Source organism: Streptomyces sp. NPDC002838, from assembly GCF_040295365.1.
In the GTDB taxonomy this organism is placed as follows: domain Bacteria; phylum Actinomycetota; class Actinomycetes; order Streptomycetales; family Streptomycetaceae; genus Streptomyces.
The window spans coordinates 214625-270515 of the sequence record NZ_JBEOVF010000001.1; the positions used below are offsets into that span (position 1 = coordinate 214625).

The following is a 55891-nucleotide window of genomic DNA, read 5'->3' on the forward strand; positions in this document are numbered from 1 at the left end:
GACGCTCCCCACCACGGACGCGACCTCCGCACACCCCGGCACAGACGCCACCACCGCGCTCCCCACCATCGACGCCACCGCCCCGCTCCCCGCCAGGGACGCACGCCCCGCGCACCCCAACGCCAACGCGCAACGCACCACCGACCCCACCACGACGCTCCCCACCACGGACGCGACCTCCGCACACCCCGGCACAGACGCCACCACCGCGCTCCCCACCAAGGACGCGCGCGCCGCGTACCCCAGCACGGACGCCACTTCCACGTACCCCGGCACGGACGCCACCACCGCGCTCCCCGCCATCGACGCGACCTCCGTGCTCCCAATCCCCCTCGCACCCCCGGCGGTCAGGCCCAACGCCACCGACCTGCGCCTGTTCGAGGCGGCCGACGACACCGGCCCCGCCGGACACGGCCCCACCGAGTCCGGATCCACCGTCTCCGGACCCACCGGGGACAACGAGCAACCGCGGCGCCGACGCCGTACCGCCCTGCTCGGCGTCGGAGGAGCCGTCGTCGCGGTGGTGGCGGTCGCCGGGCTGGCGAGCGGGCTGTTCTCCTACGAGACCCCGTCGCGGGAAGGCGCGCCGCCGAAGGACGTACGGGCGGCCGTCCCGGCCCCCTCGACCAGCGCGGCGTCGGTGTCCCCGTCCGAGGAGACCCCGTCCGCGCCGCCGACGTCCGCCTCCCCGTCCCCGTCCGTCAGCACCAGCCCGTCGCCCTCCGTGTCACCGTCGGCGTCCGCCACCAGCGCCTCGCCGACCCCGACCCGGTCGGCCGAGCCGACGCGGACCCCGACAAGCTCCCCCGGCGGCGGCTCCGAGGCAGGCGGCGGTTCGGCGGAGGGCGCCGAGGACGGCCGCCAGGGCGCTCCCGTCCTGCGCCGCGGCGACCAGGGCCCCGAAGTCACCGAACTCCAGCAGCGCCTGCGCCAGCTGTACCTCTACAACGGCGAGATCGACGGGAACTTCAGCACCCAGGTCGAGGACGCCCTGCGCAACTACCAGTGGTCCCGTGGCGTCGGCACCGACAACCTCGGGGTGTACGACCACGAGACCCGAACGAGGCTCGAGTCGGAGACGAACGAGCCGTAGAGCCGGCCGTCCCTACCCGACATAGACCCGAATCGCCCCGCCCTCCATGGCCTCCACCCGCACCTGCCGCAGATCCTCCACCAGCGCGTCGGGCCCATGGAATCCGGCCCTCGCCCCGACCCCGACCACCCGCATCCCCGCCGCGCGCCCCGCCTCGATGCCCGCGGCCGAGTCCTCGAAGACCACGCAGTCGGCGGGCGCGACGCCCAGTTCGGCGGCGCCCTTGAGGAAGCCCTCGGGGTCGGGCTTGCTGGCGCCGACGGACTCGGCGGTGACGCGGACGTCGGGCAGGTCCAGGCCCGCCGCAGCCATCCGCGCCGTGGACAGCGCGACGTCGGCGGAGGTGACGAGCGCGTGCGGCAGCCCGCGCAGGGAGGCGAGGAACTCCGGCGCACCGGGCACCGCCACGACGCCCTCCATGTCGGCCGTCTCCTCGGCCAGCATGCGCGCGTTGTCCGCGTAGTTCTGCTCCATGGGCCGGCCCGGCAGCAGCAGCGCCATCGAGGCGTACCCCTGCCGACCGTGGACGACCTTCATGATCTCGTCGCTGTCCAGCCCGTGCCGCTCGGCCCAGCGCCGCCAGATCCGTTCGACCACGGCGTCGGAATTGACGAGGGTGCCGTCCATGTCCAGCAGGAGGGCGCGGGCGGTGAGCACGGCGGTGGCCGTCATCGGCAGCTCCAAGGCGCGAGAACAAGGGGGTACAGGGGCCCTCGAAGGAACAAGGTGGCCCCGCCCGCCGGTCAGGGAAAACGGGCGGGAGCCACTTTGTTCCCTCACGGTACAAAACCGGGCCGGATTGCGCCACCGTCTCCCGAAACAGTTCACTCACCGTTCAGACGGGCCGGCACCCTCAGCCGCTGACGGCCTCCCACAGGCTCCACACCCCGAGCCCCAGCATCAACAGCGCCGCGACCTTGGTGATGAGCCGCAACGGCACCTTCTTCATCAGCGCCTTTCCACCGACGATGCCGAGCCCGGCCACCGCCCACAGCGCCAGCACCGCGCCGAGGCCGACGGAGAGCGGATCGTCGTAACGGGCCGCGAGGTTCGCCGTCATGATCTGCGTGAGGTCGCCGAATTCCGCGACCAGGATGAGCATGAACCCGGCCCCGGCGACCTTCCAGAAGGACTGGTTCTCCGGCCTGCGGACCTCCTCTTCGTCCTCGTCCTTCTTCATCAGCAGCATCGCGGCGCCGCCGAGAAACAGCACGCCCGTCAGCGCGTGCACGATCTGCTGGGGCAGCAGCGTCAGCACGCTGCCGGCCGCGACGGCGAGGGCGACGTGCAGCGCGAAGGCGGCTGCGACGCCGGCGAAGACGTACGAGGCGCGGTAGCGGGTGCCGAGGACGAGCCCGGCGAGCGCGGTCTTGTCCGGCAGTTCGGCGAGGAAGACGACGCCGAAGACGAGCGCCGTCACGGTGAAGCTGATCAAGGGTTCCTCAATCGGTACGGGGCTGCCCCACCGAGAGTCTCCGCGAAGTCTCCACGACCGCCTTTGCGACACCTCGGCACGGCAGCACACTCGGCACCCGTGCCGTACGGCACGGGCGTGCACTGCTTGCCGAAGGTCTCGCTGGCCGATCCGTAAAAGGATCCGCCTCCGGGCGCCGGCTCAGGCGAGCTGAGCAGTATGTCGACGGTCCGGCGAAGAGCTACTCCCCTTCTGCGCCGTCCATCGTACGCGAGCCCCGCGCCGGAAGCCGTACCGGAACCGGCACCGCCCGAACTCTTGTCGTGTCATGCACGCGTCATTACCTTCTAACCCCACGCACACCTCCCCGCAACACGGCGCGGCGAGCATTCCCTCGCTCGCACCGCAACGCCCCCACATCCCAAGGGAGTTCGCATGCCGAAGTTCTACGCGCGTCGACGGCTCAGCATACTCGCGGCGCTCACCGGAGTCATGGCCTCGGTCGCGGTTTTCAACAGCCCGACCGCCTCCGCCGCCCTCCCCACCCCGGTCAGCGCCGCCACCGCCCGCAGCTACCTCGCCTCGCTCACCGTGGCGACCGAGGACCGCACCGGCTACAACCGTGACCTCTTCCCGCACTGGATCACCCAGTCCGGCGCCTGCAACACCCGCGAGGTCGTCCTCAAGCGCGACGGCACGAACGTCGTCCAGAACTCCTCCTGCGCCGCCACCAGCGGCAGCTGGTACTCCCCGTACGACGGCGCGACCTGGTCCGCCGCCTCCGACGTCGACATCGACCACCTCATCCCGCTCGCCGAGGCCTGGGACTCCGGCGCCGACAGCTGGACCACCTCCCGCCGCCAGTCCTTCGCCAACGACCTGACCCGCCCGCAGCTCATCGCCGTCACGGACAACGTCAACCAGGCCAAGGGCGACCAGGACCCGGCCACCTGGATGCCCTCGCGCACGGCCTACCGGTGCACCTACGTGCGCGCCTGGGTCCAGGTGAAGTACTACTACGACCTCTCGGTCGACTCGGCCGAGAAGAGCGCGCTCACGAACTACCTCGCGAGTTGCTGACCCACCTGTTTCCCTGACTGCTGATCTCAGGTTCCGCAAACCGTGACCTGCGGAACCTCCCCGCTCACCTCCGTCGTTCCGTACCGTACGGGGCGATGGAGGAGGGTGATCACGTGGCGGAACTGCGCCTGGGACCACTGCTGAGATACGCGGACGGCTCGTCCGCGACCGTCTGGGTCGAGACGAGCCGTCCGTGCGCCGCCGAGGTGCGCTGCGCGGACGGCGCCGGTGGCGAGACCCGCACCTTCCAGGTCGAGGGCCATCACTACGCCCTCGTCCCGGTGACCGGCCTCACCCCGGGCACGACGCAGTCGTACGAGGTCTTCCTCGACGGCACGCGCGTGTGGCCGCTGCCCGACTCGCCGTTCCCCGACTCCGTCATCCGCACCCCGGCCGAAGGCGACCCCGTCCGCGTCGCCTTCGGCTCCTGCCGCTGGGCCGCCCCGCCGGCCGACGAGAAGGATCCGGTCGGCCCCGACGCCCTGGACACCCTCGCGGCCAGGATCGCCGGCGACCCCGGTGGCGAACGGCCGGACGTCCTGCTGCTGTTGGGCGACCAGGTGTACGCCGACGAGATCTCCAACACCACCCGCCGCTGGCTGGCCGCCCGCCGCGACCTGAGCGACCCGCCGGGCAGCGAGGTGGCGGACTACGAGGAGTACACCCGCCTCTATTACGAGTCCTGGCTCGACCCCGAGGTCCGCTGGCTGCTGTCCACCGTGCCCAGCTGCATGATCTTCGACGACCACGACGTCATCGACGACTGGAACACCTCCGCCGCCTGGCTCGCCGACATGCGGGCCGCCGACTGGTGGCAGGAGCGGCTGCTGAGCGGCCTGATGTCGTACTGGGTGCACCAGCACCTGGGCAACCTCTCGCCGGACGAGCTGGCGACCGATCCGCTGTACGCGGCCGTGCGCGAGACGCCCGACGCCACGGACGTGGTGCGCGCCTTCGCCGCCCGGGCCGACGCCGACCCGGCCTCGGTCCGCTGGAGCTACCGCCGCGACTTCGGCCGCGTCCGGCTGCTGATGGTGGACACCCGGGCGGCCCGCGTCCTCGACGAGGAGAGCCGCTCGATGCTCCACCCGGGCGAGGCGCGGTGGCTGCGCGAGCAGGCACTGGACCAGCCCGGATCGTACGACCACCTCCTCATCGGCACCTCCCTGCCCTGGCTGCTGCCACACCTGGTGCACGACGCCGAGGCGTGGAACGCGGCACTGTGCCGGGGCGAGAAGGGCGCCCGCTGGGCCCGCTTCGGGGAGGATCTGCGGCGGCGGGCCGACCTGGAGCACTGGGCCGCCTTCCCGGCGTCCTTCGACGCGCTGGCGGCGCTGCTCGCCGAGGCAGGCACGGGACCGGACGCGCCGGCCACGGTGCTCGTGCTGTCCGGGGACGTGCACCACGCGTACGTGGCCGAGCCGAAGTGGCCTGCCGGTTCGGCTTCCGGGCCGTCTTCCGGGCCGTCTTCCGGGCCGTCTTCCGGGCCGTCTTCCGGGCCGTCTTCCGGGCCGTCTTCCGGGCCGTCTTCCGGTTCGCCTGCCGGTCCGCCGGACGCGCGCATCCTCCAGTTGACCTGCTCCCCCGTCCACAACTCCATCCCCCTGTCGATCCGGCTCGGCTTCCGCTTCGGCTGGAGCGCGGTGGCCCGCGCCCTCGGCCGGCGCTTCGCCGGACACGGCGGCTGTCCGAAGCCGCCGGTCGACTGGCGCCGGACGGGCGGCCCCTGGTTCGGCAACCAGCTCATGACACTGACGCTGCGCGGGCGTTCGGCCCGGCTGCGGCTGGATCAGGCGCGCGAGGTGCGGGACGGCAAGCCGCGGCTGGTGACGGTCACCGAGTCCGAACTCTGCTGACGGTCACGGAGTGCGAACCCTGCTGACGGTCGCCGAATCGAGCTCCGACGACCGTCACCGAGTCCGGTCTCGTCCCGTAATCCGCCTGTTGCGTCCGTTTGTTGCACCCGTGACACGAGATGCTCGTGACGCGTCCCACAGTCCGGGTCCCCCGGTCTCGGCTCCCTCCACTCCCGACGGCATGATGAGGCGGACCGTCCGCTTCCCGTGGGCGGTCCGCCGCCCCCTCGGCCACGAGCCGGCTCCGCCACGCGCCCCCCACGCCCGGGAGTAACACCCTTGCCCGCACCGACCACGGACCACGTGCCCGTCTCCGTCGCCCTGGTCGGCGCCGGTCCCCGTGGCACCAGCGTTCTGGAACGCCTCTGCGCCTCCGCGCCGGAGCTCCTCCCGCCCGGCGTACGGCTGACGGTTCACGTCGTCGACCCGGCCCCGCCCGGCCCCGGGCGCGTCTGGCGCACCGCGCAGTCGTGCGAGCTGCTGATGAACACGGTGGCCTCGCAGGTGACCCTGTTCACCGACGACAGCGTGGACTGCTCGGGCCCGATCCGGCCGGGCCCCAGCCTGTACGAGTGGGCGGCCGGCGCGCTGGGCGCGGACGCGTATCCGACCCGCGCGCACTACGGCCGGTACCTGGAGTGGGTGTTCACGCGGACGGTGCGCGAAGCGCCGCCCGCCGTACGCGTCGAGACGCACGCGGCACGGGCCGTACGGCTCGACGACGGCTCCGACGGCCGCCAGTCGCTCACCCTCGACGACGGCCGCATCCTGCCCGGCCTGTCCGCCGTCGTCCTCGCCCAGGGCCATCTGCCGGTGGTCGCGGACACGACCGGGCGGCGGCTCGCCGCGTACGCCGAACGCCACGGCCTGTGCTACATCCCGCCCGCCAACCCGGCCGACGTCGACCTGTCCGCCGTACCGCCGGGCGAATCGGCCCTGCTGCGCGGACTGGGCCTCAACTTCTTCGACCACACGGCGCTGTTGACCACCGGCCGCGGTGGCCGTTTCGTCCCCGAGGGCCGGGGGCTGCGCTATCTGCCCTCCGGCCGCGAGCCGCGCCTGTACGCCGGTTCGCGGCGCGGCATCCCGTACCAGGCGCGCGGCGACAACGCGAAGGGTCCCTACGGCCGTCACCTCCCGCTCGTCCTCACCGACGAGGTGATCGCCCGCTTCCGCAAGCGCGCCGACTCCGGCGAGGCCCCGGACTTCCTCGCGGAGATATGGCCGTTGGTGGCGAAGGAGGTGGAGACGGTCTACTACGAGGCGCTGGTCCGGGCTCCCGACTTCAGGGACCGGTTCCTGGCCACCGCGCACGGCAGCGTTCAAGAGGCCGCCGTACTGGACGAGTTCGGCATGCCGTCGGCCGACCGCTGGTCGTGGGACCGGATGTCCCGCCCGTACGCGGGGCAGGACTTCGCCGGTCCGGACGCCTGGCGGGACTGGCTGCTGGCGCACCTGCGTGAGGACGCGGCCCAGGCCGCCCTCGGCAACGTCGCCGGTCCGCTGAAGGCGGCCCTGGACGTGCTGCGGGACCTGCGCAACGAGTTGCGGCAGATCGTCGACCACGGCGGGCTGACGGGCGCCTCCCGCCGGGACCATCTGGACCGCTGGTACACCCCGCTCAACGCCTTCCTGTCCATCGGCCCACCCCGGCGGCGCGTCGAGGAGCTGGTCGCGCTGGTGGAGGCGGGTGTGGTGGAGGTGCTCGGGCCCGGGCTGGAGGTCCGCGAGGAGGACGGGGCGTGGGTGGCGCACTCCCCCGACGTGCCGGGCTCCGCCGTACGGGTGACCACGCTCGTGGAGGCGCGGCTTCCGGAACCGGATCTGCGGCGGACCGCCGACGATCTGCTCGCCCGGCTGCTGAAGACCGGTCAGTGCCGGCCGCACACCGTGGGCGGGTACGAAACAGGCGGACTGGACGTGACGGAGCGGCCGTACCGTCTCATCGACCGTCAAGGCCGCGCGCATCCACGTCGGTTCGCCTTCGGGGTGCCCACGGAAGGCGTGCACTGGGTGACCGCGGCGGGGGCCAGGCCCGGTGTGGATTCGGTCACGCTTTCGGACGCGGATGCGGTGGCGAGAGCGGCTCTACGTGCGGCGGTGGTTGAGACGGAAGGGCAAGGAGAGACAAACCAGTGTCCAGATGTTGAACTTGAAAGTATTGGTTAGGGACACCTAACGTGGATGACTCACTCGGTTCTGTCCCCTGACCGGTCCACCACCCCACGGACCGGCCCAACCGAAGGAGTACCCCCACCATGACCGCACGTCTCAACAGCGCACAGCCATACGCGCTCGGCCTGTTCCGGATCGTGGTCGGCCTGCTCTTCCTCTGCCACGGGGCCGCCAAGCTCTTCGGTGTCCTCGGGGGCGCCGACGGCAACGGTGGCACGGTCGACACCGGCACCTGGCCCACCTGGTACGCGGGCGTGATCGAGCTGGTCGGCGGCTCGTTAGTACTGCTGGGTCTGGGCACGCGGGCCGCCGCGTTCATCTGCTCGGGCTCGATGGCGTACGCGTACTTCAAGATGCACCAGCCCAACGCGCTGTGGCCCATGGAGAACAGCGGCGAGGCCGCGGCGATGTTCTGCTGGGCCTTCCTGCTGCTGGTCTTCACCGGCTCCGGCGCCCTCGGCCTGGACCGGCTGCTCGCCAAGCGCTCCACGGCGACGGAGAGGCCGGCGGCGGAACACAGGCCGGTGGCCGCCTGATCCACGGCCGACCCGCAGACGACGGCGCCTGTCCCGCGCGGCTCACGCGGGACGGGCGCCGCTCTCATGCCGGCCTCACGCGGTCCCGGCGACCGCCCCGACCGCCCCCTCCCGCACGGGCCGCCCGCCGGGAAGCGGCAGCCGGGTGAACATGGTGTGCCGAACACACGAGCCCCCCGTGAATCTGCTGTCACACCCCACGCGTACGCTGTATGGCTGTTACGGGCCGCCCCCGCCGCTCTCCGCGACATACGCGACACGGCCGGGTTCCGGCGGCCACGGGGGATCACGGGGAGCTTGCGGTGCTGGACAGTATGGAGAGTGTGGGGCTGCTGACCGGCAGTCCCTGGATCTACGCGGCGGTGGCCCTCTCGGTCCTCCTCGACGTTTTCGTGCCGGTCCTGCCCAGCGGGGTCCTGGTCATCACGGCCGCCACGGCGGCGGCCGCGGGTTCCGGTGCGGCGACCGGCCAGGTCCCGCACGAGGTCCCCGACATCCTGGCCCTCATACTCTGCGCGACCACCGCGTCCGTGCTGGGCGACCTGGTGGCGTACCGCCTGGCCTGGCGCGGCGGGGCCCGCCTGGACCGCGCGATCGCCCGTTCCCGTCGGCTGACCACCGCGCAGGAACGTCTCGGCACGGCCCTCGCACGCGGCGGCGGCGCTCTGGTCGTCCTCGCCCGCTTCGCCCCGGCCGGCCGCTCGGTCGTCTCTCTCGGCGCCGGCGCCGCCCACCGCCGCGCCCGCGACTTCCTCCCCTGGTCCGCCCTGGCAGGCCTCTCCTGGGCCGCCTACAGCGTTGCCCTCGGCTACTTCGGCGCCCAGTGGCTGGGCACGACGTGGCTGGCGACGGGGGTGTCGGTACTGGCGCTGTTCGGGGCAGGGGCGGGGGCGGCATATGTGATGCGCCGGCAGCCGGAGCCTTCGGAGGCTGCGTAAGGGCGGGCAGCCTCCGTAGCTGCCGCCGTCGCACCGCCCAGCTGCGGGCAGCCGACGCCGTCAGGCTACGGGCAGTCGTGCCGCTGGGGCGGCGCCCGTCCCAAAGAGGGCGGCACCCCGTAGCGCCGGGCTGCGCGCCCCGCCCCCACCCAGCACCAACGCCGGGCCACTGCGAACGCGGCCGCCGCGCTACCCAGCCTTACGCCCAGCCACCCCCCGCACCTCCAGCCCGGCCAACAACTCCGCCGTAGCCTCCGCAATCACATCCACGGCCCGGTCGAACACCTCCTGGTTGTGCGCGGCCGGCGCCCGAAACCCGGACACCTTCCGCACGTACTGCAGGGCGGCGGCCCGAATCTCTTCCTCCGTCGCCTCCTCGGGCAACACAGGCGGACGAAGCGTCTTGATACTGCGGCACATACGACCAGTCTCGCCCCTCACGGCGAACATCGCCGGGGAATACTCCCAATCATCCGCACAATTGTTCCGACCATGGCCACCACGAGCACCGCACCTCTGGAGATCACGTACATCGGCGGCCCCACCGCCCTCCTCACCCTTGCCGACTTACGCCTCCTGACCGACCCCACCTTCGACGCCCCCGGCGACTACCCCATCGGCTCCCGCAAGCTGACGAAGACCACCGGCCCGGCACTCCCCACCCCCGGCCTCGGCCCGGTGGACGCCGTCCTCCTCTCCCACGACCACCACGCGGACAACCTCGACACCAGCGGCCGTACCTACGTCACGCAGGCACCCCTCACCCTCTCCACGGCCTCCGCCCACGACCGCATGGGCACCCCGGTCCGCCCACTCCCCGCCTGGCACCACATCGACCTCCCCCGCCCCACCGGCGGAGCCCTCCGCGTCACCGCCGTACCCGCCCTGCACGGCCCCAAGGGCTCCGAACCCCTCGTCGGCGAGGTCACCGGCTTCGTCCTGTCCGGCGAGAACCTGCCCAAGATCTACGTCAGCGGCGACAACGCCTCCCTGGACCTGGTCCGCGAAATCGCCGATCGCGAGGGCCCGTTCGACGTGGCGCTCCTCTTCGCGGGAGCGGCCCGCACCCCGCTCGTCCCGGACGCCTCGCTCACCCTCACCAGCGTGCAGGCGGCCGAGGCCACGACGATCCTGGGCGCCCGGCACGTCGTACCGCTGCACTTCGAGCACTGGGCCCACTTCACCGAGGACGGCCCCACCCTGACGAAGGCCTTCGCCGACGCGGGCCTCTCCGAGAGGCTGCACCTGCTCGCTCCCGGAGCTTCCGTGACCCTCCGACTCCTGCGATGATCTTTCCCGAGGCGGCCACCGTCCCGGGGCCGACCGACGAGAGGAACCCCGCATCATGGCGTACGACGAACTCACCGTGGCCGTCCTCGGTCCCGGCGGCATCGGCGGCCTGCTCGCCGCGCTCCTGTCCCGGGCCGGGCACCGGGTGATCTGCCTGGCCGGCGACAAGACGGCTCAGACCCTGCGCACGGACGGAATCCAGGTCAGCAGCGGGCAGTTCGGCGACTTCACGGCCCGCGTCGAGGCGGACACCACGCTGCACGAGCCGGTGGACGCCTGCCTGGTCACGGTCAAGCACACCTCCCTCGACGCCGCCCTCGACCGACTTCCGCCCGAGACCCTCGGCGACGGCCTGGTCGTACCGCTCCTGAACGGCGTCGAACACCCAGCGACCCTGCGCGCCCGCTACGGCCCGGACCGCGTCGCCCCCGCCGTCATCCGCGTCGAGTCGACGCGCGTCGCACCGGGCGTGATCGAGCACGGCAGCCCCTTCGCCGAGGTCGACCTGACCGGCGACGACGTGCCCAAGGAGCGCCTCGACGCCCTGGCACGGGCGCTCACGGCCGCCGGTCCGACCACCCGCGTGCTGGCCGACGAGTCGGCGGTGCTGTGGGCGAAGATGTCGTTCCTGGCTCCGTTCGCGCTGCTGACGACCCGTCACGGACTCCCGCTGGGCGACGTACGCACGCACCACCGCGAGGAGTTGACGGCCATGGTGGAGGAGACAGCGGCGGTGAGCGCCGCCTGCGGCGGCCCGGCTGACCCGGCCCAGGCACTGGCCCGCTACGACGCCTTCCCACCGCAGATGAAGTCGTCGATGCAGCGGGACACGGAAGCCGACCGCCCGCTCGAACTGGACGCGATCGGCGGCGCGTTGCTGCGCGCGGCAGAGCGGCACGGGGTGGATGTGCCCGTAACGGCGCGTGTCGTGAGGGAGCTGAGGAACGCCGGTCACTGACCGGTCGCTCGGGCGTTGGGCGGGGACACTGGGGCCTGTCCTGCGGAATCGGCGAGGACCCATTAACGCAGGTGAGCGGGGTCTGGTGCGTCCAGCTGCAAGGCGGAGGAGGGAGTCGACGCGATGGGGGTCCCCCGCGCGAGCGCATTCGCGCGTGGGGGAGTCGGCGACCGACGACAACGCGGCAGATGGGCGTGCCAGACCCCGCGTCTGCGGCATGATCCGCCGGACAGGCCCTAACGACCTCCTCCGGCGGCCAGGTCCACCCTCCAGTCGTTCGACGTGATCCAGTGCCCCTTCGGATACTCGAAGTCGGCCGTCCCGAGCAGGCTGAACCCCGCCCGCCGGCACACGGAGTTCGACGCCCGGTGCTCCACACTCGGAAACGCGTGCAGATACCGGTGGCCTCCGGCCGCCCGCGCCGCCGCCACGACGGCCCGGGCGGCCCGCACGGCAAGCCCCCGCCCCTGGAACTCGGGCAGCACCCCCCACCCGGTCTCCCACACCGTCCCGCCCTGCCATTCCCGCTCCCAGAACCCGATCGAACCGACGGTCTCCCCACTGCCCGCCAGGGTCACCCGGAACATCCGCCCCGGCGCCAACTCCACATACCGCCGGTGCCGTATGACGAGCTTCTCCTCGCTCTCGGGGCCGCCCAAGTGCTCGGTCATTTCGGGGCTGTTGGTCCTGCGCAGCAGCCAGAAGTCCCCCTCGGCCCAGGGCACCAGCCGCACCTGCTCCACGTCCGCCGCTTCCATGCCCTTCACATTAGGCGCGGGGTCTGACAACGCCCGGCTGCCAGGGGTTCTTCGCGGCGGGCAGCGGTTTGCCGAATCGGCAACAACGCTCGCCCCGGTCGCACCGCCGCCCGCAGGATCGTCGTACGAGCCGCAGCACCGACGCCCGAGCGCGTACCGGTGCACTCGCCGCCCGCACCACGCCCGCACGGAGGACGCATGCCTCACCCGGCCCAGCTCACCGACATCACCCACCGCCTGCTTCCCGGTCCGGCCGGCCGTATCCACGCCGTGGAGCTGGGAAGCGGGCCGCTGGTCCTGCTGCTGCACGGTTTCCCGGAGTCCTGGTACTCCTGGCGTCACCAACTCCCCGTCCTGGCCGCCGCCGGCCACCGCGCGGTCGCCGTCGACGTGCGCGGCTACGGGCGTTCCTCGAAGCCGGACGCGGTGGACGCGTACCGGATGCTGGACCTGGTGGCCGACAGCGTCGCCGTGGTCGAGGCCCTCGGCGAGCGCTCCGCGGTGGTCGTCGGACACGACTGGGGCGCGACCGTCGCCGCGCACTCCGCCCTGATCCGGCCCGACGTCTTCCGCGCGGTCGGCCTGCTGAGCGTCCCCTACGCCCCTCCCGGCGGCCCAAAGCCCAGCGAGGTCTTCGCCCAACTGGGCGGCGATCAGGAGGAGTTCTACGTCTCCTACTTCCAGGAGCCCGGCCGGGCCGAGCGCGAGATCGAACCCGACGTACGCGGCTGGCTGGCCGGTTTCTACGCCGCCCTCTCCGCCGACACCCTGCCCGCACCCGGCGCCCCCGACCCCCACTTCGTCAGCCCCGGCAAGACCCTGCGCGACCGTTTCCCCACCGGCCGCCGCCCGTCCTGGCTCAGCGAGGACGACCTCGACGTCTACGCAGGGGAGTTCGAGCGCACGGGACTCACCGGCGCGCTCAACCGCTACCGCGCCATGGACCGCGACTGGAAGGACCTGGCCGGTTTCGCCGGAGCCCCCATCACACAGCCGTCCCTGTTCCTGGGCGGAGCCCTGGACGCCTCGACGACCTGGCTCTCCGACGCGATCGCCGCCTTCCCCACCACCCTGCCCGGCCTGTGTGCCTCGCACATCCTCGAAGGCTGCGGCCACTGGATCCAGCAGGAACGCCCCGAGGAGGTCAACCGCCACCTGCTCGACTGGCTGACCTCCCTGCCGACCGCCTGAGCACCACCGCCCGTGTCCCGGCTCTCAGTACTATGAGCCCCATATGACACTCCTGCATGCTCATGACTATGGGGGCGATGGCCCTCAACTCGTTCTACTGCACGGTTTCACACGGTCGCTCACCGACTGGGACGCCGCGGCCGCCCTGCTCACCGCCGGGCACCGCGTCCTCGCCGTCGACCTTCCCGGGCACGGCCGCTCTCCCGGTATCTCCCCCTGGACCATCCCCACCGTGGTGCGGCACATCGCGGACACGCTCGACGCACATGGCGTGCCGGAGGCCGTTGTGGTGGGCCATTCCCTCGGCGGGCTGGTCGCGGTCGAGTACGCCCGGGCGAACCCGGACCGTGCCCGTGCCCGTGCCGCCGTGAATCTCGACGGCTTCTGGTGGGAACGCGAGTACCCCGGCGCTGAACGGGTGAGTGAGGTGCTGCTGGCGTCGGCCGGGACCATCGCGCCACCCGAGTACATCGAGGAACAGGTCATCAATTCCGCCCGGCTCGGGATTCCCGCCGACCGTGCGGAGGCCGCCACCCGCGCGGCCGCACGCCCGCTGCCCGACGGCAAATGGCAGAGGCTGCCGGAGCGGGCGGAGGCGCTGGAGATCCTCGACGAACTCCACAGGCTCGGCGCGCTCGGTGTCACCACATGGCTGGACGGGGTCGACTGCCCGCTGCTGCTGGTACAGGCCGGCCGACGGCTACCGCCTGCGCCCGGCATGGAGTGGTTCGACGATTTCAGCGCCCGGTTCGCACGAGGGGTCTCCGACGAGCTGGCCGCGCTCTCCCGCACCCGGCCGACGATCAGCGTCAACCGGATCGACGCCACCCACCCCATGATCCTGGAGACTCCAGAAGCGGTGGCGACGCTGGTCGCCGGGTTCGTTCGAGGACTGCCCGACCGAAGAATCCGGCACAGCTGACGAACCCCGTGCTCGCGCAGATCAACGGGGGCCATGTCGCCTGTGGTGGTGGGGTGCCGAGTTGATCTGACTGCTGGTCCATGGCACGAACTTGCCGATCATCAACCTTCGATGGCACAGGACAGCGGCGTGCACACCTGTGACTGAGCGCCATGGTTGGTTGTGGCCGCGCTTCCGTGACGGCCACGACCACTGCGACTGCGGTGCTCAGTCACCACCGGCAACGCTTTCGCGCGGCTTTCTTGGCGGGGCCGTCCGCTGCTGTTCAGTCCTGGTGGATGCCCCGGACGATCCGGTCGACGACCTCCGCGGCCCGCTCCGGCTGCTCCTCGAACCAGTTGCCGAGGTGCTCCCGGACGGCCTCCCCGACACAGACCCGCACGTCGGTGTTGCCCAGCAGCCCGTGCGTGGCGCCCAGGAATTCGGGACGGTCGAGCTTCACCGACACGACTGCCGTGAGGCCCTCGCCGATCCGGTCGGCGCCGGGATCGGGGTCCGCCGCCGGCAGCCCCCGTTCCCGCGCGTACGCGGTGACCGCGGCCACCACTCCGTCGCGGAAGCCGTCCACGTGCGTGCCGCCCTGGAGAGTGGCCCGGCTGTTGGCGAAGCTGCGCATCCGCTCCTCGCGGGAGCCGCTCCAAGGGAGGGCCGCCTCCATCGTCCCCGCCATCCGCGGGTCCTCCCGCTCGAAGCCGATGACGTCCGGATGGAGGGCCGCCCCTGTCCCCGCGTCGAGGGCGGCCACGAAGTCCCGCACTCTCCGGGAACCGGAACAGCACCGCCCGGGCCCCGCCCGCCGGGCGTTCGCCGGTAGCCGTCACGGAAGAGCGGTCACAGCCGGCTGAAGCACTCAGTCACACCCGTTCGCATGAACCACCGAAAGGAACTCGCCACTCAAAATCGAACAGGCGTAGCATTGCGCCGTGGCTACGACCTATGACTTTCCGAGTGACCTCCTCGCCGGTCAGGAGGAGCTGCATCAGGTCCGGGCCGAGCTGTCGGCCCTGCTCAAGCGGCTCCCCTGGTCGGTCGAGCCGCTGGACGGTTTCAGCGACGCGGGTGGCTGGCGCAAGGTGGAGCGCCCCGCGTCCCCCGGCTGGACGGCCGACGAACAGGCCGAGGTGGAGAAGCTGCGGCAGCGCGAGCACGAACTCGCGGTCTTCGTCAGTGGTCACCGCTTCTGGACGGAGGTCGCGACGGCGGAGCGCGTGGATGCCCGGATGCAGCTGAAGCACGCGCACGAGGCTCGGGAACAATCCGAGGAAGCGAAGCCCTGAACCGAGAAGACCCCGGCCACGATCGGCCGGGGTCTTCTCCTGGTGTGGGCGCGGACGGTTTCGAACCGCCGACATCCTGCTTGTAAGGCAGGCGCTCTACCCCTGAGCTACGCACCCGAGACGAGTCGACAGCCTACATTGCCCGGGGCAGTGCCCCGCAAACCCGTATCGCGGGCCGAGTGCGGGGGTTAACCCCACCCCGGATCCGGGAGTGCCCCGGATCCCCCCGCGGGGCCGGGATCCGTACGGTCGAAGCAGCGTCGAAGGGACGCAGAGGCGGGTCGCGCAGACTTCGCCGTCCTTCCCAGGGGGAGATCGTCATGGCCCGTACCGTTCCCGTCCGCGCCATCGCCGCCGCCGGTGTCGTCGCGGTGCTCGTCGCGGGCGCCACCGCCTGCGGTGCCTCCGCCGGGGACGACAAGGATCCCGAGCAGCGGTCCTTCGCCCTGCAGGGGCGCACGCTCACCGTCGACTCCGACGACTCCGCGCTGGAGATCGTCGCCGCGGACGCGCACAAGGCGGGCACGGTCGAGGTCACCCGGTGGTTCCAGGGGTCGGTCGCCGTCGGCAAGGACCCGAAAGTGACCTGGTCGATGAAGGACGACCGGCTGGTGCTGCGGATGACGTGCTCCGGCGTGGTCGTCGACTGCGCGGCCAAGCACCGGATCGAGGTGCCGCGCGGTGTCGCCGTGAAGGTCGAGGATGGTGACGGCAGCGTGCGCGCGCGGGGCTTCGAGTCGCCGCTGAGCATCCGCACGGGCGACGGCTCCGTCCGCGTCACCGACTCCACCGGCCCGCTGGAGCTGCGTACCGGCGACGGGTCCGTGCGCGCCGACGTCTCCTCGCGCCGGGTCCGCACCCAGACCGGGGACGGGTCGGTGCACCTCGAACTCGGTGCCGTACCGGACCTGGTGGAGTCCCGCAGCGGCGACGGATCCGTGACCATCGCACTGCCCCGGGCCACCTACCGCGTGACGACCAAGACAGGCGACGGCGCGCAGGACGTTTCCGTGCCCCGGGACGACTCCAGCTCCCACGTGGTGTCCGCCCGGAGCGGCGACGGCAAAGTCACGGTCCGAACAGCGAACTGACCGGCCCGTGTGTTCGTCCTTAACCGGTGGGAGAATGACAACCGGGCAGGACGAACCACAGCACGGGAGAGGGATGTGACGGCGACACCATCGCAGCCGTACTCGCCGTTGGTGCCGCGCGCACCCCGTTCCGTGCGCCCCGCGCTCCGCGACACCCTCACCCTGATCGGCCTGCCGCTCGTCGTCGCGCTCGCGCTGCCCGCCGCCTTCGCCGGCGGCGGCACCCGGCGCTGGTTCGGCGGGCGCGCGGAGAGCCAGCGGGCCGAGGCGCAGGCCGCGAAGGACGCCGCCGCGGCCGCCTTCTACGAGCTCGACACCGCCCAGCGGGATCTGCGGATCTCGATAGAGACCATCACGGCCGTCGACGACTCCCCCGCCGCCCGGCGCGCGGTCGCCGACTTCCAGGCGCTGGGGCAGCGGATCGACGAGGTCAGTCACCGCTACATCGAGGCCGTCGACGCGTACGACCTCGACCGGGACGACCTGGAGGCCTCGGCCGCCGCACAGGCGCGCACCGCCCTCACCGGGGCCAAGGACGAGCTGGGGCGGGTCAAGCAGGACCTGGACCGGTTCACGGCCGGGCTCGGGCCGCTGCTCGGCAAGGCCGAGACCCAGCTGGCCCGGCTCGCCCCGGCGGTCGAACGGGCCAGGCAGGGGCTGCTCGCCGCGTCGAACGCCCTCGATGCCGTACGAGGCTCGGGGCTGAAGGCGGACGATCTCGCCGCCCGCCTCGCCGCTCTCGGGCCCGAACTGACCAAGCTGAACCAGGGCGCCGGAGCGCACGGCGTGCCCCAGACGCTGGAGCGGGCCGAGCGGGTCGCACGGGAGGCCGAGGCGGTCCGTGTGGAGGCCGAACGGCTGCCGGAGCGGGCCGCCGAGATCGACCACCGGCTCGTCTCCCTGCGCACCCGCGCCCAGGCGCTCACCACCCGCGCCGCCCAGGTCGAGCCGGTGCTGAGCGAGCTGCGGCGACGGTTCACGGTGGCCTGCTGGCAGGACCTCCAGCAGGTGCCTGAGCAGGCCGCGGAGAGCGTCGGGCAGGCCGAGGTGAAGCTGCGCGAGGCACAGGCCGCACGCGACGAGCAGCGCTGGCCGGACGCGACCGCCCTGCTGTCGACGGTGCGGGCGCTGCTGAACACGACCGACGAGTCCGTCTCCGCCGCCGGGGACCGGCTGCGCCGGCTGAACGCCGTGCAGAAGGGCCCCCAGCAGGAGGTCGACCGCACCCGCTTCGCCATCCGGGACGCCCAGCGACTGGCCATGGCCGGCCGCAACACCCCCGACCCCCGCCACGCCCGCCCGCTGGACGACGCGGTCGCCCGCCTCGACCGCGCGATCGGCACGCTGGAGGGCCGCCACCCCGACTACTGGCACTTCCTGACGGAGACGGAAGCGGTACGGCGGGCGGTGGCCCGGGTCGTGTCCCAGATCCGCGAGGAGCGCGGCGCCGGGCACTGACCGGCACCGGCAGCGGCCTACGGCGGCAGTGGCCAACGGCGGCAGTGGCCAACGGCGGCAGAAGCCTACGAAGGCCGCGCACGCCGGTTAACCTGTGCGCATGCCTCGCTACGAGTACCGCTGCCGGACCTGCGGCGACACCTTCGAACTGAGCCGTCCGATGGCGGAGTCCTCCGCCCCCGCCGACTGCCCCTCGGGCCACGACGACACGGTGAAGCTCCTGTCGACGGTGGCGGTCGGCGGCTCGGCCTCCGCGTCGGCCCCGGCCCCGGCGCCCCGGGCGGGTGGCGGCGGGGGCGGCTGCTGCGGCGGGGGTTGCTGCGGCTGACGGCCGCCGCGTCGTCCCCTCCGGGTTCAGCTGCCCAGGTAGCGCAGCACGGCCAGCACCCTGCGCGAGTAGCCCTCACCCCCTGCCAGCTCCAGCTTGTCGAAGATCGCGTTGATGTGTTTCTCGACCCCGCTCTGCGAGATGTGCAGCCGCCGTGCGATCGCCGCGTTCGTGTGCCCCTGCGCCATCTCGGCCAGCACGTCCCGCTCCCGCGCGGTGAGCCGGCCGAGCAGGTCGGTGTGCGTGGTGCGGCCGAGCAGCTGTCGTACGACCTCCGGGTCGAAGGCGGCGCGCCCGTGGGCCACGCGCTCCAACGCGTCCAGGAACTCGTCGACTTGGACCACCCGGTCCTTGAGCAGATAGCCCACCCCTTCCGAGTCGCCGGTCAGCAGTTCCGTCGTGTACCGCTTCTCGACGTACTGCGACAGCACCAGCACACCGACCCCCGGCCAGCGCTCGCGGATCTCCAGGGCCGCGCGCAGTCCTTCGTCGCTGTGCGTGGGCGGCATCCGCACGTCGGCGACGACCACGTCCGGCCGGTCATCGGCGACGGCCTTCAGCAGCAGCTCGGCGTTGCCGACGGCGGCTATCACCTCGTGTCCCTCCTCGGCGAGCAGGCGTACGAGGCCTTCTCTCAGCAGGGTCGAATCCTCGGCCAGGATCACGCGCATGGCAGCTCCGCGGTCACTACGGTGGGCCCGCCCGGCGGGCTGGTCACATCGAGGCGGCCGTCGAGGGCGGCGACGCGCCGGGCGAGCCCGAACAGCCCGCTGCCCCCGGCGTTCGCCCCGCCGTGTCCGTCGTCCTCGACACACACGTACACGAACCCCTCCTCCGCTCCCACGGCCACGGTTATCCGGCTCGGCGCCGCATGCTTGACCGCGTTCGTGACGGCCTCGCAGACGACGAAGTACGCGACCGTGGCCACGGCCCGCTCCGGCTCCGCGGTGAGGTCGTACTCCACCCGCACCGGCACTGACGTCCGCTCGGCGACCGTCTCCAGCGCCGCCCGCAGCCCCGCCTCGTCCAGCGTCGTCGGATAGACCCGCCAGGCCACCTCGCGCAGCTCGTCCAGGGCCCGGCCGCTCTCCTCGTGTGCCTGTCTCAGCAGCCGGTCCAGTCGGTCGGGGTCCTGGCTGCGCCGGGCGCGGCCGATGAGCATGCCGAGGGCGACGAGGCGCTGCTGCACGCCGTCGTGCAGGTCGCGCTCGATGCGGCGCCGCTCGTCGTGCACCGCGTCGACCACCGCCGCCCGGCTCGCGGACAGCTCCTCGATCCGCCGCTCCAGCTCCTCCTGGTGGCGAGGGCCCAGGAGACGGCGCGCCAACCGCCCCTCCAGCTCGGCGACTCCGTATATCCCCTGCACGGCGAGGAACAGCAGGAAGAGCCCGCTGAGGTTGGTGAGGGTGATGGCCCAGACGTGCCGGACGTCACCCGGCAGCAGCCATACGTATGTCCAGACCGTGCCGTACGCGAGGCCGACCGCCACCGACAGCATCACGACCGCGCCCAGGAGGCCCAGAGCCCAGCGACAGGCCACGTACCGCAGGGCATGCACGTCTCGATACGCGGGCGTGACGTGAACCCGCAGCCAGATCCTCAGCCGGGCGCGCTCCAGCTCCGCCAGTCTTCGCGCGCCCGCGAGAAAGAGAGGGAGCACCGCGCGACGGCCGGACGGCCAGGCCGCGACGGGTGCCAGGGCCAGGCCGGCCAGGAGGATGAAGGGCAGCTCGACGGCCGCCGTGGCGGCACCCGCGATGAGCCCCACCGCGCACCGCGTCCCCCGTCGCACCATGTCTCGCATGATCGCGAGGCTAGCCGGGCGGGAGGTGCGTGCACACTGCGGAAAACCGCAATTCCCGACTGCGGTGGACCGCAACGGACCGTGCGGTTTTCCTCAGGGATTCTTCAGCTGCGATTTTCTACCGTGATCGACATGACAGCCATCGCAGCGCGGACGGCCGCGGCCGGGGATGCGGCACCGCAGTGGATCAACTCCCTCATGGACACGCTGGGCGCGCCCGGCGCCGGCATCGCCATCGCCCTGGAGAACCTCTTCCCTCCCCTGCCCAGCGAGGTGATCCTGCCGCTCGCGGGATTCGCCGCGAGCACGGGGCAGATGAGCCTGCTCTCCGCCCTGCTGTGGACCACCGCCGGTTCGGTGATCGGCGCACTCGCGCTGTACGGGATCGGTGCGCTGCTCGGCCGTGACCGTACGGTGGCGATAGCGGGCCGGCTGCCGCTGGTGAAGGTCTCGGACATCGAGAAGACGGAGGCGTGGTTCCTGCGGCACGGGACCAAGGCGGTGTTCTTCGGCCGGATGATCCCCATCTTCCGCAGCCTGATATCGGTGCCGGCGGGCGTGGAGCGCATGCGCCTGAGCGTGTTCCTCGGCCTGACGACGCTGGGCAGCGCGATCTGGAACACGGCGTTCGTGATGGCGGGTTACGCGCTGGGCGACAACTGGCCCGAGGTCGCGCACATCGCCTCCACCTACTCGAAGGTGATCCTCGTCGCGGCCGCCCTGGCGGTCCTGGCGTTCGTTCTGATACGGATGCTGCGGCGGCCGGGGGCCGGGCGCCGCAGGCGGGAGCGGGACATGAACCCGCACCCGTAGGCCAGAAGTCGACAGGTGCGGGCACCGGCCCGGCCGCTCAGGCCAGCCCCTGCCGCACCACCCTCAAGAACTCCCGCAGGATCCGCTCCCCCGCCAGCACCCCCCGCTCCGGCAGCGCGCTGATCGCCGGAGCGGTCCAGTCGGCGTCGGCCAGTTCGCCGTGTCCCGGGCGCCAGCCCTGGTCCGCGGCGAGGAGCAGGTCGGCGTCGAGGAGGGAGTCGCCCGCGGCGAGGGTGAGGGCGGCGCCGGTGCGGCGGGCGACCTCGTGCACGGCCGCGCTCTTGGTGAGCGGCTTCGGGACGGCGTAGAGCTTGCGGCCCTGGAGGGAGACCGTCCAGCCCCGGTTCTCCGCCCAGACCGCGAGCTCCTTCACCCAGTCCTCGGGGAGCAGTTCGCGTTCGACGACCAGGTAGGCGAAGAGGTCCTCGGCGATCCGGTGCTTGCGTACCCAGAGCGGGTCGGCCGTCGTCATCAGGTGCTCGCGCACCTCGTCCAGCGGTGCGCACTCGTCGGCCAGCCGGGCCGTCACCCGGGCGTGCCAGTCGAGGTCGGACACGCCGTCCACCAGGAGGTGACCGCCGTTCGCGCAGATCGCGTACTTGGGCGCCGGGCCCGGGAGGTTGATGCGCTGGTACTGCTTGCGGGTCCGGGTCGTCGTCGGCACGAAGACCGCCGCGTCGCCGAGGTCCGTGAGCAGTCCGGCCGCCGTCTCCGTCAGATACGAAAGGGGCTTGCTCTCGTGCACCTCGACGCACAGCAGCCGGGGCGCCCGCGCGTCCGGCATGGTCAGCGCGAGGGCCGCGGAGGAGTAGATGAGCGTACGGTCGAGGTCGCTCGCCACCAGCACCGGCATCAGACGGTCACCGCCTTGCCGTCGGCGCCGGTCGCGCCCCGGGTGTACTTGGGATGGATCAACCCGACGCAGGTGTAGGGGAGTTCCGTGACCTCTTCCACCGGGACACCTCTCTGTTCGGCCAGCAGGCGGACGTGGTCCAGGTCGGCGCCCGCTCCGGCCCGGGCCAGGATCTTCCATGGCACGCGGCGCAGGAGCACGCGCGTGGTCTCGCCGACGCCGGGCTTGACGAGGTTGACGTCGCGGATGCCGTACTCCTCGCTGATGCGTTCGACGGCCGCCCAGCCCTCCCAGGTCGGGGCGCGCTCGCCGGACAGCAGCTCCTTGGCCTGTGCGTCGACCGCGTCCACGACCTCCGGGAAACGGGCGGACACCGCGTCCAGGAAGGCCACTGACACATCCGTGCCGGCGAGTTCGCGGTAGAACTTCGCGCCGTGGAAGTCATGGGGCCCCACCAGGTCGGCGCGGAGCACCGTGCGCGATATCAGGCCGGACACCGTCGAGTTGAGGCAGGCGGAGGGGATGAGGAAGTCCTCACGGGTGCCGTACGTGCGGACGCAGGAGCCGGGGTCGGCGAGGACCGCGATCTCCGGATCGAAGCCGGTGATGCCGTCGGAGGCCTCGAATTCCTCGAGGGCGTCGGCGAGTTCGCGGGTGATGGCGCCCTTGCCGGTCCAGCCGTCGACGAAGACGACGTCCCGCGGGTCGTGGTGGGCGGCGAGCCAGCGCAGCGCGTTGGCGTCGATGCCGCGGCCGCGCACGATCGACACGGCGTAGTGCGGCAGGTCGAGGCCGTGCCGGTACTGGGCCCAGCGGCGCATCAGGATGCCGATGGGGGTGCCCGCGCGGGCCAGCGACACCAGGACGGGCCGGGGAGACCGCTCGGCGAGCACGAGCTCGGTGACCGCGCCGACCGCCCGGGCCAGCCGTGCCGCCGAGTCCTCCAGTGCCGCGTGGAAGAGCTCCTGGTACTGCTCGGTGGGCTGGTACTCCACCGGCAGCGACTCCGCGTAGTGCGCGCCGCCGCTCTGGATGGCCTCCTCGCGCTCCTCGGTCGGTGCCTCCAGCGTCACGTCCGAGAGGTCCTGGAGCAGCCAGCCGACCTCTTCGGGCGCGTACGAGGAGAAGGCGGGGCCGCGGAGGGGCTCGGGCAGCATGGGCAGGGGCCTTTCGGGGACGTACAGCGGCTCGGGGACGTATGAGGGGACGACCGCGAGGACGACGTGCGGGGTGTGGGCGGCCAGTTGGGCCAGCAGGCCGTCGGGCGCGTGCAGCGCGGGGGTGTCCGCGACCGAGTCGACCACGGCGACGACCGCGTCGAATCCGCCGCCCGCGACGTTGTAGGCGTAGCGCTCGCCGGGTCCGTCGGCCGGGTCGTCGTGCGCGGGGAAGACGAGGCGGCTGCGTATCGCGTAGCCGGGGTCGTCGACGGCGAGGACGGGTGAGCGGGTGGTGGTGGAGTAGCGCACCTCGGGGCCGACGGTGTCAGCGGTGTCTGCGAGCTGCTCCAGCTCGCGGGCCAGCCGCAGCGGGGCGTACATCAGCTCCTCGAAGCCGAGGACGAGCACGCGCCGGGCGCCCGAGGGCAGCGCCTCGGCGAGCCGGGCGGCCATGGCGGGAAGGGCTCCCTCCAGACGCTCGCGGTGCGCGGGAGTGAAGCCGTGCCGTCCGCCGTCGGGCAGCCCGCGGGGCCAGCGCAGCTCGACCCGGGTTGTACGCCCGTACGACTGGGTGGAGGGCATCGGCGGGGACTCGTGCCGCGCGACCAGCTCCTGCCCCTTCTCCAGCACCCCCTCCGGGAGCCGTACGGTCCCCGAGGCGGCCGCCACCAGGTCCACCCGGGCGCCGATCTCCCGCGCGAACTCCTCCAGCCGGCCCGCGTCCGCTGCCGAGCGCATGTCGACGAGGGCGACGACCACGTACCGCCGTCGCGGATAGCGCTCGTGCAGGGCACGTATGGTGTTCAGGACCGTGTTGCCCGTGGAGAATTCGTCGTCGACCAGGACCAGCGGCCCCTCGCCGACCAGCAGCGCCGGGTCCTCCGGCAGCAGCAGGTGGGACGTGGCGTGCGAGTGGGACTCCTCGAAACCGCCCGCCGTCGCCACGCCGGGGACCGGGCGGCGGGTGGAGTGCAGGTAGGGCGCGAGGCCCAGGCCGTCGGCGACGGAGTGACCGAGGCCGGTGGCGGTCTCGGCATAGCCCAGAACCACCGCCGTACGTGCCTCGTCGGTGCCGAGCAGGTCGCGGACGCGGCGGCCGAGGGCGAAGCCGTGGCCGTACACCACGGAGGGCGACTGCGGGACGTGCTTGCCGAGCACGTTCGAGACGAGTAGGTGCGCCCGCTTGGGGTTGCGGCGCAGCGCGAGCCCCAGCAGGCCGGTGAGCCCGTCGTCGCCCACCAGCTCGACGCCGAGCCGTTCGGCGACCCAGCTACCGGACCAGACCGCGTTGTTCACTGCGTACTTCATGCGTCCCTTGGTATTCAGCGGGTATTCAGCGCCTTCGGCGATGGTCGCCCATGTTCGGCGATATTCAGTCGGGGATTCCGGCGGCAAGCAGCTCCACGAAGCCGATGTCCTCGTTCGCCACGCCGAAAACCTCGGCGCGCAGCATGGTCCGCTCGGCCCACGCGCGATGCGGCTTCACTTCGTTCATTTTGTTCGTGTACGCCGACCTGAGCACACCCCCGCCGCAGCGTTCGGGCCGCAGGATGTCCTGGGCGTCGCTGAACTCCTCGTGGCTGACCACCGACAGTGCGTGCACCGGCAGCACGTGGGAGGGGTGGATGCAGGTCTTGCCGATCAGGCCGTTGGCATGGTCGAGGGTGATCTCGCGCAGCAGCCCGTCCATGGAGTGCTCGATGAGCGCCTCGCGCAGCTCCTCGGCCTGGCCCTCCAGGAAGGGGCTGCGGCGCAGCTGGGGCTTGAACATACGTTCCTGCACGCGGAAGTACTCCCAGACCGGCCCGGTCACCGTGAAGCCGGTGCCGTCGGCCCGCCCCAGCATGTTCACCACGTCTGCGATCACGGAGGCGACGATCTGGACGTCGTAGGCGGTCATATCGGGGGCTCTGCGCAGGCCGTACGAGGAGCAGAAGTCGGTCACGCCGAGGCGCAGGGCCAGCACCCGCTCGCGGTACTTGTCGACGGCGCGGAAGATGCCCTCGAGGGTTTCCACTCGCGACTCGCGGTACAGCAGCTCGGGCGACTCCAGCACGGGCATGGCGAACAGCCGCCGCCCGCTGTCGGCCTCGGCCGTCGCGAGCGCCTCCAGGAAGGGGATGCCTCGCTCCTCGGTGAACTTCGGCATCACGAACCCGGACAGCAGCCGGGCCGCGGGGCCGAGACGTCGTACGAGGTCGGGAATCTGCTCGGGCACGCGGACCCGGACGAACAGCAGCGGCAGGTCCACCCCGGCCGCCTCGCCCCGCCCGTCCAGCCCGTTCCGTCCGGCGAGGTCCGTGAACTGTCCTACGAGGTTCTCCTCGGCGTCCGCGACGTCCTCGTCGCCGATCGAGTCCTCCAGGCACAGCACCATCGAGACCACGCCGCGTCCGGTCTGCTTGACGATGTCGTCGGCGAGCCGCGGCCGCGTGGCCGGACTGTAGAGCGTGGCGCCCAGGGCCACGGAGAGCAGCCGGGCCGGGGAATCCGCGGTGAACCGGCAGGGCTCCTGGTGGAAGAGGCGCTGCCGCACCTCAGGGGCGATGTGCCCGAAATGACGCATAGAACTCCCCCGTGGTGGCTGAACGACCCCTGTGATCCGTTCGCAGGTGGCCGGTAATAGTACGTAGGGATCCATGTCTGGGGTTCCCGTCGGGCATGAATTTCAGGTAACGCGGACAAGCACAGCCAAGCACGCCCAAGCACGTCCAAGCACAGCCAAGCGTAGGCAAGCACGGCCAAATACGCGGACCGGCGACCCCCGCATTGTCGTGACCAGGACCGAGAGGGCAGGATGATCGCATGACGCACGCGATGCTGAAGGGGTCGAACGTCCCGCTCGAAACCACGACGGTACGCGCCGTGCTGCGCTGGGCGCCCGGGCAGGGGGTCCCCGACGTCGATGCCTCGGCTCTGCTCCTCGGCCCCGACGGTCGTGTGCGCTCCGACGAGGACTTCGTCTTCTACAACCAGCCCCGGCACCCCTCCGGGAAGGTCTGGCGGCTCGGCAAGAAGCGCGTCGCCGAAGGTCCCACCGACACGATCCAGACAGACCTGGCCGGTGTCGAGCCCGACGTCAGCCAGATTCTGCTGGTCGCTTCGGCGGAGGACGTCACCTTCGACCGCGTACAGGGCCTGCGCATCCTGCTGTACGACGCGACGGTCGCCGACGGTGAGCCGCTGGCCTACTTCGACGTCAAGCCGGAGACGGGCCAGGAGACCGCGCTGATCTGCGGTGAGCTGTACCGGCGCGGAGAGGGCTGGAAGTTCCGGGCGCTGGGCGAGGGCTATTCGAACGGGCTGCAGGGCCTGGCCACCGACTACGGCATCTCGGTGGACGAGTCGGAGGGCGCCGAGGAGCCCGCGCAGAGCCCGCCTCCTACGGCGGTCCAGACCACGCCCGCCCAGCCGCTGCCCCCGGAACAGCCGACGGGGGTCCCGGCGCAGCCCGCGTACGGCTACCCGCAGCAGACGCCGGCGACGCAGCCGGCGTACGGCTATCCGCATCCCACCAGCCCGCCCCCATACGGCTACCCACAGGCGCCGGCCGCGGCGGCTGCCGCCACGGGGGCACAGGGCGGCTACGGCTATCCGCCGCCGGTCACGGCCGCACCGGACCAGGAGTTCCGGATGCCGCCGCAGGGTCCGCAGTTCATCGGGCGCTAGAAAGACCAGGTGTCAGAAAGGACGCACGGCCGCTGCGCGGCCGCGGCCGGCCTCAACGCTCCGCCTTGGCCTTGTAACCGCGCCCCCACTGCAAGCCCCACCCGTACAACCGGTCCAGCTCCGCCTGGAACCCGTACACGAACTTCACCTCGCGGCGGACCGTCATCTCCCCCTTGACGTTCTCGATCATCACGACCGCGCAGGAGCGGGCCTGGGGGTGCCGCTCGTCGAGATGTATCTCGATGCGCGGGCCGTTGCTGGGGTACAGCGTGACGATCGCGTGGGTGCGGTCGAACGCGGGGGTCTGGTCGTAGATGTAGACGAAGACCAGCAGCCGTTTGATGGCGTCCCGGTGGTCGAGGTTGACGTAGAGCGTCTCACCGGACGCCGAACCGAACCGGTCGTCCCCGCTGAGCTTCACGTACGGCGGCGCGTTGACGTCGCCGAGGTAGCCGCCGAGGGGCTGGACCACGCCCTTGGTGCCGTCCTGGAGCTCGTACAGGACGCCCAGGTCGAGGTCGACGTTGACCATGCTCTGGCTGTGCCCGAGGACCTCCGGCGGCTTGAGCGCCTTGAAGGGGTGTCGCAGCAGGCTCTCGCGCTGGGAGCCGCCGATGTCGGACGTCCGCATGCGCCAGTTCAGGTTGACGCGCAGATGGCCGGTGGCCGCGCCCTGCTTGGTGAGGGAGACCTGGCTGTGCCGTTTGGTCAGCTCGATGGAGTTCGTCGCCGCGTTGCCCGAGTCGAACTCGGCCGCCCGACCACGCCAGAGTGAGTCCAAGAAGCCCATTTCCGCCCCCACGTTCACCACGTTCACCCGACAGACCGGCGGGGCGGCCGGAGGACACATCCTCGTCGGCCGCCCCGCACAGAGCGTTCCTCACTCGGAGGGTTGTCACACCCCGGACGAGACCTCAGTCTTCTCGTCCGAGCCCGCCGCTTTTCCCTCGGCCGCTGCCAGCGCCCGGTTGCGGCGCACGGAGGACCAGAAGGACCAGCCGATCAGGACGACACCGATGAGGCCGGTGATGATCTCGTTGATCTCGTACTGGATGGTGATCAGCAGGATCATGGCGAGGGCACCGATCGCGTAGTGCGCGCCGTGCTCCAGGTAGACGTAGTCGTCGAGAGTGCCCTGGCGGACCAGGTAGACCGTGAGGGACCGGACGTACATGGCGCCGATGCCGAGGCCGAGCGCCATCAGGACGATGTCGTTGGTGATGGCGAAGGCGCCGATCACGCCGTCGAAGGAGAAGGACGCGTCCAGGACCTCCAGGTAGAGGAACATGAAGAACGCGGCCTTGCCGGCCAGGGCGACCGCGGAACGTGGCTTGCCCTGACGTGCGGCCGCCTCCTCCTCCTCGTGCTCGCGTTCCTCCCCCTCTTCGAGTTTCTCCTCGAAGAAGCCGGAGAGACCACCGACGATCATGTAGGTGATCAGGCCGGCGATGCCGGAGAGCAGGACCGTCTCCGCCTTGTCGACGTGCGTGCCGCCGTGCTGGTGAGCGTGGGTCGCGAAGGTCATCGCGGAGATCAGCAGCACGATCAGCGCGACACAGACCGACAGCATGTCGACCTTGCCCAGCTTGGCGAGGGGGCGCTCCAGCCAGCCCAGCCACTTGATGTCCCGGTCCTCGAAGATGAAGTCGAGGAAGATCATCAGAAGGAACATGCCACCGAAGGCGGCGATCGCCGGGTGGGCGTCCGTCACCAGCTCCTGGTAGCGGTCCTTGTCGCTCAGCGCGAGGTCGACGGCCTCGATCGGGCCCATCTGGGCGCTGACCGCCACGATCACGACGGGGAAGACCAGCCGCATGCCGAAGACGGCGATCAGAATGCCGATCGTGAGGAAGATCTTCTGCCAGAAGGCATTCATCTTCTTCAGGATTCCGGCGTTGACCACCGCGTTGTCGAAGGACAGCGAGATCTCGAGGATGGACAGGATCGCGACGATGCCGAACGCCGTCCATCCTCCGAACAACAGCGCCGCGACCAAGCCGAGCGCGGTGACCGCGAACGACCAGCCGAAGGTTTTCAGAACCACTGGCTACCCAATTCTGTGATGGGGGCGCTCCCAAGCGAGAGCTTGAGGGAAGGACTCCCCCGCGCCGCATACGGCTTTACGAAACATTGACTCCGAAGTCTAGAGCGATGCCCCTCAGCCCCGACGCGTACCCCTGGCCCACCGCCCGGAACTTCCATTCTCCCTGGTAGCGATAGACCTCACCGAAGATCATCGCGGTCTCGGTGGAGGCGTCCTCGCTCAGGTCGTAGCGCGCGAGTTCCTGGCCGTCGGCCTGGTTCACCACGCGGATGAAGGCGTTGCTGACCTGGCCGAAGGTCTGGCCGCGCTCGTCGGCCATGTGGATGGAGACAGGGAAGACGATCTTGTCGCACTGGGGCGGCACCTTGGAGAGGTCGACCAGGATCGACTCGTCGTCGCCCTCGCCCTCGCCGGTGAGGTTGTCACCGGTGTGCTCCACCGAGCCGTCCGGGCTCTTGAGCTGGTTGTAGAAAACGAACCACTCGTCCCCCAGCACCCGCCCGCTGTCGCACATCAGGGCGCTGGCGTCGAGGTCGAAGGGGGCTCCGGTGGTGGAGCGCGCGTCCCAGCCGAGCCCGATCATCACCTGGGTGAGGTCCGGTGCGGCCTTGGACAGGGAGACGTTGCCTCCCTTGGCGAGCGTGACGCCCATGCTGCTGGTCCCTCCCCGAGACAGTGCTTCTCTGGTTGTCCTGCGCGTCCGGCGCCGCACCCAAACAGTACGGCGCCGGACGGTGAGACATGAGGCCTGTCCGGCGGGATCCGTCGGACAGGCCCTGCGAACCTGCTCAGACGTTCACGCCGAAGTCCTGCGCGATGCCGCGCAGGCCCGAGGCGTAGCCCTGGCCGATGGCGCGGAACTTCCACTCCGCGCCGTGGCGGTACAGCTCGCCGAAGACCATGGCCGTCTCGGTCGATGCGTCCTCGGAGAGGTCGTACCGGGCGATCTCGGCGCCGCCGGCCTGGTTGACGACGCGGATGAACGCGTTGCGCACCTGGCCGAACGACTGCTGGCGGTTCTCGGCGTCGTAGATCGACACCGGGAAGACGATCTTCTCGACGTCGGCCGGGACGCCGGCGAGGTTGACCTTGATCTGCTCGTCGTCGCCCTCGCCCTCACCGGTGAGGTTGTCGCCGGTGTGCTCGACCGAGCCGTCCGGGCTCTTGAGGTTGTTGAAGAAGACGAAATTCGCGTCGCTGCTGACCTTGCCCTCGGCGTTCGTCAGCAGTGCGCTGGCGTCGAGGTCGAAGTCCGTGCCGGTCGTGGTGCGGACGTCCCACCCCAGACCGACGATGACCGCGGTCAGGCCCGGGGCCTCCTTGGTCAGTGATACGTTGCCGCCCTTGCTGAGGCTGACTCCCACGAGTCCTCCATTGGTGTCCAGGGGCGGGGAGCCCCGCCGTGCGTTCCTGTCGGATCAACGACTCGATCCTAGTGACGGGTTCCCGTACCACGCAGGCCTTGGAACCGAACAATCACAGGGTGTCGAGCGCCTTGACGTACTCGTTCAGGTCACGTGCGTCCGGCAGACCGTTGACGACGGTCCAGCGCACGAGGCCCTCCTTGTCGATGACGAAGGTGCCGCGCACCGCGCAGCCCTTGTCCTCGTCGAACACGCCGTACGCGCGCGAGGTCTCGCCGTGCGGCCAGAAGTCGCTCAGCAGGGGGTACTCGAGACCCTCCTGCTCGGCGAAGACGCGCAGGGTGTGGATGGAGTCGTTCGACACGGCGAGCAGCTGCGTGTCGCGGTCGGAGAACTTCGGCAGGTTGTCACGCAGCTCGCACAGCTCGCCCGTGCACACGCCGGTGAAGGCGAAGGGGTAGAAGAGCAGCACGACGTTCTGGTGGCCGCGGAAGTCGGACAGCTTCACGGCCCTGCCGTGGTTGTCCTTGAGCTCGAAGTCGGGGGCCTTCTCGCCGACCTGGATCGCCATCTCGTGAATGTCCCTTCGGTGGGGCTGTTCGAGTGAGACCACCCTACGCAGCTATCACCGGGGACCATCGGACGGGCTGGGTGAGGCGGCCAAAGCCTCTGGGGCCTGTCCGGCGGATCCTGTCGGAGACGCGGGGTCTGGCACGCACATCCGCGGCGTTGTCGTCGGTCGCCGAAGCTCCGCTTCGACTCCCTCCTCCGCCTTGCGGCTGCACGCACCAGACCCCGCTCACCGGCGCTGACCAGGCGCCGTTGCTTTCCTCCGACCTGATCCGCCGGACAGGCCCCAGCACCCGGCCCGTCCGGCGTTCCGTGGCTACTTCTTCTTGGTGGCTGCGGCCTTCGGCGTCACCAGCCGGCTGCCGCTCCAGTCCTTGCCGACGCTGACGCTCTTCGACGCGGAGAGCCCGGCTGTCGTCGCGGCTTCGGAGATGTCGCTGGGCTCCACGTAGCCGTCCCGGCCGGTCTTCGGCGTCAGCAGCAGGATCGAACCGCCCTCTTCGATGTACGTGGTGGCATCCACCAGCGCATCCGTCAGGTCGCCGTCCTCGTCGCGGAACCACAGCACCACGGCATCGGCTACGTCGTCGTAGTCCTCATCCACAAGGTCGCTGCCGATGACTTCTTCAATGGCCTCGCGGAGTTCCTGGTCTACGTCGTCGTCGTAGCCGATCTCCTGGACCACCTGCTCGGGCTGGAACCCCAGCCTGACGGCAGGGTTCGTCCGCTCCTCCGCGTGGTCCGCGGTCGCGCTCACGGGTTGCCTCCTGATCATGTCTTGGTGAATAACTCAGCCACGCGCGTGCGCGAAGCATTGGCCGTAGTCCACACGGGCGGGGCGGATCGCGCAAGTACCCGGCCGTTCAGACCGCCGAAACGGTGACGTTCCGGGCCGTGTCGCCGCAACCTAAGGCATGCCGCCACGACGCCGGAGTGATGCACACCACACCCTTCTGCCCGGTTTGTGCGTTTGGGAACCTTCCGTGGGTACCAGACGCTTTACGAAGGACTGGTTACCTCACAGTAGAGATGACGTTTACGCCCCCGAGGTACACGATGGGGAACGGTGCAGGCACAGCGCAAACCCCCGATAAGACCTCGAAAAGCAGCCCTCTGACAGGTAAGGAACAGCGTGGCTTCCGGATCCGATCGCAACCCGATCATCATTGGCGGCCTTCCGAGTCAGGTTCCTGACTTCGATCCCGAGGAAACCCAGGAGTGGCTCGACTCCCTCGACGCCGCCGTGGACGAGCGCGGCCGGGAGCGGGCCCGCTACCTGATGCTCCGGCTGATCGAGCGGGCCCGCGAGAAGCGCGTGGCCGTGCCCGAGATGCGCAGCACGGACTACGTCAACACGATCCCCACCAAGAGCGAGCCGTTCTTCCCGGGCAACGAGGAGATCGAGCGGAAGATTCTGAACGCCACTCGCTGGAACGCCGCGGTGATGGTCTCGCGCGCCCAGCGGCCCGGCATCGGCGTCGGCGGCCACATCGCCACCTTCGCCTCCTCCGCCTCGCTCTACGACGTGGGCTTCAACCACTTCTTCCGCGGCAAGGACGAGGGCGACGGCGGCGACCAGGTCTTCTTCCAGGGCCACGCCTCCCCCGGCATCTACGCCCGCGCGTTCCTTCTGGACCGACTCGGCGAGCAGCACCTGGACGCGTTCCGCCAGGAGAAGTCGAAGGCGCCGTACGGGCTGTCCAGCTACCCGCATCCGCGGTTGATGCCGGACTTCTGGGAGTTCCCGACCGTGTCGATGGGCCTCGGTCCGATCGGCGCGATCTACCAGGCGCGGATGAACCGGTACATGCACGCGCGCGGGATCGCCGACACCTCCAAGTCGCACGTGTGGGCGTTCCTCGGCGACGGCGAGATGGACGAGCCGGAGTCGCTGGGCCAGCTGAGCATCGCCGCCCGCGAGGGCCTGGACAACCTGACCTTCGTCGTCAACTGCAACCTCCAGCGCCTGGACGGGCCGGTGCGCGGCAACGGCAAGATCATCCAGGAGCTGGAGTCGGTCTTCCGGGGCGCCGGCTGGAACGTGATCAAGCTGATCTGGGACCGGACCTGGGACCCGCTGCTCGCGCAGGACCGCGACGGCATCCTGGTCAACAGGATGAACACCACGCCGGACGGGCAGTTCCAGACGTACGCCACCGAGTCCGGCGCCTACATCCGCGACCACTTCTTCGGCGACGACCAGCGGCTGCGCGCGATGGTCGAGGGCATGACCGACGACCAGATCCTGCACCTGGGCCGCGGCGGTCACGACCACCGCAAGATCTACGCGGCGTTCAAGGCGGCCGTCGAGCACAAGGGCCAGCCGACGGTCATCCTGGCGAAGACCATCAAGGGCTGGACGCTGGGCCCGAACTTCGAGGGCCGCAACGCCACGCACCAGATGAAGAAGCTGACGGTCGACGACCTCAGGCACTTCCGCGACCGTCTGCACCTGCCCATCTCCGACAAGGAGCTGGAGGGCGGTCTGCCGCCGTACTACCACCCGGGCCGGGACTCCGAAGAGATCCAGTACATGCACGACCGCCGCAAGGGCCTGGGCGGATACGTCCCCACGCGCGTCGTGCGCTCCAAGCCGCTGGCGCTGCCGGACGACAAGACGTACGCGACCGTGAAGAAGGGCTCGGGCCAGCAGTCCATCGCCACCACCATGGCGTTCGTACGGCTGCTCAAGGACCTCATGCGGGACAAGGAGATCGGCAAGCGGTTCGTGCTGATCGCGCCGGACGAGTACCGCACGTTCGGCATGGACTCCTTCTTCCCGAGCGCGAAGATCTACAACCCGCTGGGCCAGCAGTACGAGGCCGTGGACCGGGATCTGCTGCTCGCCTACAAGGAGTCGCCGACCGGGCAGATGCTGCACGACGGCATCTCCGAGGCGGGCTGTACGGCCTCGCTGATCGCCGCGGGTTCGGCGTACGCCACGCATGGCGAGCCGCTGATCCCGGTGTACGTCTTCTACTCGATGTTCGGTTTCCAGCGCACCGGCGACCAGTTCTGGCAGATGTCGGACCAACTGGCGCGCGGTTTCGTGCTGGGCGCGACCGCGGGCCGTACGACGCTGACTGGTGAGGGTCTCCAGCACGCCGACGGCCACTCGCAGCTGCTCGCCTCGACGAACCCGGGCTGTGTGGCCTACGACCCGGCGTTCGGTTTCGAGATCGCGCACATCGTGCGGGACGGTCTGCGCCGGATGTACGGCGGCACCGAGGAGCATCCGCACGGCGAGGACGTCTTCTACTACCTCACCGTCTACAACGAGCCCATCCAGCACCCGGCCGAGCCGGAGAACGTCGACGTCGAGGGCATCGTCAAGGGCATCCACCGCTTCAGCGAGGGCACTTCGGGATCGATTCCCGCGCAGATCATGGCGTCGGGTGTCGCGGTTCCGTGGGCGATCGAGGCGCAGCGGATCCTCGCCGAGGAGTGGAACGTCCGCGCCGACGTCTGGTCGGCGACCTCGTGGAACGAGCTGCGGCGCGAGGCCGTGCAGTGCGAGGAGCACAACCTGCTGCGTCCCGAGGAGGAGCAGCGCGTGCCGTACGTGACACGGAAGCTGGCCGGCGCGGAGGGACCGTTCGTGGCCGTGTCCGACTGGATGCGGTCGGTTCCGGATCAGATCGCGCGGTGGGTGCCGGGGACGTACCAGTCGCTCGGCGCGGACGGCTTCGGCTTCGCGGACACCCGTGGGGCGGCCCGTCGCTTCTTCCACATCGACGCCCAGTCGATCGTGGTGGGAGTGCTGACCGAGCTGGCGAAGGAGGGCAAGGTGGACCGCTCGGCGCTGAAGCAGGCCGTCGACCGGTACCGGCTGCTCGACGTCTCGGCGGCGGACCCGGGGGCCGCGGGCGGCGACGCGTAGCGCTGCGCGGCTCGAACGAGTAAGGGTGGTGGGGCCCGGTGGCCCCACCACCCTTACTGTCTCTTTACGATGCGGTCATGAAAGAGCAATCGGCGCTGGCGCGTTGGGAACGGCGCACCCAGCGGCCCCTGCTGGCGCTCGCCGTGGTGTTCGCCGTCGCCTATGCCCTGCCCATAGTGGACAGTTCGGCGAGCCGGTCCCTGACGCGTGCGTGCACGGTGGTCGAGTGGGCGGTGTGGGGGGCGTTCGCCGTCGACTACCTGGTGCGGCTGGGATTGGCGCACGATCGCAAGCTGTTCGTACGGACGCATCTGCTGGACCTGTGTGTGGTGGTGCTGCCGCTGATCCAGCCGCTCAGGCTGCTGCGGCTGGTGTCGACGCTGGTGTTGGTGCAGCGACGGGCGCGGATGGCCTCACAGATCCAGCTGACGACGTATGTCGGCGGGGCCGTGGTCGGGCTGATGATGTTCGGGTCGCTGGCGGTGCTGTCGGTGGAGCGGGAGTCGCCGGACGGGAACATCCATACGCTGGGTGACGCGGTGTGGTGGTCGTTCACGACGATGACGACCGTGGGGTACGGGGACCATGCGCCGACCACCGGGCTGGGGCGGGTGATCGCGGTGGGGCTGATGCTGTCCGGGATCGCGCTGCTGGGTGTGGTGACCGCGAACATCGCCGCGTGGTTCATCGCGCGGTTCGAGAAGGACGATGTGGAGGAGCGGCGGCAGACGGAGGCGATCCGCATGCTGACCGATGAGGTGCGGGAGCTTCGGGCCGAGGTCGCGGCGTTGCAGGAGCGGCCGGCTCGACACTGACGGAGCCGGACATGAAGGTGGGCCCCCGGTCGTCCCACCGGGGGCCCTTCCCTCACTCGCCCCGGGTCAGAACATGCCGTTGCCCGGGGTTGCCGCTCCAGCAAGCCAGATGACCGCCAGGAGCGTGTCGATGGCGCCCAGTACGAGGGCGACCAGGGCCGGGACGGGGCGGTTGCCCGCCCAGGTGCGGCCCATGGCGAGCCAGCCGCAGACGATCGCGACGGGGCCGAGGATGATCCCCAGCACGAAGAATCCGGCGATCGCGCAGATGACTCCGATGATTCCGAGCGTCGCGCGATCCGGCCCGGTCCGTGACCACGTCCGGCCACGTGAGCGGGGGTACCTGCGCGTTCCGTGTCCGAAGCCCGCCATCATCAACTCCCTGAACCCCTAGGTTGATTCGGGTTCGTTCCGGGTTCGACGAGGCGAGTACCCCCGCTGCGATTCCTAATCCTCCGGCCTTGCGGCGCGCCGCCCCCCTCCGGCAGCGCGCCGCAGCACCGGCCACCCTCCGCGTCGCACGAAGTCACACGAAGTCGTACGAAGTCGCACGAACTCCCCGAACTTGCCTGGGGAACATGCACTGCGGAGGGCTTGGCCCACTCTGGCCCGCGATGCGTACCGAGCGGGAGGAAACCTTTAGCTTTGTCACCCGGATAGGGGAACTTGACGCTCCCCTACCGGAGTTCCGTGCCTCAGATGTGCCCGACGCCCGCGCCCGCCTCCGCGTTCTCGCCGCGCTTGGTGAGCATGGCGACCAGGACGGCGACCACGGCGACTCCGGCGGCGACCAGGGACGCCAGGCTCATGCCGGAGATGAAGGTGTCGTGGGCGACGCCGTTGATCTTCGTGGCGATCGCCTCCGGCGTGCCCGGCGCGATCGGCGCCACGCCGACCTGGACCGCCTCGGAGGCCTGGTGCTCCTGGGCCTCCGTGAGCGGCGGCAGTCCCGCGTCCTTCCAGTTGCCCGCGAGGTCGCTGTCGACCTTGGAGGCCATCACGGCGCCGAGGACGGCCGTACCGAGGCTGCCGCCGATCTGCATCGCGGCCTGCTGGAGGCCGCCGGCCACGCCGGACAGCTCCATCGGCGCGTTGCCGACGATGACCTCGGTGGCGCCGACCATGACGGGCGTGAGGCCGAGACCCAGCAGGGCGAACCAGACCGACATGATGGCGCTGCCCGTGTCCGTGTCCAGCGTGGACATGCCGTACATGGCGATCGCGGTGCACGCCATGCCGCCGGCCAGCGGGATGCGCGGGCCCACCTTGGTGATCATCGCGCCCGCGAGCGGGGAGCCGACGATCATCATCCCGGTGAGCGGGAGCAGGTGCAGGCCGGCGTCGATCGGGCTCATCCCGTGCACGTTCTGGAGGTAGAACGTCACGAAGAACAGGCCGCCCATGAAGGCGATGGCCATCAGGACCATCAGCACGACACCCGCCGACAGCGGGACCGAGCGGAACAGCGCCAGCGGGATCAGCGGCTCCTTCACCTTCGTCTCCCAGAAGGAGAAGAGCGCGAAGCCGACGACGGACACGACTATGAACGTCCACGTCTTGCCGTCGCCCCAGCCCCATTCGGGGGCCTTGATGAGCGCCCAGACGAGGCAGAACATCGCGGCCGACAGCAGGGCGATGCCCAGGATGTCGAAGGAGCGCGGGGCGTTCTCCGCGCGGTGGTCGAGCAGGATCATGACGCCGAGGACGACGGCGAGGATGCCGACCGGCACGTTGATGAAGAACACCGACTGCCAGTTGACGTGCTCGACCAGGACGCCGCCGATGATCGGGCCGCCCGCGGTGGAGGCGCCGATGACCATGCCCCAGATACCGATGGCCATGTTGAGCTTCTCGGCCGGGAAGGTGGCCCGCAGCAGGCCGAGCGCGGCCGGCATCAGCAGCGCGCCGAACAGGCCCTGCAGGACGCGGAAGGTGACGACCAGCGCGATACTGCTGGACAGGCCGATGGCACCCGAGGCGGCCGCGAAGCCGACCACGCCGATCAGGAAGGTCTGCCGGTGGCCGAAGCGGTCACCGAGCTTGCCCGCGGTGATCAGGGAGACCGCGAGGGCGAGGAAGTAGCCGTTGGTGATCCACTGGACCTGGGCGAAGGTCGCGCCCAGGTCCTTCTGGATGGCCGGGTTGGCGATGGCCACGATGGTGCCGTCGAGGGCCACCATCATGACCCCGACCGCCACGGTGATGAGGGTGAACCAGGGGTGGCCACGCAGCCCGGTGGCCGGCGAGCCGTCCGACGGGGGTGATGGTGCCTTGTCCCCCGACCCCGTCGTGTCGATGGTGGTCTGACTAGTCATGCGCCGAGGCTAATGACAGCCACTGACAGTTGACAAACCAATTCACAAGTCGGTAACTGTCACGTCACTCACAGATAGCCTGAACTGGGCAAACAGTTCGAAGGAGAGGAACCATGGACACCGCATCGCCGCCGGGGCTGCGCGAGCGCAAGAAACAGCGCACCCAGGACGCGCTGCTGCGGGCCGCCATCGAACTGTTCGCCACCCGCGGCTACGAACAGACCACCGTCGACGACATCGCCGAGGCCGTCGACGTCTCGCAGCGCACCTTCTTCCGTTACTTCGCGAGCAAGGAGGACGTGGCCTTCTTCGTGCCGCGGATCGCGGAATCGCACTTCGTCGAGGCCGTGCGCGGCCGCCCGCCGCACGAGGCCCCGCTGGAGGCGATGCGCCAGGCCGTCCTGGAGAGCTGGGACACCATCGGCGAAGCCATCGAGCGGGTGGTGCCGCTCGAACTCCACATGCGCACCTACCGGATCATCGAGTCGTCGCCCGCCCTGCTCGCCGCCCACCTGCGGCGCTCGGCGGAGCTGGAGGAGGAGACCGCGCGGATCATCGCCGAGCGCGAGGGGCTCGACGTGGACGCGGACCCGCGGCCGCGCCTCGTGGTGGCCGTCTTCAGCGGCGTGATCCGGGTGACCGAGCGGATGTGGTCGGCGGGGGAGGATTTCAGCATGGAGGCCATGCGCGAGCTGACCGCGTCGTACCTCGATCAGGTGGGTCCGCCGCTCCTGGGGAACTGGCGTACGACATGAGATCGGCGTCACCGATACCGAAACGTGATCCGCGCCACTCGGTTAACGCGAGACCCTCCCGTTCTCCTAGTGTGTCCTTTCAGTGACTTCCTTCGATACCTCTCCCCAACTGAACGTCTGGCGCGCACTGCTCGCGCTGGCCGTGGTGTTCGTGATGCTGGCGACCACCGGCTGGACCGCGCTGCGCACCCAGCGGAGCACCACAGCCCTGCAGTCCTCGCTCAGCGAGTGGGAGGACGGACACCTCCACGGACACCGGCTGCCGGACCCGGACGCGGCCCCCGGCCTGCTCTCCCGTTTCTTCGCCTCGCTCACCGCACACGAGCGCACCAGCCTCGCCCGGCGCTACCCGCTCGCGGTCGGCAACATGAACGGCGCCCCCGTCGAGTTGCGCTACCAGGCCAACCGCATCGCGCTCGGGCAGGCCCGCAAGGTGGAGCTGAAACGCATGCACGACACCCGGCTCACCCCGGACGGGCAGCGGGAGGCGGGCCGCCGTATGCACCGCTACGAGGCGCTGTTGAGCGAGGGCCGCCGCATCCTCGCCTTCGACCCCGCGGGCACGGGCCGGGTCGCCGAGGTCTTCGGCAGTCTGAACAAGGCCGAGCGGGTCTCCGTCGTCGTCCCCGGCGTCGACACCGACCTGCTCACCTTCCAGCGCACGTCCCGCAAGTACTCCGCGCCTGTCGGCATGGCCGAGTCCCTGTACGCCGCCGAGCGCGCCGCGAGCCCCACGACGCGTACGGCCGTGATCGCCTGGGCCGACTACACCGCGCCCGACGGGCTCGGCATCGACTCGGCCACCGCGATGCGCGCGGCGGACGGCGCCGACCGGCTGAACGCGCTGCTGCGCGGGCTGCCCGGCAGCTCCCCGGTCTCCTTGTTCTGCCACAGCTACGGCTCCGTGGTGTGCGGCCTCGCCGCGCGCACGCTGCCGGGCCGGGTCGCCGACATAGCGGTGGCCGGGAGCCCCGGAATGCGTGCCGCGACGGCCTCCCACCTGCACACCTCCGCCCAGGTGTGGGCGATGCGGGACGCCGACGACTGGGTCCAGGACGTGCCGTACCTGGAGGTCGGCGGGTTCGGCCACGGCGCCGACCCGATGTCCTCGGCGTTCGGCGCGCGGGTGCTGTCGGCGCGCGGCGCGGACGGGCACAGCGGCTATTTCGAACCGGGCACGGAGAGCCTGCTGAACTTCGCGGAGATCGGCATTGGCGCATACCGCTCGGTGCACTGCGCGGGCAATACTGCGGCCTGCCGGGAGGGTTTGTCCGACACGACGACGGCCGGACGCGCGTAGAGGCGCAGGAACTGCGGTCTGTACGGGGAGGGGACGAAGGTGCTCGTGCCGCATACGATGAACCGCATGGGTGACGTACTGGCCGGATTTCATGCCGCCTGGGAGTTCGAGTCCGACTCCGTGCTCATCCGCTACGAACGGGGGATGCGAACGCCCAAGCTATTCCAGGCGCTCGGCGAGCGCCGCGTCCCGCTGTCGGCGCTCTCGGGAGTGACGCTCACCCCGGGCAGGCGCGGGACCGTGGTGCTGCGTGCCGAGCCGAGGCCCGGCGCCGATCCGCTGATGGAGGCGGCCGCGGGGCAGCTCAAGGAGAGCTCCGATCCGTATCGGCTGGTGCTGCCGGCCGAGAGGGAGACGCTCGCCGAGTACTACGCCGACGAGCTGCGGGCCCAGGTGACCAAGGTGGGCGACGAGCCGGCCGAACGGTTTCTGGTGCCGGCGCCTGAAGTGCCGTTGCAGTTCAAGGCGTACGACGGGAAGGCGTCCTTCGACGGGCGGACCGTGCACTACCGGTGGTTCTGGACGGGGGCGTCGTCGGCGAAGTGGAAGGCCGGCGACCAGAGTTTCCCGGTCGCCGACCTGACGGGCGTCGAGTGGCGGTCCCCCGAGGTCTTCGAGGGACATCTGCGGTTGCTGCGGCGGGATGCGGCCGAGCCGCCCGCGCAGGCCGATCAGGACCCGGCGGCTGTGGTGTTCGGGCTGGGGTACGGTCCGGTGCACGAGTCGCTGCCGTTCGCCGCGGCGGTCTTGGCGGCGGTCCGGGAGTGCGGGGCGGTTCCCGCGATTCCCTCCGGGGGACCGCGCCGTGACCCCGCCGACATCGCCGAGCGGATCCGTCACTTGGGGGAACTGCATCAGGCGGGCTTGGTGACGGATGAGGAGTTCTCGGTGAAGAAGGCGGAGTTGTTGGCGGAGCTGTAGAAGGCTCCTACTCCCTGCCCGCAGAAGCGAAGGACATATCGGGGTACCGCGTGCCCGCCACCTGCGCGGCGATCGGCTCCAGCAGGGCCATGTCCTGCTGGCCCAGCGCGATCCGCGTGGCCGCCGTGTTCTCCTCGATGCGGGTGACCTTGCGCGTGCCCGGGATCGGTACCACCGGCAGACCGTGCGTCCGAGCCTGCTGCTGCACCCACGCCAGCGCGATCTGCCCGAGCGAGACCCCGTGAGCCTCGGCCACCTTGCGCACCGGCTCCAGCAGGGCCGCGTTGGCGGTCGCGTTGTCGCCGGTGAAGCGGGGGTGGGTGCGCCGGAAGTCGTCCGTGGTCAGATCCTTCTCGGCGTTCACGAACGTGCCCGCGAGGAAGCCCCGGCCCAGCGGCGAGTACGGCACCAGGGCCACGCCCAGGTCACGGGCCGCCGGCACCACGTACGCCTCGATGTCCCGGCTGAACAGGGACCACTCCGACTGCACGGCGGCGATCGGGTGCACGGCCTGCGCGGCGCGCAGCTCGTCGGCCGTGACCTCGCTCAGCCCGAGGTGCTTGACCTTGCCCTCGCGCACCAGTTCGGCCATCGCGCCGACGGTCTCCTCGATCGGCACGTTCACATCGCGCCGGTGCATGTAGTAGAGGTCGATCACGTCGACGTCCAGGCGCTTCAGGCTGGCCTCGACGCACTGACGGATGTACGGCCGGTCGTTGCGGATGACCCGTGTCGTCGGATCGTCCGGCGGGATCGACAGGGCGAACTTCGTGGCGATGACGACCTCGTCCCGGTGCGCCTTGAAGAAGGGGGAGAGGAACTTCTCGTTCTCCCCCGCGCCGTAGGCGTCCGCCGTGTCGTAGAGGGTGACGCCGAGTTCCAGGGCGCGCTCCAGGGTGGCTCGCGACTCACCCGCGTCCGTGGGGCCGTACGCGAAGCTCATTCCCATGCAGCCGAGGCCTTGTACGCCGACCTCGGGGCCGCCGTCGCCGAGCTGGACCGCGGGGATCTTGCTGTCCGTCATCAGGACCTCTCCGACGCCAGTGCCCGCCCGGCGTCCGCGTAGAAATTGATCTTCCGGTCGAGGAATGCGAGCGTGTCCTGAAGTTCCGCGATCCGGGCCAGAACGTCCTGGCGGGTCGCCTTCAGCAGCTCGAAACGGTCGCCGTAGGTGTGGTCGCCCTCGCGCACCAGATCCGCGTAACGCACCATGTCGGCGACCGGCATGCCGGTCAGCCGCAGCTTGCCGACGAGGTCGAGCCAGTCGAGGTCGCGGTTGCTGTAGCGACGCTGACCGGTGTGCGAGCGGTCTATGTGCGGCATCAGTCCGATGCGCTCGTACCAGCGCAGGGTGTGCGCGGACAGACCGGTGATCGCGACGACCTCGCTGATCGTGTAGCTGTCCTGGCCTTCCGGACGCCGCCCGGCGTGCTGCGGGGCGGCACAGCTGTCGGTCCTGGTACCCGTGGTCTCCATCACCGTCATGGCCTCAACGCTAGGACCTTGGAGTGCACTCCAAGCAAGCGGGATCGGTAAGAAATCGACGGGACGCGTCACAGGGCGGCTGGCTAGCGTGCGGTACATGAGTCTTGTACGACGTGCTGGGCCCGAGGACGCGGAGGAAGTACTGCGGCTGCGCCAGGTGATGATCGACTCGATGGACCGACCGGACGCCGCGGACACGGCGTGGCACGCGGAGTCCCTGCCGGCCCTGCGTGGCCGACTGGCCGAGCCCGACGGGGACTTCGCGGCGTTCGTGGTCGACCATCCGGAGCGGCCGGGGTCGCTCGCGGCGCTGGTGGCGGGGACGCTGGAGTACCGGATCGGGCGGGCCGGCAATCCGCGCGGGCGGGACGGGTACGTCTTCAGCGTTGCGACCGATCCGGAGGTCCGGCGGCGCGGGTACGCGCGTGCCTGCATGGAGGAGCTGCTCCAGTGGTTCCGCGAGCGGGGCGCCGGCAAGATCGACCTCCACGCGTCCGCCGAGGCCGTGCCGCTGTACGCGTCGCTCGGCTTCGTGCACAAGCCGGACCCCTCGATGCGGCTGGTGCTATGAGCCGCTTAGGCTCGGCAGCATGCCCTTGAAGAGTCTCGCGTTGATCGAAAACTGGCCGGTTCCCGCCGCGGCGGCGGGTGTGGTGCGAGCCGACGGGACGGTCCTGGGGACCCACGGTCCGGTCGGGCGGCGTTTTCCGCTGGCCTCGGTCACCAAGCCGCTCGCCGCGTACGCCGTTCTCGTCGCGTACGAGGAAGGGGCGGTCGAGCTCGACGAGCCGGCCGGACCGGCCGGGGCGACCGTGCGGCATCTGCTCGCTCACACCTCGGGGCTGGCCTTCGACGAGCACCGGGTGACGGCCGCGCCCGGGGAGCGGCGGCTGTACTCCAACGCCGGGTTCGAGCAGCTCGGGGACCACATCGCGAAGGCGACGGATATTCCGTTCGGCGAGTATCTGCGGCAGGCGGTGCTGGAGCCGCTGGGTATGGCCTCGACGACTCTGGAGGGCTCCCCCGCGAAGGACGGCGTGTCGACCGTGGAGGATCTTGTGCGGTTCGCGGCGGAGGTGCAGGCGCCGCGGCTGCTGGATCCCCGTACGGTCGCGGAGGCGATGACGGTCCAGTACGCGGGGACGAAGGGCGTGCTGCCGGGGTACGGGCACCAGAGCCCGAACGACTGGGGGCTGGGTTTCGAGATCCGGGACTCCAAGTCGCCGCACTGGACGGGGGCTTCGTCTTCGCCGCGCACGTTCGGGCATTTCGGGCAGTCCGGTACGTTTCTGTGGATCGATCCGGATGCGGGGGTGGCGTGTGTGGCGCTGACGGCTCGGGCGTTCGGGCCGTGGGCGATCGAGGCGTGGCCGGTCTTTACGGATGCTGTGCTGGCGGAGTTGCGGGGCTGAGGTCGGCTGGGGCGGGGCGGGGGTGGGTCGCGCGGCCCGGCGCCGGCGGGGTGCCGCCCTCTGTGGGTCGGGAGCCGCCCCAGCGGCACGACTGCCCGCAGCTACGTGCGGTTACGGCTGCATCTCCCACATCAGCAGTTCCGCCTCCGTCACCCCCACCGCCTCCAGATCCTTCGCATCCGTGATCCGCGCCGCGTCGCCGGGTCCCAACCGCTCGTCGTCCAGGCCCACTTCCCCCCGTACGACGTGCACGTACACGTACGGCCCGTCCGGCACCGCCGTCCGTTCGCCCGCCGCCAGGCGCCGTACGTGGAGCATCGCGCCCGCCTCGGGGACGGCGTACGGCGTCGAGTCCGCGATGCCGTGGACGATCTCGTAGGAAGGGTCGCCGCCGGGCTCCAGCGGGGCCAGCCACATCTGGACGAAGGTCAGGGGTGCCGAACCGTCGTTGCGTTCGACGTGGCGGACGCCCGCCGCCGAGCTCAGCCTCTGCACGTCCCCGGCGCGGACCACCGTCTCGTGGCCCGTGGAGTCGCGGTGGGTGAGCTCGCCCTCGACCACCCACGTCACGATCTCGGTGTGGCTGTGGGGGTGTTCGTCGAAGCCGGCGCCGGGAGCGAGCCGCTCCTCGTTGCAGGCGATCAGCGCGCCGAAGCGGAGGTTGTCGGGGTCGTAGTGCGGGCCGAAGGAGAAGGCGTGGAGGGATTGGATTCCGGTCCCCCGGTCGCCGCCTCGGTAGCGCTGCGTGGCGCGCCGTACGTCCATCACGGGCACCACCGTAGCCCTCACCCGGCACCCGGCGACGCGCACTCCCGTCCGGATAAGGCAGTCTTGTCCCGTGCCCGAACCCGAAACCCGCCGCAACGGCTCCACAGCGCCCGACGTCCACGCACACACCGCGACCCTGAAGCGGCTGGAGAAGTCGTCCGGCAGTCTCGCCGCGCAGGCCATCGCGCGCATGGACGAGACGCTGCCGTGGTACCGGGCGATGCCCCCGGAGAACCGTTCCTGGATCGGGCTCGTCGCGCAGGCCGGTATCGCCGCCTTCACCGAGTGGTTCCGGCACCCGGACGCCCCGCAGGCCATCTCCACCGACGTCTTCGGGACCGCGCCGCGCGAGCTGACCAGGGCCATCACGCTGCGGCAGACCGTCGAGATGGTGCGCACCACCATCGAGGTCATGGAGTCCGCCATCGACGAGGTGGCGGCTCCCGGGGACGAGTCCATCCTGCGCGAGGCGCTGCTCGTGTACGCCCGGGAGATCGCCTTCGCCACCGCCCAGGTGTACGCGCAGGCCGCCGAGGCACGCGGTGCCTGGGACGCGCGGCTGGAGTCGCTCGTCGTGAACGCCGTGCTCAGCGGCGAGGCCGACGAGGGGGCCGTCAGCCGGGCCGCCGCGCTCGGCTGGAACTCGCCCGAGCATGTGTGCGTGGTGTTGGGTGCCGCTCCCGACGGTGACAGCGAGCTGACCGTCGAGGCCATCCGGCGGGCCGCCCGGCACGCCAAGCTGCAGGTGCTCACCGGCGTGCTCGGGGCCCGGCTCGTGGTCATCGCGGGCGGCAGCGACAACCCGCTCGCCGTCGCCAAGTCGCTGATCGGGCCGTTCGCCGCCGGGCCGGTGGTGGCGGGTCCCGTCGTACCCGATCTGCTCGCCGCGACCCGCTCCGCGCAGGCCGCGGCCGCCGGGCTGAAGGCGTGTTCTGCCTGGCAGGACGCCCCGCGGCCGGTGCTGGCGGACGATCTGCTGCCGGAGCGCGCGATCGCCGGTGACCCCTCGGCCCGCGAGCAGTTGGTGGAGGAGATCTACAGACCACTGGAAGAGGCCGGCTCGGCACTCCTGGAGACGCTCTCCGTCTACCTCGAACAGGCGAGCAGTTTGGAGGGGGCGGCCAGGATGCTCTTCGTCCATCCCAACACCGTGCGCTACCGGCTTCGACGTGTGACTGACGTCACCGGCTGGTCGCCCTCCGATGTCCGGTCGGCGTTCACTTTGCGCATCGCGCTGATCTTGGGGCGTCTGGTCGACGGCGATCTCCAGCTCTAGCCTTTTGTCGGGGGCCTACAAAACCCCTTCGTGTTCTTCGTCCTTGTCCCCACGGGCGGCCGTGCCCGTCCCCAAGAGAGAGTGTGAGAGTGCTCGTACTCGTCGCTCCCGGCCAGGGCGCCCAGACGCCCGGCTTCCTGACTCCCTGGCTCGAACTCCCCGGTGCCGCGGACCGCGTCGCCGCGTGGTCGGACGCCATCGGACTGGACCTCGTCCACTACGGCACGCAGGCCGACGAGGACGCCATCCGCGACACAGCCGTGGCTCAGCCGCTGCTGGTCGCGGCCGGTCTCCTGTCCGCCTCGGCACTCGGTGCCGCAACATCTGCCGCTGACGCGGCGGGTGCGCCCGGCGCCGTCGCGGGCCACAGTGTCGGCGAGTTCACCGCCGCCGCCTTCGCGGGCGTCCTGGACGACACCGCCGCGCTGACCCTCGTCCGCACGCGTGGTCTGGCCATGGCCGAGGCCGCCGCCGTCACCGAGACCGGCATGTCGGCGCTGCTCGGCGGTGACCCCGAGGTGAGCGTCGCGCACCTGAAGAAGCTGGGCCTGACTCCGGCCAACGTCAACGGCGCCGGTCAGATCGTGGCCGCGGGCACGCTGGAGCAGCTCGCCGCGCTGAACGACGACAAGCCCGAGGGCGTGCGCAAGATCGTCGCCCTGAAGGTGGCCGGCGCCTTCCACACGCACCACATGGCCCCCGCGGTCGACACGCTGGCGAAGGCCGCCGAGGTGCTCGCGCCCGCCGACCCGAAGATCACGTACGTCTCGAACAAGGACGGCCGGCCTGTCACCACGGGTGCCGAGGTCGTCTCGCGCCTTGTCGGCCAGGTCGCCAACCCGGTCCGCTGGGACCTGTGCATGGAGACCTTCAAGGAGCTCGGCGTCACCGCTCTGCTGGAGGTGTGCCCCGGCGGCACGCTGACCGGTCTCGCCAAGCGCGCGCTGCCCGGCGTGAAGACGCTGGCCCTGAAGACCCCCGACAACCTCGACGCGGCCCGCGAGCTCATCGCCGAGCACAGTGCCTGACAAGGAGCCCGAGAGCATGTCGAAGATCAAGCCCAGCAAGGGCGCCCCGTACGCGCGCATCCTCGGCGTGGGCGGCTACCGTCCCACCCGGGTCGTGCCGAACGAGGTGATCCTCGAGAAGATCGACTCGTCCGACGAGTGGATCCGCTCGCGCTCCGGCATCGAGACCCGCCACTGGGCGAACGACGAGGAGACCGTCGCCGCGATGTCCATCGAGGCGTCCGGCAAGGCGATCGCGGACGCGGGGATCTCCGCCGAGCAGATCGGCGGCGTGATCGTCTCGACCGTCTCGCACTTCAGCCAGACCCCGGCCGTGGCCACCGAGATCGCCGACAAGCTCGGTACGGCGAAGGCCGCGGCCTTCGACATCTCGGCGGGCTGCGCCGGCTTCGGTTACGGCCTCACCCTCGCCAAGGGCATGATCGTCGAGGGCTCGGCGCAGTACGTCCTGGTCATCGGCGTCGAGCGGCTGAGCGACCTGACCGACCTGGAGGACCGGGCGACGGCCTTCCTGTTCGGCGACGGCGCCGGCGCGGTCGTGGTCGGCCCGTCCGAGGAGCCGCACATCGGTCCGACGGTGTGGGGTTCCGAGGGCGACAAAGCCGGAACGATCAAGCAGACGATCCCGTGGAACGAATACCGCATCGGCGACCTGGGCAAACTCCCGCTGGACAGCGAGGGCAACGTCAAGTTCCCCGCGATCGCGCAGGAGGGCCAGGCGGTGTTCCGCTGGGCCGTGTTCGAGATGGCGAAGGTCGCGCAGCAGGCGCTGGACGCGGCCGGGATCACCCCGGACGACCTGGACGTCTTCATTCCCCACCAGGCCAACGAGCGGATCATCGACTCGATGGTGAAGACTCTCAAGCTGCCGGAGCACGTCACGGTCGCCCGCGACGTGCGCACCACCGGCAACACCTCGGCCGCCTCGATTCCGCTCGCGATGGAGCGGCTCCTGGCGACCGGCGAGGCGAAGAGCGGCGACACCGCGCTCGTCATCGGATTCGGGGCGGGTCTCGTGTACGCCGCGACGGTCGTTACCCTCCCCTAGGCACTCCGTGCCGGATCATCGGATCCGGTGCGGTAAGTACCTGCCAACACCCTCTGATATCTACGAAGGAGCGCCCGACATGGCCGCCACTCAGGAAGAGATCGTCGCCGGTCTCGCCGACATCGTGAACGAGATCGCCGGCATCCCGGTTGAGGACGTCCAGCTGGACAAGTCCTTCACCGACGACCTGGACGTCGACTCGCTGTCCATGGTCGAGGTCGTCGTCGCCGCCGAGGAGCGCTTCGACGTCAAGATCCCCGACGAGGACGTCAAGAACCTCAAGACCGTCGGCGACGCGACCGACTACATCCTCAAGCACCAGGCCTGATCCAAGGCCGGTTGCCTGGCCCCGCCACCCGGCGGTGGCGCCGCTGAATCCCGATCCGTTGGAGAAAGAATTCCCGTGAGCTCGACCAATCGCACCGTGGTCGTCACCGGTATCGGCGCAACCACACCGCTGGGTGGCGACGCAGCCTCTACCTGGGAGGGCCTGATCGCCGGACGTTCCGGCGTCAAGGCACTGGAGCAGGAGTGGGCCGCCGAGCAGGCGGTCCGCATCGCCGCGCAGATCGCCGTGGAGCCGACCGAGGTCATCCCGCGGCCGCAGGCCCGCCGGCTGGACCGTTCGGCGCAGTTCGCGCTGATCGCCGCCCAGGAGGCGTGGAGGGACGCCGGCTTCGAAGCCAAGGCCGGTGAAGACGCCAGCGTCGACCCCGACCGGCTCGGTGCGGTGATCGCCTCCGGAATCGGTGGCGTGACGACCCTCCTCGACCAGTACGACGTGCTGAAGGAGAAGGGCGTCCGCCGCGTCTCCCCGCACACCGTCCCCATGCTGATGCCGAACAGCCCCTCCGCGAACGTGGGTCTGGCGGTGGGCGCCCGTGCGGGCGTGCACACGCCGGTCTCCGCCTGCGCGTCGGGGGCCGAGGCCATCGGCTACGCCATCGAGATGATCCGCACCGGCCGCGCCGACATCGTCGTCGCGGGTGGCACGGAGGCGGCCATCCACCCGCTGCCGATCGCCGCGTTCGGCAACATGATGGCGATGTCCAAGAACAACGACGACCCTGAGGGCGCCTCGCGTCCCTACGACGTCGCGCGCGACGGCTTCGTCCTCGGCGAGGGCGCCGGTGTGATCGTCCTGGAGTCCGCCGAGCACGCCGCGAAGCGCGGTGCGCGGGTGTACGCCGAGGCGGTCGGGCAGGGCATCTCCGCCGACAGCCACGACATCGTGCAGCCGGAGCCGGAGGGGCGGGGCATCTCGCACGCCCTGCAGAACCTGCTGGACCGCACGGATCTGAGCCCGGCCGAGATCATGCACGTCAACGCGCACGCGACCTCGACGCCGGCCGGTGACGTGGCCGAGTTGAAGGCGCTGCGCAAGGTGTTCGGCGACGACGTCGACCACATGGCGGTGTCGGCGACCAAGTCGATGACCGGGCATCTGCTGGGTGGCGCCGGTGGTGTCGAGACGGTCGCGACCGTGCTCGCCCTGTACCACCGGGTGGCTCCGCCGACCATCAACGTGGAGAACATCGACCCGGAGGCCGAGGCCAACGCGGACGTGGTGCGGGGTGAGGCGCGCAAGCTGCCCGTCGAGGGCCGGATCGCCGCGCTGAACGACTCGTTCGGGTTCGGTGGGCACAACGTGGTGCTGGCGTTCCGTACGGTCTGAGACTCGCTTGTACGTGTATGAAGGGCCCCCACCGGCTGGTGGGGGCCCTTCGTGCGTGCTGGGGAACGTGCTGATCGGAAATCAGACGACCTGTCAGACGACCTGGTGGAGCCACCGCACGGGCGCACCCTCACCCGCGTACCTGAAGGGCTCCAGTTCGTCGTCCCACGGCTTGCCGAGGAGCTTCGCCAACTCCGCCTCCAGGTCCGTCTCTCCCCGCTGGGAGCGGAGCAGGGCGGCGCGCAGGCGGTCCTCGGGGATGAGGATGTCGCCGTGGATGCCGGTGACGGCGTGGAAGATGCCGAGGTCGGGGGTGCAGCTGTAGCGCTCGCCCTCGGCGGTGGCGCAGGGCTCGGCGGTGACCTCGAAGCGGAGGAGGTGCCAGCCTCTCAGTGCGGAGGCCAGCTTGGAGGCGGTGCCGACCTGACCCTGCCAGGAGAACTCCGAGCGCCAGGTGCCGGGCGCGGCGGGCTGCCGGATCCAGTCGAGGCTGACGCGCGTGCCGAGCACCCCGGCGACGGCCCACTCGACGTGCGGGCACAGCGCGCGCGGCGCGGAGTGCACGTACAGAACTCCACGTGTCGTCACCGGGACCTCCGGGCAGAGCGGGACATCTTGCGAACTGTCGGACGGCAGTGGCCAGGCAGCCACGCTGATGGCGAGGCTACCGTGCGGCGGCGCAAGGAGTGTGACGTACCGTCGGTCCCAGTGCCGTGAAACGCTTGCCATTCACCCGGCAGGACGCTTGTACGGGTGCGATCCGTTGCATGGTGATCCATATGATCGGTCGGGAACCCTCGCGCGTTGTTATGAACGGATGGCGTTTTCCCGTTCACGACATCGCACCACGACCGAGGGGACCACCACCGGATGCCGAACCCAAGCCGCCGCTCGCGGGCCGCTCTCGCCGTCCTGGCGGCGGCCGTCCTGGGCGTCGCCGGCTGTGACGCCGTCGGTGGTGACTCGCCGGGGCCGAGCGGCACTCAGGCGCAGAAGGCCAAGCCGTCGCCGAAGCCGACTCCGCTCTGGGACAGCAGCCCGGACTCGATCGCCGCCGTGGGCGACTCCATCACCCGTGGTTTCGACGCGTGCTCGGTGCTGGCGGACTGCCCCGAGGTGTCCTGGGCGACGGGCAGCAGGGCCGACGTCGACAGTCTCGCCGTACGGCTGCTGGGGAAGACGAAGGCCGCCGAGCGCAGTTGGAACTACGCGGTCACCGGGGCGCGGATGGCGGACCTGCCCGGCCAGATGGCGCAGGCGGCGACGCGGAAGCCGGGGCTGGTGGCGGTGATGGTGGGGGCGAACGACGCGTGCCGGGACAGCACCGCGGCGATGACCTCGGTGGCCGATTTCCGCTCCGGCTTCGAGGACGCGCTGAGCACGCTGCGCAAAGCCGAGCCCAAGGCCCAGGTGTTCGTGGCGAGCGTGCCGAACCTGAAGCGGCTGTGGTCGGAGGGCCGTACGAATCCGATGGGCAAGCAGGTGTGGAAGCTGGGCATCTGCCCGTCCATGCTGGGCGACGCGGACGCCCTGGACGCGGCGGCGACCGAGCGCCGGGACACCGTGCAGAAGCGGGTGGAGGACTACAACGAGGTGCTGGAGGAGGTCTGCGCGAAGGACCGCCGCTGCCGCTTCGACGGGGGCGCGGTGTACGAGTACCGCTTCGGCACGGGCCAGCTGAGCCAGTGGGACTGGTTTCACCCGAGTGTGAACGGACAGGCCCGGCTGGCGGAAATCGCGTACCGCACGGTCACGGGGAAGAAGGCGTGACGCAAGAGCCGTCACTTAAAGTTCCGCACATGAACGAACTCTTCGCGACACTTTCCGACGGCACTCCCGTCCACCGCTGGACCCTGGAGCGGGCGGGCGTCCGCGTACGGATTCTGTCGTACGGCGGGATCGTGCAGGCGGCGGAGGTTCCGGACCGGGACGGGCGTGCGGGGAACGTGGTGCTGGGGTTCGCGGACCTGGAGGGGTACCTCACGCACCCGGAGCCGTACTTCGGTGCGCTGATCGGTCGGTACGCGAACCGGATCGCGGGCGGCCGCCTCCCGCTGGACGGCCGGACGTACGCGCTCGCGCTCAACAACCCGCCCAACTCCCTGCACGGCGGCGAGCGCGGTTTCGACAAGCGGGTGTGGGACATGGAGCCGGTCGCGCACGGCGTGCGCCTGAGCCGGGTCAGTGCGCACGGCGAGGAGGGCTTCCCGGGCCGGCTGGAGGTCTCGGCGACGTACACGCTGACGGAGTCCGGCGCGCTGCGGATCGCGTACGAGGCCGTCACCGACGCGCCGACCGTCGTGAACCTCACCAACCACAGCTATTTCAATCTGGGCGGGTCAGGGAACGCCGGCGGGCACGAGCTGCGGATCGCCGCCTCGCGTCGCACCCCGGTCGACGCGGACCTGATCCCGACCGGCGCCCTGGACGAGGTGGCGGGCACCCGCTTCGACTTCCGCGAGGCGCGGAAGGCCGGCGCCGGGTACGACGACAACTTCGTGCTCGACAAGGGCTTGACCGAGGCGCCCGTCGAGGTCGCCGAGCTGTACGACCCCGCGTCCGGCCGCGCCCTGACCGTGGCGACCACCGAGCCCGGCCTCCAGCTGTACACCGCCGACCACCTGGGCGAGCCCTTCGCGCCGGGCGACGGCATCGCGCTGGAGACCCAGCACTTCCCCGACTCCCCGAACCGCCCGGAGTTCCCGAGCACGGTGCTGCGGCCGGGTGAGGTGTTCCGGTCGGAGACGGTGTACGGGTTCTCGGTTCGGTAGTACCGGAACGACACGAGCCCCGGCCCAGGTGTCAGGTCCCGGACCGGGGCTGCTCGTGGGACGTGTCCCGGATCAGACGTTAATCGTCGCGGTGAGCCGGCGGTCGGAGATCGAGCGCCCGACCTGGATCTCGTACGAACCCTTCACATGCGACCACGCGTTGGTCTTCTCGTCCCAGATCTCGAACGCCCGGCCGGGCAGTTCCACCGTGGCCTCGACGACCTCGCCGGGACCGGTCTCCACCGCCGCGAACCCGGCCAGCCGGCGCGCCGGGCGCTCGACGTCGGGTTCGGCGGGCGCCAGGTAGACCTGGACGACCTCGCGCCCCGCGCGGGCACCGGAGTTGCGGAGGCGGACCCGGACGGCCGTGCCCCGCACCTCGACCGACTCGTACGTCCAGTCGGTGTAGCCGAGGCCGTGGCCAAAGGGGTACGACGGGACACGGCCCTCTTTCTCCCAGGCGCTGTAGCCGATGAACACGCCCTCGCGGTACGGGAGTTCGCCGCCCTGCGGGACGACCTGGGTGACCGGGGCGTCGGCCAGTGAGCCCCAGGTGGTCGGCAGTCGGCCGCCGGGCTCGTGTGCGCCGGTCAGTACGTCCGCCAGGGCCGCGCCGCCCTCCTGGCCGGGGAACCAGCCGAGCAGGACGGCGGCGACCTCCTCGCGCCAGGGCAGTTCCACCGGGGAGCCGGAGTTGACGACCACGACGGTGTTCGGGTTGGCGGCGGCGACCGCGCGGACCAGTTCGTCCTGGCGGCCGGGGAGGGTGAGGTCGGTGCGGTCGAAGCCCTCCGACTCGACGCGCTCGGTGGTGGCGACCACGACGACGGCGGTGTCGGCGGCACGGGCGGCGGCCACCGCCTCGGCGATCAGCTCCTCGGGGTCGCGCTGCGGTCCCTGGTGGGCGAGGGTGAAGCCGATCACCCTCATGGGGTGGTCATCGCCAACGGCGACCTCATAGGTGAGGGAGACCCGCACCGGTTGGCCCGCGGTGAGTTCGGGCCGGGCCCGGGGCACGGGGGCGCCGAAGAAGGCCGCGAAGGGCTCGTCCTGGGCGGGGCGTTGGACGTCGTCGTAGTACGTGGTGCCGTCGATCCGCAGGGTGAACGCGCCCATGCCCTTGATGCCGAAGGTGTGCGGGCCGGTCTCGCGCGGGGTGAAGGTGCCGGTCAGTTCCACGGTGTGCAGGCGGTCGTGGGTGACGCCGTCGGGGAGGTCCGTGCCCATCCACTGGATCAGGCCGTTGGGGGCGGAGCCGGTGCCGATGACGTTTCCGTCGGTGTCACGGCAGACGGCCCGCAACTCGAAGCCCTGGTCGGCGGCGGCGAGTTCGGTGTTCGGGTCGGCGCCGACGGCGTAGCTGAGGCTGCCGTCGGGGAGGGCGGCGGTGAGGCCGTCGAGCGGGGAGACGATCCGGGCGGGGAAGACGGTGGCGGAGCCGCCGCCGAGGACGCGGGCGTCGCGGGCGGCTGCGCCGATGAGGGCGACCGTGCCGTGGGGCTTCAGGGGCAGGGCGTCCCGCTCGTTGCGGACGAGGACGAAGGAGCGGCGGGCGATCTCGCGGGCCAGGGCCTCGCCGTCGACGGTGTCCGGCAGATCCGTCACCACCGGCTCGGCACCCTCCAGGATGCCGACGCGGGCGGCGAGCCGCAGGACGTTGCGCACGGCCGCGTCGACCTTGGCCACCTCCACCTCGCCGTCCCGTACGGCCTGCGCGAGCGCCTCGCCGTACACGGTCTTCGGGCCGGGCATGGCGACGTCGAGCCCGCCTTCGACGGCGCCCACGGTCGACCGGGCGGCGGTCCAGTCGGAGACGTTGGCGCCGTCGAAGCCCCATTCGCCGCGCAGGACCTCGTTCACGAGGTAGCGGTGCTCGGTCATGGTCGGGCCGTTGACCGAGTTGTAGGCGGTCATGATGCCCCACGGGTGGGCGTTCTCGACGATCATCTCGAAGGGGGCGAGATAGAGCTCGCGCAGGGCGCGTTCGGAGACCAGGTTGTTCACGGTGAGGCGGTCCGTCTCGGCGTCGTTGGCGACGAAGTGCTTGACGGTGGTGCCGACGCCGCCGGACTGGACGCCGGTGACGTAGGCGGCGCCGATCCGTCCGGTCAGGTACGGGTCCTCGCTGTAGGCCTCGAAGTGGCGGCCGCCGAGCGGGGAGCGGTGCAGGTTGACGGTGGGGGCGAGCAGGACGTGGACGGCCTTGCGGCGGGCCTCCTGGGCCAGCAGCACCCCTGCCCTGCGGGCGAGTTCGGGGTCCCAGGTGGCGGCGAGGGCGGTCGGCGAGGGCAGCGCGACGGACGGGTCGTCGGCGGTCCAGCGCACGCCCCGGACGCCGATCGGGCCGTCGGACATGACGAGGGACTTCAGGCCGATCTCCGGCAGCGCGGGCAGGGACCACATGTCCTGGCCGGCCAGCAGCCGGGCCTTGGCGTCCAGGTCGAGCTTGCGGAGGGCGGCCTCGACGGCCGCCTCGCGGGTCTCGTCGGCCGTTTCCTGCGGTGCCGCCATCGCGGTGCCTCCTCGTCGAAGTCCGTTCGGTGCCCTACCCATCGTGCACCTGTCGCCTGTAGGTCGGTAGGTTTCGTTATCTTCGCGTTATGTATTGATGTTCGAGATGCCGTACGGTGACGCCATGAACGCCAGGACCAGGAGCGCGGAACGACGCGCCGAGATCGTCGGAGCCGCCCTGGAGGTCATCGCCGAGCGCGGCTACCGGGGGGCGAGCCTGGCCGCCGTGGCGGAACGGGTCGGGCTGACCCAGCAGGGCCTGCTGCACTACTTCCCGACGAAGGACGCGCTGCTCGTGGCCGTCCTGGAGGAGCGGGACAAGTGGGACGCGGTGCCAGTCGGGCCGTGGCGGACCGACCTGCTCGCCTCACTCGTCGAGTACAACGCCATGCGGCCCGGCATCATCCAGACCTTCTCGGCGCTGCTCGGCGAGAGCGTGACGGAGGGGCATCCGGCGCGGGCGTACTTCACCGAGCGGTACGGCCGGGTGCGGGAGTCGATGGCGACTGTCCTGCGCACCGAGTACGGCGACCGTCTGCCGAGCGGGCTCACGCCCGAGCGCGCGGCTCCTCTGCTGGTCGCGGTGATGGACGGGCTGCAGTACCAGTGGCTGCTGGACCCGGAGTCGGTGGACATGGCGGGGGCGTTCCGGGACTTTCTGGGGTTGCTGGGCGAGGAGTGAACGGCCCTCCGCTGCTGCCGGAGCGGTCATCGGTGTCGTGCTGTGGCTGGCCCGGCTGCGTGGGGCCGCGGTGTTCCAGGTGGTTCCGTTGCTCATGCTCGCCATGCTGATGCTGCCCTCCTGAGCCACACCCCATGGCGTAGACCACTTCTGTCACGCGATACTGCCGCCGTTCGGTATCAGCGCTTCCCCACGGCGACAGAAGGACCTGAACTGCCTTGACTTCCATACGCGTTCGGATCGGCGTGCTCGGCCTGGCCCTGCTGGCGGGGCTGGCGGCCCCCACGACCACGGCGGCGGCCGACACCGCTCCCTCACCCACCGTCGAGGAACAGCGGCTCGACCGGGCCGTGCCCCAGGAGATCCTCAGACGTTCCGGATTCGACGCCACGGCGGGGAAGTTCGCGAGGACGCTCACCGCGGCCCGCTCCTATGCCGAGGCCCGTCGGGTCGTCGTACGCGAAGGGTCGGCGCTGTGGCGGCGGGCCGTCGACCGGGCGCAGGGGCGGGGTGCGGCGGGCGGGGATCTCAGCCGGGACGACGACCGGCCGCTGTACTGGGCTCGGCTGGCCATGACGCGGGATGTGCGTACCTGGGAGCCGGGGTT

54 protein-coding genes, 1 tRNA gene and 1 pseudogene (1 of these 56 only partly in view) are annotated in these 55891 nt (G+C 70.8%); 32 read left to right on the plus strand and 24 right to left on the minus strand.

Translation table 11 applies throughout. From position 1 onward, the window contains the following. Nucleotides 1-1093 (plus strand): peptidoglycan-binding domain-containing protein (locus tag ABT063_RS01010; protein ID WP_351054930.1); only part of this gene is annotated, 1093 nt, incomplete at its 5' end. Between the two features lie 12 nt (nucleotides 1094-1105). Here ABT063_RS01010 and ABT063_RS01015 read toward each other — a convergent pair. After that, on the minus strand, nucleotides 1106-1765 hold the full coding sequence (locus ABT063_RS01015; RefSeq protein ID WP_351054931.1) for an HAD family hydrolase: 660 nt from the start codon (nucleotides 1763-1765) through the stop codon (nucleotides 1106-1108). A 181-nt stretch (nucleotides 1766-1946) separates the two neighbouring features. Continuing rightward, nucleotides 1947-2528 carry a TMEM165/GDT1 family protein gene (locus ABT063_RS01020; protein ID WP_351054932.1) on the minus strand — a complete coding sequence of 194 codons (582 nt, stop codon included), beginning with the start codon at nucleotides 2526-2528 and terminating at the stop codon, nucleotides 1947-1949. Nucleotides 2529-2942: 414 nt separating this feature from the next. On the opposite strand from ABT063_RS01020, the gene ABT063_RS01025 reads away from it, so the two are divergent. The 5 genes from ABT063_RS01025 to ABT063_RS01045 all read left to right on the plus strand — a co-directional run bounded on the left by ABT063_RS01025 (nucleotide 2943) and on the right by ABT063_RS01045 (nucleotide 9092). Next, complete coding sequence (locus ABT063_RS01025; protein ID WP_351054933.1) at nucleotides 2943-3587, plus strand: HNH endonuclease family protein; 645 nt, start codon at nucleotides 2943-2945, stop codon at nucleotides 3585-3587. Between the two features lie 113 nt (nucleotides 3588-3700). Beyond that, entirely contained in the window at nucleotides 3701-5443 is a 1743-nt protein-coding gene (locus tag ABT063_RS01030; protein WP_351055228.1) for an alkaline phosphatase D family protein, read from the plus strand. A 279-nt stretch (nucleotides 5444-5722) separates the two neighbouring features. Continuing rightward, nucleotides 5723-7612: an FAD/NAD(P)-binding protein gene (locus ABT063_RS01035; RefSeq protein WP_351054934.1), complete on the plus strand. Its 1890-nt coding sequence runs from the start codon at nucleotides 5723-5725 to the stop codon at nucleotides 7610-7612. An 89-nt stretch (nucleotides 7613-7701) separates the two neighbouring features. Continuing rightward, complete coding sequence (locus ABT063_RS01040; protein WP_351054935.1) at nucleotides 7702-8154, plus strand: DoxX family protein; 453 nt, start codon at nucleotides 7702-7704, stop codon at nucleotides 8152-8154. 314 nt (nucleotides 8155-8468) lie between these two features. Beyond that, nucleotides 8469-9092 (plus strand): DedA family protein, encoded by a 624-nt coding sequence (locus ABT063_RS01045; RefSeq protein WP_351055229.1) that lies wholly within the window; start codon nucleotides 8469-8471, stop codon nucleotides 9090-9092. 189 nt (nucleotides 9093-9281) lie between these two features. Here the strand turns inward: ABT063_RS01045 and ABT063_RS01050 are convergent, their stop codons facing one another. Beyond that, nucleotides 9282-9512 (minus strand): DUF2277 domain-containing protein, encoded by a 231-nt coding sequence (locus tag ABT063_RS01050; protein ID WP_095753309.1) that lies wholly within the window; start codon nucleotides 9510-9512, stop codon nucleotides 9282-9284. A gap of 72 nt (nucleotides 9513-9584) precedes the next feature. Here ABT063_RS01050 and ABT063_RS01055 point away from each other — a divergent pair, with 72 nt between their 5' ends. Both ABT063_RS01055 and ABT063_RS01060 read left to right on the plus strand, forming a co-directional pair. Continuing rightward, nucleotides 9585-10382: an MBL fold metallo-hydrolase gene (locus ABT063_RS01055; RefSeq protein ID WP_351054936.1), complete on the plus strand. Its 798-nt coding sequence runs from the start codon at nucleotides 9585-9587 to the stop codon at nucleotides 10380-10382. Between the two features lie 55 nt (nucleotides 10383-10437). After that, nucleotides 10438-11340 carry a ketopantoate reductase family protein gene (locus ABT063_RS01060; protein WP_351054937.1) on the plus strand — a complete coding sequence of 301 codons (903 nt, stop codon included), beginning with the start codon at nucleotides 10438-10440 and terminating at the stop codon, nucleotides 11338-11340. Nucleotides 11341-11576: 236 nt separating this feature from the next. On the opposite strand, the gene ABT063_RS01065 is transcribed toward ABT063_RS01060, so the two are convergent. Then, nucleotides 11577-12098, minus strand: a complete 522-nt coding sequence (locus ABT063_RS01065) for a GNAT family N-acetyltransferase (RefSeq protein WP_351054938.1) — start codon at nucleotides 12096-12098, stop codon at nucleotides 11577-11579. Between the two features lie 198 nt (nucleotides 12099-12296). On the opposite strand from ABT063_RS01065, the gene ABT063_RS01070 reads away from it, so the two are divergent. After that, the gene (locus ABT063_RS01070) at nucleotides 12297-13289 is read left to right on the plus strand and encodes an alpha/beta fold hydrolase (RefSeq protein ID WP_351054939.1); all 993 of its coding nucleotides are present in this window, start codon (nucleotides 12297-12299) and stop codon (nucleotides 13287-13289) included. A gap of 43 nt (nucleotides 13290-13332) precedes the next feature. Then, on the plus strand, nucleotides 13333-14211 hold the full coding sequence (locus tag ABT063_RS01075) for an alpha/beta fold hydrolase (protein ID WP_351054940.1): 879 nt from the start codon (nucleotides 13333-13335) through the stop codon (nucleotides 14209-14211). A gap of 265 nt (nucleotides 14212-14476) precedes the next feature. On the opposite strand, the gene ABT063_RS01080 is transcribed toward ABT063_RS01075, so the two are convergent. Then, the gene (locus tag ABT063_RS01080; protein ID WP_351054941.1) at nucleotides 14477-14968 is read right to left on the minus strand and encodes a TopoII/MutL transducer domain-containing protein; all 492 of its coding nucleotides are present in this window, start codon (nucleotides 14966-14968) and stop codon (nucleotides 14477-14479) included. Between the two features lie 166 nt (nucleotides 14969-15134). Here ABT063_RS01080 and ABT063_RS01085 point away from each other — a divergent pair, with 166 nt between their 5' ends. Then, nucleotides 15135-15488: a DUF8825 domain-containing protein gene (locus tag ABT063_RS01085; RefSeq protein ID WP_351054942.1), complete on the plus strand. Its 354-nt coding sequence runs from the start codon at nucleotides 15135-15137 to the stop codon at nucleotides 15486-15488. 45 nt (nucleotides 15489-15533) lie between these two features. Here ABT063_RS01085 and ABT063_RS01090 read toward each other — a convergent pair. Continuing rightward, nucleotides 15534-15605: transfer RNA gene (locus ABT063_RS01090), tRNA-Val, on the minus strand. Nucleotides 15606-15808: 203 nt separating this feature from the next. Between ABT063_RS01090 and ABT063_RS01095 the strand changes: the two genes are divergently transcribed. The 3 genes from ABT063_RS01095 (at nucleotide 15809) to ABT063_RS01105 (ending at nucleotide 18365) form a co-directional block, all read left to right on the plus strand. Beyond that, complete coding sequence (locus ABT063_RS01095) at nucleotides 15809-16579, plus strand: DUF4097 family beta strand repeat-containing protein (RefSeq protein ID WP_351054943.1); 771 nt, start codon at nucleotides 15809-15811, stop codon at nucleotides 16577-16579. A gap of 75 nt (nucleotides 16580-16654) precedes the next feature. Further along, the gene (locus ABT063_RS01100; RefSeq protein WP_351054944.1) at nucleotides 16655-18037 is read left to right on the plus strand and encodes a hypothetical protein; all 1383 of its coding nucleotides are present in this window, start codon (nucleotides 16655-16657) and stop codon (nucleotides 18035-18037) included. Nucleotides 18038-18137: 100 nt separating this feature from the next. Beyond that, nucleotides 18138-18365, plus strand: coding sequence for an FmdB family zinc ribbon protein (locus ABT063_RS01105; protein ID WP_095753303.1), 228 nt, complete (start codon nucleotides 18138-18140; stop codon nucleotides 18363-18365). A gap of 26 nt (nucleotides 18366-18391) precedes the next feature. Here the strand turns inward: ABT063_RS01105 and ABT063_RS01110 are convergent, their stop codons facing one another. Both ABT063_RS01110 and ABT063_RS01115 read right to left on the minus strand, forming a co-directional pair. Beyond that, the gene (locus ABT063_RS01110) at nucleotides 18392-19036 is read right to left on the minus strand and encodes a response regulator transcription factor (protein WP_351054945.1); all 645 of its coding nucleotides are present in this window, start codon (nucleotides 19034-19036) and stop codon (nucleotides 18392-18394) included. Next, a complete protein-coding gene (locus tag ABT063_RS01115; protein WP_351054946.1) occupies nucleotides 19027-20169 on the minus strand; it encodes a sensor histidine kinase in 1143 nt (380 codons plus the stop codon). The genes ABT063_RS01110 and ABT063_RS01115 overlap by 10 nt, the downstream gene beginning before the upstream one ends. A 132-nt stretch (nucleotides 20170-20301) precedes the next feature. Here ABT063_RS01115 and ABT063_RS01120 point away from each other — a divergent pair, with 132 nt between their 5' ends. Next, nucleotides 20302-20982, plus strand: coding sequence for a DedA family protein (locus ABT063_RS01120; RefSeq protein WP_351054947.1), 681 nt, complete (start codon nucleotides 20302-20304; stop codon nucleotides 20980-20982). A 37-nt stretch (nucleotides 20983-21019) separates the two neighbouring features. On the opposite strand, the gene ABT063_RS01125 is transcribed toward ABT063_RS01120, so the two are convergent. The 3 genes from ABT063_RS01125 to ABT063_RS01135 form a co-directional block, all read right to left on the minus strand. After that, nucleotides 21020-21835, minus strand: a complete 816-nt coding sequence (locus ABT063_RS01125) for an HAD family hydrolase (RefSeq protein WP_351054948.1) — start codon at nucleotides 21833-21835, stop codon at nucleotides 21020-21022. Next, nucleotides 21835-24303, minus strand: a complete 2469-nt coding sequence (locus ABT063_RS01130) for a phosphoribosyltransferase (RefSeq protein ID WP_351054949.1) — start codon at nucleotides 24301-24303, stop codon at nucleotides 21835-21837. Before ABT063_RS01130 ends, ABT063_RS01125 begins: the two co-directional genes overlap by 1 nt. 64 nt (nucleotides 24304-24367) lie before the next feature. Continuing rightward, on the minus strand, nucleotides 24368-25561 hold the full coding sequence (locus tag ABT063_RS01135; RefSeq protein ID WP_351054950.1) for an HpcH/HpaI aldolase/citrate lyase family protein: 1194 nt from the start codon (nucleotides 25559-25561) through the stop codon (nucleotides 24368-24370). Between the two features lie 239 nt (nucleotides 25562-25800). Here ABT063_RS01135 and ABT063_RS01140 point away from each other — a divergent pair, with 239 nt between their 5' ends. After that, the gene (locus ABT063_RS01140; RefSeq protein ID WP_351054951.1) at nucleotides 25801-26664 is read left to right on the plus strand and encodes a TerD family protein; all 864 of its coding nucleotides are present in this window, start codon (nucleotides 25801-25803) and stop codon (nucleotides 26662-26664) included. 52 nt (nucleotides 26665-26716) lie between these two features. Here the strand turns inward: ABT063_RS01140 and ABT063_RS01145 are convergent, their stop codons facing one another. The 6 genes from ABT063_RS01145 to ABT063_RS01170 form a co-directional block, all read right to left on the minus strand. After that, nucleotides 26717-27454: a TerD family protein gene (locus ABT063_RS01145; protein WP_351054952.1), complete on the minus strand. Its 738-nt coding sequence runs from the start codon at nucleotides 27452-27454 to the stop codon at nucleotides 26717-26719. A 105-nt stretch (nucleotides 27455-27559) separates the two neighbouring features. Beyond that, complete coding sequence (locus tag ABT063_RS01150) at nucleotides 27560-28708, minus strand: DUF475 domain-containing protein (protein WP_351054953.1); 1149 nt, start codon at nucleotides 28706-28708, stop codon at nucleotides 27560-27562. Nucleotides 28709-28784: 76 nt separating this feature from the next. Next, a complete protein-coding gene (locus ABT063_RS01155; protein WP_351054954.1) occupies nucleotides 28785-29360 on the minus strand; it encodes a TerD family protein in 576 nt (191 codons plus the stop codon). 136 nt (nucleotides 29361-29496) lie between these two features. Then, nucleotides 29497-30072, minus strand: coding sequence for a TerD family protein (locus ABT063_RS01160; RefSeq protein ID WP_351054955.1), 576 nt, complete (start codon nucleotides 30070-30072; stop codon nucleotides 29497-29499). 112 nt (nucleotides 30073-30184) lie between these two features. Continuing rightward, the gene (locus tag ABT063_RS01165; protein ID WP_351054956.1) at nucleotides 30185-30643 is read right to left on the minus strand and encodes a peroxiredoxin; all 459 of its coding nucleotides are present in this window, start codon (nucleotides 30641-30643) and stop codon (nucleotides 30185-30187) included. A gap of 315 nt (nucleotides 30644-30958) precedes the next feature. After that, nucleotides 30959-31399 (minus strand): DUF3052 domain-containing protein, encoded by a 441-nt coding sequence (locus tag ABT063_RS01170; protein WP_172629393.1) that lies wholly within the window; start codon nucleotides 31397-31399, stop codon nucleotides 30959-30961. A gap of 375 nt (nucleotides 31400-31774) precedes the next feature. Here ABT063_RS01170 and aceE point away from each other — a divergent pair, with 375 nt between their 5' ends. Then, nucleotides 31775-34522 (plus strand): pyruvate dehydrogenase (acetyl-transferring), homodimeric type, encoded by a 2748-nt coding sequence (gene aceE, locus ABT063_RS01175; protein ID WP_351054957.1) that lies wholly within the window; start codon nucleotides 31775-31777, stop codon nucleotides 34520-34522. A 77-nt stretch (nucleotides 34523-34599) separates the two neighbouring features. Beyond that, on the plus strand, nucleotides 34600-35337 hold the full coding sequence (locus tag ABT063_RS01180) for a potassium channel family protein (protein ID WP_351054958.1): 738 nt from the start codon (nucleotides 34600-34602) through the stop codon (nucleotides 35335-35337). 66 nt (nucleotides 35338-35403) lie between these two features. Here the strand turns inward: ABT063_RS01180 and ABT063_RS01185 are convergent, their stop codons facing one another. Continuing rightward, entirely contained in the window at nucleotides 35404-35712 is a 309-nt protein-coding gene (locus tag ABT063_RS01185; RefSeq protein ID WP_351054959.1) for a small hydrophobic protein, read from the minus strand. 298 nt (nucleotides 35713-36010) lie between these two features. Next, a pseudogene (locus tag ABT063_RS01190) lies at nucleotides 36011-37634 on the minus strand (MFS transporter); the annotation flags it as partial. Between the two features lie 131 nt (nucleotides 37635-37765). Here ABT063_RS01190 and ABT063_RS01195 point away from each other — a divergent pair. The 3 genes from ABT063_RS01195 to ABT063_RS01205 all read left to right on the plus strand — a co-directional run bounded on the left by ABT063_RS01195 (nucleotide 37766) and on the right by ABT063_RS01205 (nucleotide 40628). Then, the gene (locus tag ABT063_RS01195; RefSeq protein WP_351054961.1) at nucleotides 37766-38407 is read left to right on the plus strand and encodes a TetR family transcriptional regulator; all 642 of its coding nucleotides are present in this window, start codon (nucleotides 37766-37768) and stop codon (nucleotides 38405-38407) included. 82 nt (nucleotides 38408-38489) lie between these two features. Further along, nucleotides 38490-39707, plus strand: a complete 1218-nt coding sequence (locus ABT063_RS01200; RefSeq protein WP_351054962.1) for an alpha/beta hydrolase — start codon at nucleotides 38490-38492, stop codon at nucleotides 39705-39707. A 57-nt stretch (nucleotides 39708-39764) separates the two neighbouring features. Continuing rightward, nucleotides 39765-40628 (plus strand): DUF4429 domain-containing protein, encoded by an 864-nt coding sequence (locus ABT063_RS01205; RefSeq protein WP_351055230.1) that lies wholly within the window; start codon nucleotides 39765-39767, stop codon nucleotides 40626-40628. A 7-nt stretch (nucleotides 40629-40635) separates the two neighbouring features. On the opposite strand, the gene ABT063_RS01210 is transcribed toward ABT063_RS01205, so the two are convergent. Continuing rightward, nucleotides 40636-41652 (minus strand): aldo/keto reductase, encoded by a 1017-nt coding sequence (locus ABT063_RS01210; protein ID WP_351054963.1) that lies wholly within the window; start codon nucleotides 41650-41652, stop codon nucleotides 40636-40638. Then, nucleotides 41652-42113: a MerR family transcriptional regulator gene (locus ABT063_RS01215; RefSeq protein WP_351054964.1), complete on the minus strand. Its 462-nt coding sequence runs from the start codon at nucleotides 42111-42113 to the stop codon at nucleotides 41652-41654. Before ABT063_RS01215 ends, ABT063_RS01210 begins: the two co-directional genes overlap by 1 nt. Before the next feature lie 97 nt (nucleotides 42114-42210). Here ABT063_RS01215 and ABT063_RS01220 point away from each other — a divergent pair, with 97 nt between their 5' ends. After that, complete coding sequence (locus ABT063_RS01220) at nucleotides 42211-42684, plus strand: GNAT family N-acetyltransferase (protein WP_351054965.1); 474 nt, start codon at nucleotides 42211-42213, stop codon at nucleotides 42682-42684. Between the two features lie 19 nt (nucleotides 42685-42703). Beyond that, the gene (locus ABT063_RS01225; RefSeq protein ID WP_351054966.1) at nucleotides 42704-43525 is read left to right on the plus strand and encodes a serine hydrolase domain-containing protein; all 822 of its coding nucleotides are present in this window, start codon (nucleotides 42704-42706) and stop codon (nucleotides 43523-43525) included. A gap of 111 nt (nucleotides 43526-43636) precedes the next feature. Here the strand turns inward: ABT063_RS01225 and ABT063_RS01230 are convergent, their stop codons facing one another. Further along, nucleotides 43637-44290, minus strand: coding sequence for a pirin family protein (locus ABT063_RS01230; RefSeq protein ID WP_351055231.1), 654 nt, complete (start codon nucleotides 44288-44290; stop codon nucleotides 43637-43639). A 73-nt stretch (nucleotides 44291-44363) separates the two neighbouring features. On the opposite strand from ABT063_RS01230, the gene fasR reads away from it, so the two are divergent. The 5 genes from fasR (at nucleotide 44364) to ABT063_RS01255 (ending at nucleotide 49320) form a co-directional block, all read left to right on the plus strand. Continuing rightward, on the plus strand, nucleotides 44364-45569 hold the full coding sequence (gene fasR, locus ABT063_RS01235; protein WP_351054967.1) for a fatty acid biosynthesis transcriptional regulator FasR: 1206 nt from the start codon (nucleotides 44364-44366) through the stop codon (nucleotides 45567-45569). 89 nt (nucleotides 45570-45658) lie between these two features. After that, nucleotides 45659-46597 (plus strand): ACP S-malonyltransferase, encoded by a 939-nt coding sequence (locus ABT063_RS01240; RefSeq protein WP_351054968.1) that lies wholly within the window; start codon nucleotides 45659-45661, stop codon nucleotides 46595-46597. A gap of 16 nt (nucleotides 46598-46613) precedes the next feature. Then, nucleotides 46614-47645, plus strand: coding sequence for a ketoacyl-ACP synthase III (locus ABT063_RS01245; RefSeq protein WP_351054969.1), 1032 nt, complete (start codon nucleotides 46614-46616; stop codon nucleotides 47643-47645). A 79-nt stretch (nucleotides 47646-47724) separates the two neighbouring features. Beyond that, a complete protein-coding gene (locus tag ABT063_RS01250; RefSeq protein ID WP_015660680.1) occupies nucleotides 47725-47973 on the plus strand; it encodes an acyl carrier protein in 249 nt (82 codons plus the stop codon). 75 nt (nucleotides 47974-48048) lie between these two features. Beyond that, nucleotides 48049-49320 carry a beta-ketoacyl-[acyl-carrier-protein] synthase family protein gene (locus ABT063_RS01255; RefSeq protein ID WP_351054970.1) on the plus strand — a complete coding sequence of 424 codons (1272 nt, stop codon included), beginning with the start codon at nucleotides 48049-48051 and terminating at the stop codon, nucleotides 49318-49320. 93 nt (nucleotides 49321-49413) lie between these two features. Here ABT063_RS01255 and ABT063_RS01260 read toward each other — a convergent pair whose 3' ends face one another. After that, the gene (locus ABT063_RS01260; protein WP_351054971.1) at nucleotides 49414-49908 is read right to left on the minus strand and encodes a DUF3145 domain-containing protein; all 495 of its coding nucleotides are present in this window, start codon (nucleotides 49906-49908) and stop codon (nucleotides 49414-49416) included. A 282-nt stretch (nucleotides 49909-50190) separates the two neighbouring features. Here ABT063_RS01260 and ABT063_RS01265 point away from each other — a divergent pair, with 282 nt between their 5' ends. After that, nucleotides 50191-51090, plus strand: a complete 900-nt coding sequence (locus tag ABT063_RS01265) for an SGNH/GDSL hydrolase family protein (protein WP_351054972.1) — start codon at nucleotides 50191-50193, stop codon at nucleotides 51088-51090. 29 nt (nucleotides 51091-51119) lie between these two features. Further along, a complete protein-coding gene (locus ABT063_RS01270; RefSeq protein ID WP_351054973.1) occupies nucleotides 51120-52091 on the plus strand; it encodes an aldose epimerase family protein in 972 nt (323 codons plus the stop codon). Nucleotides 52092-52163: 72 nt separating this feature from the next. Here the strand turns inward: ABT063_RS01270 and ABT063_RS01275 are convergent, their stop codons facing one another. Next, on the minus strand, nucleotides 52164-54602 hold the full coding sequence (locus ABT063_RS01275) for a beta-glucosidase (protein WP_351054974.1): 2439 nt from the start codon (nucleotides 54600-54602) through the stop codon (nucleotides 52164-52166). Nucleotides 54603-54708: 106 nt separating this feature from the next. Here ABT063_RS01275 and ABT063_RS01280 point away from each other — a divergent pair, with 106 nt between their 5' ends. Together ABT063_RS01280 and ABT063_RS01285 are read left to right on the plus strand one after the other, a co-directional pair. Then, nucleotides 54709-55284, plus strand: a complete 576-nt coding sequence (locus tag ABT063_RS01280; protein WP_351055232.1) for a TetR/AcrR family transcriptional regulator — start codon at nucleotides 54709-54711, stop codon at nucleotides 55282-55284. Nucleotides 55285-55502: 218 nt separating this feature from the next. Next, nucleotides 55503-55891 carry the beginning of a pyroglutamyl-peptidase I gene (locus tag ABT063_RS01285; protein WP_351054975.1) on the plus strand. 853 nt of this gene lie beyond the right edge of the window, so 389 of the gene's 1242 nt are visible here — the first part of the coding sequence; its start codon is at nucleotides 55503-55505; its stop codon lies off the right edge, out of view.

Bases quoted from the DNA above. Each gene is read 5' to 3' on its own strand.
- ABT063_RS01040 (WP_351054935.1), top strand. From the start codon at position 7,702: ATGACCGCACGTCTCAACAGCGCACAGCCATACGCGCTCGGCCTGTTC.
- ABT063_RS01145 (WP_351054952.1), bottom strand. From the start codon at position 27,454: ATGGGCTTCTTGGACTCACTCTGGCGTGGTCGGGCGGCCGAGTTCGAC.
- ABT063_RS01015 (WP_351054931.1), bottom strand. From the start codon at position 1,765: ATGACGGCCACCGCCGTGCTCACCGCCCGCGCCCTCCTGCTGGACATG.
- ABT063_RS01280 (WP_351055232.1), top strand. From the start codon at position 54,709: ATGCCGTACGGTGACGCCATGAACGCCAGGACCAGGAGCGCGGAACGA.
- ABT063_RS01025 (WP_351054933.1), top strand. From the start codon at position 2,943: ATGCCGAAGTTCTACGCGCGTCGACGGCTCAGCATACTCGCGGCGCTC.
- ABT063_RS01270 (WP_351054973.1), top strand. From the start codon at position 51,120: ATGAACGAACTCTTCGCGACACTTTCCGACGGCACTCCCGTCCACCGC.
- ABT063_RS01065 (WP_351054938.1), bottom strand. From the start codon at position 12,098: ATGGAAGCGGCGGACGTGGAGCAGGTGCGGCTGGTGCCCTGGGCCGAG.
- ABT063_RS01120 (WP_351054947.1), top strand. From the start codon at position 20,302: ATGACAGCCATCGCAGCGCGGACGGCCGCGGCCGGGGATGCGGCACCG.
- ABT063_RS01215 (WP_351054964.1), bottom strand. From the start codon at position 42,113: ATGACGGTGATGGAGACCACGGGTACCAGGACCGACAGCTGTGCCGCC.
- ABT063_RS01210 (WP_351054963.1), bottom strand. From the start codon at position 41,652: ATGACGGACAGCAAGATCCCCGCGGTCCAGCTCGGCGACGGCGGCCCC.
- ABT063_RS01045 (WP_351055229.1), top strand. From the start codon at position 8,469: ATGGAGAGTGTGGGGCTGCTGACCGGCAGTCCCTGGATCTACGCGGCG.
- ABT063_RS01075 (WP_351054940.1), top strand. From the start codon at position 13,333: ATGACACTCCTGCATGCTCATGACTATGGGGGCGATGGCCCTCAACTC.
- ABT063_RS01125 (WP_351054948.1), bottom strand. From the start codon at position 21,835: ATGCCGGTGCTGGTGGCGAGCGACCTCGACCGTACGCTCATCTACTCC.
- ABT063_RS01225 (WP_351054966.1), top strand. From the start codon at position 42,704: ATGCCCTTGAAGAGTCTCGCGTTGATCGAAAACTGGCCGGTTCCCGCC.
- ABT063_RS01245 (WP_351054969.1), top strand. From the start codon at position 46,614: ATGTCGAAGATCAAGCCCAGCAAGGGCGCCCCGTACGCGCGCATCCTC.
- ABT063_RS01140 (WP_351054951.1), top strand. From the start codon at position 25,801: ATGACGCACGCGATGCTGAAGGGGTCGAACGTCCCGCTCGAAACCACG.
- ABT063_RS01180 (WP_351054958.1), top strand. From the start codon at position 34,600: ATGAAAGAGCAATCGGCGCTGGCGCGTTGGGAACGGCGCACCCAGCGG.
- ABT063_RS01250 (WP_015660680.1), top strand. From the start codon at position 47,725: ATGGCCGCCACTCAGGAAGAGATCGTCGCCGGTCTCGCCGACATCGTG.
- ABT063_RS01265 (WP_351054972.1), top strand. From the start codon at position 50,191: ATGCCGAACCCAAGCCGCCGCTCGCGGGCCGCTCTCGCCGTCCTGGCG.
- ABT063_RS01155 (WP_351054954.1), bottom strand. From the start codon at position 29,360: ATGGGCGTCACGCTCGCCAAGGGAGGCAACGTCTCCCTGTCCAAGGCC.
- ABT063_RS01205 (WP_351055230.1), top strand. From the start codon at position 39,765: ATGAACCGCATGGGTGACGTACTGGCCGGATTTCATGCCGCCTGGGAG.
- ABT063_RS01220 (WP_351054965.1), top strand. From the start codon at position 42,211: ATGAGTCTTGTACGACGTGCTGGGCCCGAGGACGCGGAGGAAGTACTG.
- ABT063_RS01055 (WP_351054936.1), top strand. From the start codon at position 9,585: ATGGCCACCACGAGCACCGCACCTCTGGAGATCACGTACATCGGCGGC.
- ABT063_RS01095 (WP_351054943.1), top strand. From the start codon at position 15,809: ATGGCCCGTACCGTTCCCGTCCGCGCCATCGCCGCCGCCGGTGTCGTC.
- ABT063_RS01165 (WP_351054956.1), bottom strand. From the start codon at position 30,643: ATGGCGATCCAGGTCGGCGAGAAGGCCCCCGACTTCGAGCTCAAGGAC.
- ABT063_RS01050 (WP_095753309.1), bottom strand. From the start codon at position 9,512: ATGTGCCGCAGTATCAAGACGCTTCGTCCGCCTGTGTTGCCCGAGGAG.
- ABT063_RS01110 (WP_351054945.1), bottom strand. From the start codon at position 19,036: ATGCGCGTGATCCTGGCCGAGGATTCGACCCTGCTGAGAGAAGGCCTC.
- ABT063_RS01185 (WP_351054959.1), bottom strand. From the start codon at position 35,712: ATGATGGCGGGCTTCGGACACGGAACGCGCAGGTACCCCCGCTCACGT.
- ABT063_RS01060 (WP_351054937.1), top strand. From the start codon at position 10,438: ATGGCGTACGACGAACTCACCGTGGCCGTCCTCGGTCCCGGCGGCATC.
- ABT063_RS01135 (WP_351054950.1), bottom strand. From the start codon at position 25,561: ATGCGTCATTTCGGGCACATCGCCCCTGAGGTGCGGCAGCGCCTCTTC.
- ABT063_RS01195 (WP_351054961.1), top strand. From the start codon at position 37,766: ATGGACACCGCATCGCCGCCGGGGCTGCGCGAGCGCAAGAAACAGCGC.
- ABT063_RS01115 (WP_351054946.1), bottom strand. From the start codon at position 20,169: ATGCGAGACATGGTGCGACGGGGGACGCGGTGCGCGGTGGGGCTCATC.
- ABT063_RS01105 (WP_095753303.1), top strand. From the start codon at position 18,138: ATGCCTCGCTACGAGTACCGCTGCCGGACCTGCGGCGACACCTTCGAA.
- ABT063_RS01230 (WP_351055231.1), bottom strand. From the start codon at position 44,290: ATGGACGTACGGCGCGCCACGCAGCGCTACCGAGGCGGCGACCGGGGG.
- ABT063_RS01275 (WP_351054974.1), bottom strand. From the start codon at position 54,602: ATGGCGGCACCGCAGGAAACGGCCGACGAGACCCGCGAGGCGGCCGTC.
- ABT063_RS01130 (WP_351054949.1), bottom strand. From the start codon at position 24,303: ATGAAGTACGCAGTGAACAACGCGGTCTGGTCCGGTAGCTGGGTCGCC.
- ABT063_RS01070 (WP_351054939.1), top strand. From the start codon at position 12,297: ATGCCTCACCCGGCCCAGCTCACCGACATCACCCACCGCCTGCTTCCC.